A 56,216-nucleotide genomic window follows, 5' to 3' on the forward strand; every position below is an offset into this window, starting at 1 on the left:
ATACTTTGTTCAGTTTTCAAAGGCCTACTGTTTCTCACAGCTATATTAGTATAGCATGTTAATTTAGAAATTGTCAACCACCAATTTAAATGAATAAATATTCATTGGCTGGCAGTTCGTTATCTTAACGACAACTTTATTAGTTTACCTTATCAGCGTTCAACTTTCAAATGCTTTTTTCAAAAAGTTGATGGCTAAACGCTGATACGGTGTTGCTCGTTGACAACAAAAAATAGTTTACCAAGATTTCAGACGGCCGTCAACCCTTTTTTCAAAATCAACGTATATTTATCCATTTTCAAATGCATAAATCGCTCATTTTCCATTCTAAGCAGACATAAAAAGGACTCGCAACGTCACAAACGTCGCAAGTCCTTCCGTTAAAAATTACTTTTTCAGTTCCGGTGCATCCGTTACATAGAGATCTGTATCGGATTTACCGTCATTTTTGGCAAGCACACTCGTCGGCTCTTTCTTTTGCGCCTTCTTCAGGAGTTTCTTCCCATAACTGACTTTATAGTTGTAATCAGCCTTATTGACTTTCTTAAATCCAGCTGGTGTGTAGAAACGCAGCAGGTCTTCGTTGATCACTTTATCTGACAACGATAATTCGGTTGCAACATGGTTGGTCATCTTTTCGACCTTCGTCTTCTCGGCACCGGTTGGGTGGACGACTTTGCCCGTCGAAGTATCATAGTAGGTCGACCCGACCTTCGTATACGTCGGCGAAACAAAGTCCCCATTTCGGAAGGCCACAGTCTGATTGCGATCCGGATTCAGCAAATCTTGTCCGAACTGGATCGTATCATCATCCTTAACCCCTAAGAGATCCATGATTGTTGGCAAGGCATCGATTTCACCACCGTAAGTATGGTTGATACCGCCCTTTAAACCTTCCATATGGATCATGAATGGGACCCGCTGGAACTGGGCATCGTCAAAGTTATTAAAGGACTTCTTGCCTAACAGTTTGGCAACGGCCTTCTTGTGGTTGCCGGAGATTCCGTAATGGTCCCCATAGAAGACGACCATGGTTGATTTATCTAACCCGGTCTTCTTGAGCCAAGTCATGAATTCACCAATCGCCTGATCCAAATAACGAGCCGTCACAACGTAACCATCTACGGTATCATCGCCGGTATTGGTCCGGGCAATCGACGCATTCTTTTTATCCAGCAGATACGGATAATGGTTTGTCAGCGTGATCAGCTTGGCATAGAACGGCTGAGGGAGCTGTTCGAGGTACTTGGACGATTGATCTAAGAAGATCTTATCCTTCATCCCATAGCCGACATTATAGCTCGCCTTGTTCTTGTAATATTCATTGCTGAAGAAATACTGGTAGCCCCATGACTTATACGCATTATCACGGTTCCAGAAACTCGGCACATCCCCATGGAATGCCGCCGTTGTATACCCCATTTGACTCAGCTTAGCTGGTGCCGCCTGGAACGTGTTCGTTGTCCCATCCGTAACCATTGCTGCTCCTTCTGGGAGCCCGAACAAGCTGTTTTCCATCATCATTTCAGCATCGGCCGTTTTACCTTGGCCGACCTGATTAAAGAAATTATCGAAACTGAGGGTATCGCTTTCATGGTAGATCTTATTCAAGTTCGGCGTGACTTCTTTGCCCTTCCACTTGAAGTCAATCAGGAACTGCTGGAAACTTTCCAGATGAATGATAATGACGTTCTTGCCTTTGGCTTTGCCATAATAAGACGCATTATCCCCGACGCGATTATTCTTCAAATAACTCTGGACACTCTTCAAATCGCTCGCATTCGCCTTTTTCTTAATGGCTTCATTCTGCTGCGTCTTAACCCCATCGTAGACAGTGTAGGCATTCAAGCCCAAATATTTGACGATGTAGTTATTATCGAAGGTCCGAGTCAGCAAACCAGAACGGTCTGAATTGGCCATTCCTAAGTTCACCGCAAATAAAAAGACGCCTAATAATTCAATTGCAGTTGCATAGCGCCGTTTGAACGGCCGCATATCCATTTTGATGACATGAAAGGCCAGCAACAAGACCAGCAGAAGGACATCGGCATACACCAGAAAGTCGCTGCCACGTACAATGTTGGCAATACTCTTATCCAAATTGGTCGACGCCGCACCGGACCCCTTGATCAATGTAAAGGTCAGGAAATCGGAAAACTCACGGTAGTACAAAATATTCGCAAACAGCCACGTGGTGTCCAAAAAGTCGATCACTAGCATCACGACATATGACTTGCGACCCCGCAAGAATAAGGCGACCCCGAGCAGAATCAGAATTGTCGGAATCGGGTTGATGGCCAAAATGAGATTCTGCATCCCGCCCTTAACACCTAAATTGAACTTCGTCTTATAGGCATAATAGGTCTTCAGCCAAAACAGAAAAACGGTCAGCAGGAAGAAGCCCATTTTGGTGTTCAGGCCCTGCCGGATCGAATTGCCTATCTTTTTCATGAAAAAATTGCCTCCACATCAATATATAAATTTCTCTAAAGAAAGTTTACCTGCTTCGCAATTAAAAAACAATTGCGCAGCAAATGATTATTAAAAACTTAACCAATCTTTCTCTGTAAAAAAACAACCTATGCGAAAAGAACCACTAAGCTTCCACTTAATGGTTCTCTGGCTAGTCGTCCAATAAATCATAAATTTCCATGGCGATCAGATCGACATCGTCAAATTGAAATTTTTGATGGTTCTCGACTTCTTCTAGTTCGTACGTTTGTGTCTTGCTATCATACGTGACGAGGCCTTTTTCGACGCCGTCCTTTTCAAAACGACGGCTGGACATCTCGCCATCAGCACCATTCTGCATGGCTTCTAATCGTTGAATAATAGCAACTAACTGCGAATTCTTCATGACTAAGCCCCTTTCACACTTCATCTAACAGTTTACCAAAAAACACAGGTGTCTGCATGACAATTCAGAAATAATTTAGGAGTGGTCTGTTTGCGGTGCCTTCCATGGTTTGACCGCCAGTGCCCAGATTCCCATGAACATGCCCAAATAGTAAGTAAAAACACGCCATAAAAGCATCCCTAGGACTAGTTTACTAGCTGACGGGATAAACGTTGCAAATAACGTTTTAAAACTATACTCAGCACCCCCAGAACCGCCTGGAATCGGAAACAGTGAAATAATCATGACAATCATGACATGCATGACTAGGACTCGCACAAAATCAACATTGGTGTACCCTAACGCCAAAATCACAAAATACGGCACACTGTAATAGAAAAGAAGCTGAATCAAAGTCAGCACAGAGGCATAAAACACTTTTTTCTTTTCCCGTTTTAAGTACAGACTTTCTTGGTAAAAACTATCGATCTTGTCATCGAGATTATGCTTGATTTGTTTGGCCCGTTTGTCATTGACGAACCAGCGGACGGGAATAATCAGCCAGCCGACCACTTTTTTGGTGAACTTATAATCGTACATCACTAATAATAACATGGCGATGACTGAAACATGCAGCACAAACCCGAGTGCGATAAATAAGGCCAAGGCGGAGAATTTGGCAGCCACCTGGTCAAAGCCGACAACCATCGTAAAAATAAAGTTGATTAGCACCATACCCTGATAGACGACAAATTTCATCAGGAGCACCGAACTGGCCCGCCCGGCTTCGACGCCGGAGCGCATCAATGCTACCAGCTGCGCCGGCTGACCGCCAGAAGCAAACGGCGTAATGTTATTGAATAGCTGCTCGACTAATGGGACTCGAATTGCATTATGAAAGGGGAAATATTTGGTGCGGCCCTTCAAAAAAATCTGGACGACAAAAGCTTCGAACATCCACGACAGGAGCATGCAAACGAGGGCAATCAGCAACCAGCCGAAATGAAGGTGCACGACATTCTGCCACAACTGCTGCAGATTTAATTTACGGACCTCGAACCAAAAAATGCCGACTCCGAAGAGCAGCATTATGATGAGGGCAATCTTATTCTTGCGTGTCATGAGGCGTTCCCTTCGCCAGCGCCGCCTGCTGGGCATAGAATTGCTGCCAGATTTTGGCTAAACGTGGTTCGGAATAATGAGCGGCGCCGGCCAGCGCCCGCTGCCGCAAATTCGCCAAAGCGGCCGGATTACGGCGGAAACGCCGGATTTGATCGTTCATCGCCGCTTCATCGGCAGCCGGTTGATAATAGCCGGTAATGATGGCCCGGTACAAATCGAGATCTCGCAGCAGAACCGGTGTCCCGCAGCTGAAGGCTTCGAGTACCGACATTGGGAATAATTCATCATAAGATGGCAGCAAAAACAAGTCCGCCATATTGTAATAGTGGATTAAATCTTTACGAGGCACAATATTGGTGAATTTCAAATTCGCTGGTGGATTGGCAATGACTCGTTTAAAGTCGCTGTACCCATCCGTCATCCGGCCAAACGAAAAACCGCCAGCCCAGACGAACTGGATATCGGGATTTTCGACAGCCAGTTTGATGAAATCGGCGACCCCTTTACGTTCCTGAACCTGACCATTGCCAAACACGACAAAATCGCTGGCGCCCAAGCCGAGCTTTTTGCGCATCTGCTGCCGAACCGCTTTTCCTTCAGGATGAAATTCTTTTTTGGCGACAAAATTCGGAATGTAGGTCACTTTTTCACGAGGAATCCCATCAGCCACGAGTTTATCGATGAAACTGGGATTGACAACAACCAGTTCATCCATCCGTTTATAAAACTGGATCACATATTGATAGAACCAGCCCCGAAACGGCTGCGGAATTTTCAGACTGCCTTCCAAGGTTTCCGGCAGGAAATGAACATAGCCGATTTTTCGGCCCCGCCGGTCGGAAAAAGTCGATAAGTAAAACTGCGGATCGATCGTATGGTAATGGCTGACGTCGCTCCGTTCGCCGAAACGATTGACTGTTACTTTGAACTGATCGGGAAAATACTTCTTTAGCAATCCCATCAATTCAACATATGCACTGCCGACGCCTTGACCGGCAACCTTATCGGCGGATGAGAACATATTGATTTTTAACATCTGCGACTCCTTATTCACTAACATTGACAGTATCAAATTTGAGCACATCGTATAAAACCTGTGCATCTTGATAAAATTTGACGATGCGATCACCGAAACAGTCAGCCGAAATTTCATACAGCTTCTGTTTACGGGGCGCCGGATCGTCATAAGCATGCGGATGGTCGAGGTAACGATAAATCTGTCCGATCATCTCATCCTCAGAATCGAACGTCGTGCCCAGCGTCGGATCGGTCAAAAGATCATTCGTATAATCACTCGAATGAACGACAATCTTGATACCGGCGGCGAGCGCTTCGATATAGGTCAGCCCCTGTGATTCAGTATCGCTGGCAGAAACAAATAGATTGGCTGCCTGATAGTAATTGGCCACATCGTCATGATTGACCTCGCCGGTGAAGATGACATGGTCACCTAGTTTCAAATCCTGCGCCTGTTGTTTCAGGTCGTCAATTGCCGGGCCATTGCCGACCACGATCAAAACAAGATCCGGTCGTTTGGCCAATAACTTCGGCATGCTGTCGATTAAAACATTGATCTTTTTTTCATAAGCGACCCGGCTCAGCGATAACAGCACTGGCTGGTCTGGTTTAATATTTAATTCCTTGCGGATATTCCGAGTTGTCGGCTGCGAGAACTTGGTTAAATCGACCCCAGTCGGAATAATCCGAATCGGCGATTTGACACCATACCCGTTTAAAGTGTCGATGACCCGATCGCTCGGTGCCACGACTGCCGTCATGTGGTACAAAAAGGCTCTGCTCATCTGCTTCACATGGTATGGCCGCAGCAAGTGGCCATTCATCACATAATGCAAATAATCCTCATACATCGTATGGTACGTATGCACACAAGGAATCTTGAGATTACGAGCGACAAACTTGCCGATGTAGCCCATCGAAAACTCAGTTTGGGTGTGGACGATATCCAGTTGTAATTCTTTGGCAACCTGGAGTGCATGAAAGAGCCCCCGAACTGCGATGCGCCGATCCGTAAACGAAACGAAGGGCACACTGGCAAACCGGAAGACGTTCGGCTCGACCGTATCCTTGTCTACATGAGGGTCAGTGGTCGTAAAAATATAAACCGCATGCCCCTTTTTTTCTAGATTTTCTTTCAGGGTTTTGATCGAAGTTGCGACCCCACTTACCTGCGGAAAATAAGTGTCTGTGAATATCCCGACATTCACGATATCTCCTCCTTAGCTGCAGATAGCTCACTATGGGTCATTATACGAATAAATAACCTGTTATGCAATTGATAGAACTCCTGCTTTCATAACCATTGTAAGCAAGATTTTTTTGTGAAAACACCGCCTTCCGACCGATTCTTTTCTCAATCGACCGGTCGAAATTGATTGTAACCGCTTTATTTTTATGCTAAGGTGCACTTGACAGATGTAATTATGCAAGGAGGCTCTCGTCATGAACAACAATCAACTCATTTTCCCCAACACTTGGAATTTTCAGCATGGCATTCATGTCTTAGGCAAACAGACTAAATATGCAGCTGACCAGAACGATGTCATGTGCCTAACCAAAACCGTGCCCGGTTTGGAAAAAGGCGAACCAGCGCCGATGCTTGCCCAAATGAAGCAGAATTACCGGATGCCGACTAATTATCATGCGCCTAAATCCGAAGTGATGTCGGACGTTCCGGCACTTCCAGACACTGAGGAAAATAATTATATTATGAAATGGCGTGATCGGATGGGCGTTTTGAGTGCCAATCAGACAATCGGCATCACCGAACAAAAGGTAATCACCGATCAAGGATTGCCAATCACGATTTACACGCCCCCGTTTGCCGATGAAGAATCATTGCCGGCAGTAGTCTATTACCATGGCGGTGCTTTCATCGGCGGTTCAATCTATATTACCGAAGATTTTGTCCGGCTGCTGGCCCAAGTGGCCCATGTCCGGGTCCTGAGCCTCGATTTCCATTATGCGCCCGAATTCAAAGCCCCGACCGTGCTCGACGAAACCTACCACAGCCTGACTTGGATTGCTGCTAATGCGGAACGGCTCAATATCATTCCGGAACAGATTTTTGTTTTCGGAGAGAGCTCCGGCGGCAATATTGCCGCTTCCGTTTCTTATCTGGATCGGCTTAAGAAAACTAATATTGTTCGCGGCCAGGTCATCGCTTATCCAATTGCCACGTTGAATAAGGAACAAACCGATCATTACGACGTGCCGCATCAAACCGGCGCCGGCGTCGGCCCGAACGGTTTGCCAACTTTCGATGACGTTCTGAAATTGATTCAGGATTCCTATCTGGGCAACACGCTTTCAGACAATGACCCCCGTGTTTCGCCGTTAGCGGTGCCGGATGAAATTGCCGCCCAGATGCCTGCTTCATTAGTGATTGCCGATGAATTCGACCCGCTGCGCAAACAAGATTATGCCTATGCTAAGAAATTATCTCAGGCCGGCGTGAACACGCATTACATTTACTATGAAGGCATGGCACATGCCTTTCTCAATTCAGTTGGGATTGTTCCACAGGCAAGTGATTTTGCGATGCAGGCGGCCCGCTGGCTCCATGCTAATCTATAAAACTAATAAAAGACCATGGCATCCGTCATGGTCTTTTATTTGCACCGCTACATGGCAATTTGTTACGGTGAACTTACGAAGTCAAATCAAAGGAGGTCCTGCTATGTCTCTTTTTGCGAACGACCCCATCTTTGGTCTGTTATTGTCACTCTGTGTTTATGCTTGCAGCGAGTGGCTCTATCGCAAATCAAACCGGTTCTTTTTATTTCAGCCGTTATTTTTCGGGATGCTGCTTGGAATCGCCCTGCTCTATCTGATTGCGATCCTCCGTTCTCAGCCTGTTCTCACGCTTTACGAAGCCTTTCGACCTGGGGGCAATTGGCTGTTTTGGCTGGCAACTCCAGCGACAATGGCCTTTGCAATCCCCCTCTACCAACGGAATGATGTCCTCCGCAAGCATTGGCGGACGATTTTAAGCGCTCTGGTGGTTAGTTTATTGATCTCGCTAATCGTTATCTATACGATTTGCCTGGCATTCGGCTTTTCCAAACCGATCACAGGCGCCCTGCTGGTTCAAGCGGCGACAACGGCGATTGCATTGCCAGTAGCGGGTGCAATCGGCGGTTCAGAAGCAATTGCGGCTTTTGCCGTCATTCTTAATTCTGTCATTATTTACGCACTGGGTCACGAACTAATCGAATGGTTCCGGCTCGAGGAAAATCCCTTAGGCGCCGGCCTTGGTTTCGGCCTAGCTGGCAATGCCGTTGGGGCCACCAAAGCCCTCGAAGTCGGTGAAGTCGCCGGAGCTGCCGGCGTCATTTCATTCGTCTTTGGCGGCGTGCTCGTTAACTTATTCGTGCCGCTCTTTGCTCAGCTCGTCAGTCTGTAAGAAAGGAGTTCCCATGCAAAAAGACGCCCCTCTATGGCACCAACTTTTCATCTATACTGTTCTGATTGGAATCAGTGACCTTATCAGCCGCTTGCTCGAACGGCTGATTCCCAGTTTCCCGTTTCCAACGGCGCTGGTCGGACTGATTCTGATGTACGTGCTGCTCGAAATGCAAGTCCTCAAATTACCGCAGGTTGAACGGCTTGGCAATTTTCTGCTGAAATACATCAGCCTCTTTTTCATTCCGTCGGGCATCTCACTCGTCACGGCCCTGCCGGAAATGAAATCAAATGGGCTCGCAATCGTCTTCGTCGTCATTTTCTCAACGGTCTTCATGCTAGTTCTGACGGCAGCCATCACCTGGGGACTGCTCAAATTCAAGGCGTGGCGAAACAATTCCGAAGCCGAAGAAGAAACCGATTAACGCCACAAAAAAAAGACTGATCAGGATGATCAGTCTTTTTAATTATGGAGATGAGGGGGGTTGACGTTATACCCTCTCAGTCGCTATATAATAGGAAATAACATAAAAATGGTACACAAAAACGGTACACACACCAGATTTACATGTGAAAAGGCGGCCTCATCGGTCGCCTTTATTTTTATAGATCATTGATTTCATTTTGAAACGTATTTTTTTGTCGTGTAGTCTTTGACGATTCCTTTTTCTTCTAATCGTAAATTATTCTTGCAGCGTGCATCTTTGATCGCGTCACGCATTTCTTTGTCCACTGACGCTTTCTTTTGTTCACGTAACTTTTTGTAGTATTTTTGAAAATTTCGTTCTTTTTGGTTCTTCTGTTCTTCGAGGGCTTTTAAGCTGTCAGTCATTTCATGATACGCATCACGACGGACGGATTTATCAATTTTGCGATAACTAGCGGCATTATATTTTTGTCAACCACCACTGACTAAAGTCAGTGGCTTGTGAGCCGAAAATCCTTACAGATTTCGAACCACAATTTGCGTAGATAGGGACAACTTATTTGACCAACCAAAATTGTAATCAAACAGCGGCCATTTATACTCGTCGTTATATCTATAATTTCCATTACCATTTGATCTGGGTAACTAAATATCGCAATCAGACTTTTACAACCGAGGCCTTATCTAACGAAATGAAAGCCATCTTGCAGCAAGTTGCAGATAACAATGACATCGTAATCGAAAAGATGGAAGTCATGCCGGATCACATTCATATGCTGATCAGTTTTCCGCCAAGCAAAGCGCCGGCTAGTGCCATTAAGGCGCTCAAAGGACGTAGTGCCTATATTTTTTTACAAAATCATCCAGAAATACGACGTAGCCAATATTGGGGCGGTTATCTTTGGTCGCCAAGTTACTATATGAGTACATTGGGCAATATGAGCAAAGAAGTTGTAGAGAAATATATCAATGACCAAAAATATACAGAAACAAACAAAAAGCCCCATAAAGGGGCTCAATAGTGGCCTATCCATCCCATGACTAAAGTCACAGGATTTCCGGCTAGGCGTCATTAAAAGTTTCAAAACACAATATATAGTGTTTTTTTAAAAAATTACGGCCGAATAACACGTTTGAGAGCGATGCAGACCACAACATGTTGATTATTTGACCTTCTATCTAAATTATGCAATAATTTACTTAATCAAATGAATGGCTGCTTGCAGCCCACTGGGTGAGTACATTATTGTACTTGCCCTTTTATTTATTGAATATCATTTAGTACGGTCGCTTTCCAATTCAATCATCTCATTCAATACTTCACCCGGCGTTAATCCAACCGCCTCGGCCAGCACCATCAGTGTTTTGACTTGAAGTTTGCTAACATCATCGAGCCCATTCGTATACTGCAGCGTGCTAGCGGTAACGCCAGTAAGCTTCGTAACTTTGTACCGTGTCAAGTCATATTTTTTCAAAAATTCGTCTATCAATTTTATCACCTTGTTAGTCTGCGATATATTTAATTTCGACTGGAAGATAGCCTAATTCTTCAAGATCTAAATCAATACCGATATCCATGATCTCAAATTTGGTTCCGGCAGGTACAAGCACTTCACGTTCAGCTTCAACGGCGTCTAATTCTTCAACTTCTTCTTCATTGTTGTAGTCAACTTCATGAACTGGAACTTCGTTAATAACTGTAAATACATAATCAATATTGCGTTTTGTTTCAATAGCAAACTCGCCTTCATTTGACCAAGATTCTGCTTTTTTAGTAGAAATAATTTGCCCTTCTTCTAAATTGAGCTCACTATTAACTGAAATTTGCCGGAAGATTCCTGCAATGTGATTTGTAATTTGTTTAGCAACTTCGTTCTTGTAGTTCATGATTGAATACCCGCTTTCTTTTTGCTTATCTACACTTATTATAATAGTACGGTTTACCGTATTAGTCAAGTAGTCTACTTAACTTTTTTAAATTATTTTTTTGCACACAAAAAAGGCCCACCCTCATAAGAGAGTGAGCCATATTTTCAAAAGAAAATTTAAATAGGCAATCCCGTCACACCGGCGTTTACGCCGTTTTCGTGAGCAAATCAAAAGAAAGCTTCCTGGACGCAATCCGAACGATTTTCTATGCCATGAAGGTATTTTGTTCGGTTTTACAAAATCACGTTGAAATCGCTGATTGGTGCCCAACCGCCGACGTTGACCCACAGGCCGTCAGACTGCTTGCTCTGGCCGACCACCGCAAACACACCGTCCTTGGCCGTGATATCCTTGTCATCGTGGGCAGACTGTGAAGGCGTGTTGCGCAAGCCGATGAGCTGCTTCGCCTGTACATATGTTCCTACGTAGTCGCCGTCGATCGCGCCGTTGTTGAGCTTGACTACTGCGTCAGCGCTGGCGATCCATTGATTGCCACCTAAGCACAAGAAGTTACCCTTGACGGCCGTGATCGCCCATGCCGTGCCCTTTGCGAGGTTCTTGATAACCTTTCCACCGACTGCCGGCTTATCGTAAAGCCGCGCTGCTCGTGTGGTATACGCGATACCGACGCGATTGTACGGTACGACCTGATTCATACTGTCCCACTTCACTTCATCTTCATCTTCCTTCTTCTGTGTCGACCCACCGAGCAAGCGCCCGGTCAGGTCGTAGTTTAAGTCAGTCTGCTGTCCGGCGTAGTAGCCCTTATCGCTGTACTGCCAGACGTCCACACCGTCCATGCCGATATAATTGCCGTAGTTTGCGAGCCAAAAGATCAGGTCTGGGAAAGCCGCACGAATCGCGTTGATGTCCCATAGGCCCCTCATGCCGTAGTAGCTGTAGAAGCCCACACGTGGGAAACCGTTCGCGACGACAGTCTTCAAGAAGGCGATGATAGCGGCTGTGTTGCTGGCCGAATTGCCGGCCTGCTCCTCATAGTCGAGAAAGAGTACGGAACTCGGCCCGAGCCCGTCCGCCTTGGCGTGGGCAGTGAACCAACTTGCTTCACGGACAGCCGTCACGGAGTCGCCGACAAAACGGCTGAAGTGATAGGCGTGGGCTTGCATGTCGTTACGCCACGTCCCTTGTAACTGCGCGGGGGCACTGGGGTTGTGATACGTCGTGCTTTCCGAGATCTTCACGATCACGGCCTTATTGCCGGAACTCGCCACATTTGCGAAGTAAGCGTTGCTTGTCGGCTGAAAGCTGGAAACGTCGATGAGTGGTGTTTTAGCCATTCTGCACCGCCTCCCCTTGCGTTTGCTGGGGAAGAATTGCCCCGTCATCGGCTTGCTGTGAGGCGGGTCCTGGGGCCGCGTTCACTTCTTCGGGTGTGGAATTATCCGAGTAGACCGCGTCCAGTACAGGCGCATTTTGGGCATAAGCCTTCTCGACCACGGCCGATACGTGCTGGGCGTCGACCGTGATTTTATGATCGTCAGCTTGCTGTCGAACTGCTTGCACAGCAATGGTCTTCTTTTCCAAGCCCGTCCCACCTTGGCGCTGTGCGGCGTAGACTGCGGTGTCGGCCCACTGCTCGATGAGCTTGTAGCTCGCCACCGTTTTCGCGTCCTTTTCAGTTTTGATACGCGCCTCAAGCCACGGTCGGATGCCCGTGGTATAGATATAGACAAGCAAGCCCAGCGTGAAGACTAGGCCGCCGCCGCTGATAAAGTCACTGATCCATTTTTGCATTTTTTAACTCCTCGATTCTTTTTCTCAAATCGTCATTTTCCTTGCGAAGCCGGTCATTATCGGCCGACACTTTGTCGTACAAGTCCATCGCCTCGTCGTGCTTTGTCTTCTGTTTGCTAAGTCGATAGCTCAAGAAAGACACGACTGCGGCGATGATTGCGGCCAAGTATGGTACGTATGCAACTACGATCTTAGTCGTCATGTCGTGTATCACTCCTCTGTGCCATGATCAGCACGAAGGCTGTGATAATCGCGTTTGAGATCCAGCTATGATACATGCCCGTCACAGCCCAGATCATGAATTGGTATACCGTCAGAAACGCCATGATACCGGCACTTGCGATGAGTAGGTACCGATTCCAGCGGATCGACCGGCCGTCGTCAAGCACCCACACAAGCAGTGCCGCACCGACTGTCATGACAAGTGCTCCCCAAACGTCATCATTAGCGAGGTCGACTGCATAAGGCGGCCAAATAAAAAAGCGATCGTTAGCTACAAGCCATAGTCCGATCGCGATCAAACCCACGCCCAGCGCCGTGTGGTTCGGATGCAATTTAATTTTCGAAATCATGTCTTCACTTCCTTTTTCGTCTCATTTCGCTCGTCTCTGTCTATCTAGCTAACCCAACGCCGCTACGCGCTTATCCAAGTTGTCCATACGCTCCTTGATGTTTCGCATGGTTTGTTGGTATGAAATCGTGTCATACGAGGTCTTATCAGGCCAACGCGCATGGTCTGCTTCGTAATTCTCCTCACCAACCGAGTTCACGAAGTCGCGGAACTTTCCTTGAATATTTTTTGTGGTCAGGATCCCATCGGTCTTGAGCTCGGAATATCTAGCTTTAACGCGTTCCGGAAAGAGCTTCACAATGCGGTTCAGAAGGTTACTCTGCGACTTACCAAGGTAATCGGCAGCGTTGTCCGTCGGATTATTCCCCAGCCAGCCGCTTCCCCACGAGATGTCAAGATCGTAATTTAATGCGTGGAACTTTTTCCCGTCGTAAGTGACATGGATAATATTTTTTGCTTGCTCATCGGCTAACCCGGCAGCTTCCATGATGAGCTGCCAGTCGATCGCAGAATCCACATCGTAGTAATCTTCGATACCGGCTTTGAAATCGGAATCATTCGACTCGTGCACAAACTTCAACATCGCATTGACGCTTGTAGTCATCTCATCAGTCACATCCCCGTCAGACTCAAGTGAGAAATCAGCCGTAGAGTCGTCAGAATCGATGCGTGCACTGCTTGAGTTAAAGCAGTTAGCGGCTGTCGTATTCCAGCCTTCAATCGCGAATTGTTTGGGGTCATCCTCATCGATCCCAAAAAGTACATCACTCTTAGACGTGTTGAAGGTGCCTAGACCGTAGAAGAGCCCGTTAAGCATGATGATGACCGGGAAGCCTTGCACTTGACCGTAGTTCGGTGCGGCGGCAAGATGACTATCGAGGCTCTTCCGAGCTGCTGTCATCTCACGTACAAGGTCAGCGACAATCAGATTCCGCGCCGCCTGCGGCTGGATCCAGTTGACCTTCAGATTAAACTCATTTTCGGGTACATAAGTCGGCGATGGCACGATCTTCATCTTGCTATCACCATCAGAGTCGGAGTAAAGCTTGAGCTTGAAGTTTTTTTCCGGAAAGCGCGTTGAGCTGTCGCCCTGCCAATTGGTTTTGGAGTACCCTGCGATTGTCCGCGTGTGATCCTGATACTTGAAACCCATCATGACCTTGTTATCAGCCGTCATGCTGTCGAAGTCTCCTTGCAGGCTCACGACCGGAAGCCGCTGCTTATCAAGTGAAGCATCTACGGCCGAGTCGTCGTAAAGAGTTCCACGGATCTCCTGAATCCAGAAGTGGACCCCAGCAGTCGCATGGTTATCAGGATTAATGATAAGTGTCACATGATCAACCGCACCGCTAGCGAAGCCTTGCGACCGTGGGCTTGGAATTTTAATGCCTTTGATAAGCGTCTGGCCACCCGTAACCGGGACGCTCCCAAGATAAATCGTCTTGAGCGATTCTTGTGTCCCACTAGCGTCATAGCTGTCGTAGCGTGCAGATAGAAGAAGCCGAGTTGCCAGCGGTGCGGAATTGATAAATTTAAAATCCACCGTAGCGTCATGGGTATACGCGACCAGATCAGACTGATAGCCATACCATGCCCCACGCCATGAAGCATGCGTGACATCATCGGTAAACTCATCCGCAGCCGTGCCATTGAAGGATGACTTACCGTAGCGAAGTCCAAAGCTACTTGGGATAAGATGAAGATCGGTGGTGGCAAGCGTCTGTGGGCTCATCTGCTCAAATGATCCGTGGACGTTCGAGATCAAGAAGTCGAGGTCCTTATCGGAGCGATTGCTTGGATTTAGAATGATTGTCACTGTCGATACACCAGTCAGGCCTTGCGAATCGGGGCTCGGCACCGTCAGACCGCGGACCCCATTTCTCAACATCAAGTCAGTCTTGACGGTCGCAAGCGAGATTGACATCGTCTGCTTCTGGCCAGAGGTGTCGAGCCACTCATACCGGGCAGTCACCAAGAAGGACTTTGTCTTTAAGTTCTTTGGTACGACATCGAATCCGATCTTAGCACTCATACTGCTATCCTTGATACGATAATGGTACCATGCACCTTGCCAATCCTGGGAGTTCATCGGATCGGATTTAAACTCTACCCAAGGGTCGCCGCCCCAGCTTGCTACCGAGCGTGTCATACCTAGTGAGCCCACCATGTCAAGATTGTAATTGCCTGAAAGGTCACTGAGTGCAAAGATGTTGTCCGAGTGTCTGGCATCTATCTCACTGAGATTTGAGATCTTCCACTCGGTCACTTGCATGTAGAAGTGGTCCGCCTTGGAAGTCACTAGCTCGATGTGTGCGCTTGTCACGGGAGCAGTAATCCCGACGCTTTTAGCAGACGGGATCACATAGTCTAGTCGCGTGGTATAAGCACCTAGGTGTACCTTATCAATCACTAAGCTTTGTGATCCAGCCGCTGTAGTGTAAACAACGACAAGACTATAGTCGGACTCACCGGCTACACTAGACCGTACAAGCCCCGTAAGATGCTTGTTAAGATACTGGTTGCCATCCTTTTCAGAATCGAAGTATGTCCGTGATCCCTTCCAAGGCGTGGTTTCATCGCCTGTAAAACTGACCCAATTCTTGCCCCAGCTGTTGGGGAGAAGCGCTGCTGTTTCTACGCTCGATAAATTCGCTGCATATGGTCCAAAGCTATATCCACGCTTGAGATCTGCGTTTTTAATCAAGCTGTTGTTGGACAGCTCACTATCTGGGCTTTGATCAACGTCATTTTCTGGAATGACTTTGGCACGGGCTCCAGTCACCTTGAAATCCACACCGTCATTGCGATCACTCCAAATATTATAGTGCGCAGAAGCAATCATGCTCTGATCCGCACCAAGCTGTGACGCGCTTGGTGCCACTAAGCTGATGTTGGTATTCAAATTGTATGATGCCGTGAAAGCACTGACATTCTTTGCAATTTTGGTTCCGTCAGTCAAATCGAAAACGACATCGACTCGGTACTGATTTTCCCCAGGTTCATAGCTGCGCAAGATAAAGTCAAGAGAGGCCGGGATCCAGTAGCGCTCCGAGTGGTTTCCGGACAAATCATAATCGAGCCGAACGCCTTTGTAGTCGCTTGTGTTGTCTGTACCTCGTACGCGGACCCAGTTGTATCCGTCCTGCTCCTTGACATAGCTAAGAGCGACGTTAGAGCTTATGATCGGCTTGTAGGGATCAGTCTGTCCGGCGATGCGAAGGCCCGAATTGTTGAAGAAATTTTCCTGATCAAGTCCGTACTCGTAGGCATCTTCCTTCTGCTGTTCTCCAAATCCCAGGCCACCAAGATCACTCCAAGTCTTGTCTTTCGTGTTCCAGGCATATAGGTGATTTGTGTCAGTTGTGGTATACAGTCCATTTCCACCGTTCGGAAGTGCAGCCTGTAATGCAGCGGCAGAATCATATGAGCCATTGAGCTGCAACGTGCCTGCTGCTTCTAAACCGGATTTAAGTTGGTCTTGAACTTCTTGTGATAATTTATCAAAGTCGCCATGACCGACAAAATCAATTGCGTTCAATTGGCCTTGAATCTTTCCGGCTTGATCAGTCAAAGAAACCATTTGATTTTTTAGTGGACCAATTTCATTGCTGTAGTCATCTTTGATTTCCTGAATCGTAGCCGCTTTATCTTGCTTGGCTTGATCTATGAACGCCTGCCAATCGGACCGATACGGTGCCGTGTCGATATACATATTCGCCCCATCGCCTTCGACTTTGAAAGTCACATCGGCGGTAGTATAACGCCGTCCGGTTTGATCATTCATGAGACCAAAGTGGCCCACGAAAACGCCAGTGGTTGGAAAGAAAGCTGCGGGAAGGCGCAGACATGCAAGGCCGCCTTCTTGAATGTCGCTGGTCTTTCCATACCAAGTCGTTTTATATGAGTTACCGTTGTTAAGATTATTAACTTCATCAGGAGTACCAGTATTTCCTTCTACGAATGGATAGAAGCCATTCACATTGCTGACTGGGACGTAATTCTTGTAATAGCGAATCATGAGCGGCGTTTCGTTGTCACCCTGACGTGCATTATAGTAATCGCTGATGTCGTGTATTGTTGCACCATCCGTGAGTTGTTTATAAATATCAACCGGAATGATGTGATTGTTATAGTCGGCTCGATAGGCCGGATTAACTACTGCCATTTTCGTTCTCCTTCCATTAAAAAAGCTCTCCATTATAGAGAGCCGTCGTCATCGTAATCGTCTTGTGATGTATCCACGATATTCCCGTCGGCATCGTAGCCGAGGGGGATTCCGTAGGTGCCTAAGATGTCCACAAGCGCCGCAAGATTATCTTGAAGTTGCTTGATAGCCTTTTGATTATCCGTGATAAAACCGTATTGATAGTGATTATCAGCCACGATATTGTTTAAAGCAGTCAACCAGTACAGATTTAAGTTTGTGAAGTTATCCACTAGCTTTTGGCGATATTCGTCATCGTATCCGTTCGGAAAGTCGGTTTCGAGTGTTTTCAAGTCATATGCCATTTTCTACACCTCCTCCGTTGTGAGATTTCCTTCTTCGTCTACGATAAGCTTGTGCAAACCACCGGATTTATCGGGCAAAATAATGCCGCTGCTCGCCATTTCTGCTTTGTCTTCTGTTGAGAAAGCGAAGCCGTTTGGCAAGATAGCGTCCTTTGTGGATGACTTAGAGCCGTCCGGGGAGTAGCTGATACGCTCGACATTTAAGTCGCGTACGATACCAGCTTTGTCCCGCGTGCGTAGAATTACCTTCCCACCGGCGGATATTTTAGTTCTCATAGTACGCATCGACCTCCTTTTGTGACCATGACGAATTAAATTGATTTGATAGCGCTGTGAAGCTGTTTGTAGTCTGTCCCACGCCGTTTTCAACGCCTATCAGAGCGTTAAGCGTCTGCTTGCGTTCTGCTACGTCGAGATCAAGAATATCTTGTTTCTCGCTGTTTAGCGTCACTTGTGTTGGCTGTGAGGCGTCAAATGGATACCACGTAATCGACGTGGTTTCTACCCACTGGCTGTAGCCCGCGACGTAATTTTGCAGATAGCGTTCATCGCCGGGTCTGATCTTATCAGTACCGCGATAGTTGATCGTGATCGTTGTCATGGGGTTAGATTGCATTGTCGATAGTACGTACTGCCTCATCGTATCGGCAGTAGTCATCTGCGCGTTTGATACGTCAGCCCCGTCATGGATACCCCATTGAGCGATAGACTTTGTATCTTCTACTATGAAAGAGTCGAAGTAGGTGTTCTGCCCGTCCTCCAGTCCCGCCGGTTCTACGTCGGTAGGACTTGAGAAGTCAAAACTTGACCCGTCGACCCATTGACCGCCGCCGACTTGATACCACGTCTTGCCTTGATACGTGACTTGTGCCGATATCTTCCACGAAGTGGCATTTGCCAGCGTTTGCCCCGTGGCTTGATTATTCGGCGGATAGGTGTTGTAGACCGGTATCGGCTTTGCACCGTCATCAAGCTTGACAGTGCCGATTCCGTTGACTTTCTCAACCGTTTCGGCTGACGGTTCAGCGTCGCCGTCCTTGTCGAAAGCAATAAATTGCCCGTCCACCCAGTCATTCGCGCCTAAGTCGTACCAAGTATTCGAGCCTACGCCCGTGGCTTGGCGGGAGATTTTCCAATTCGTACCGTTTTTCAGAGTCTTACCGGTCTTAGCCTGATCGCTATACGGCGAGTTCCAAGTCGGCACGGTATCATTTGTGGTGCTGATCGTACCGATACCGCCATAGACCGACTGGATACCGACTATATCTGTGCTGACAGGCGTCCCCACGGCACGTACTCGATTGACAAGCGATGAGAGGTCCCAATCGACTGTCATCTCGTCCGTGTTATTCATGTAGCGCAAGGCTTCGTCCTTCTTTACGACCCACTTATCGTGAGAGTAAAAGTCGATACGGTGCGCGACTGGATAGACCACGACATTATCGAAAGTTGCTACGATCGTAGCGATACCGTCCTGTATCGAGCAGTTTCCGAAGTCGGTCAATTCTTTTTCCTCAAAGTCGCCTACGATTCGATATGAAAAGTCCCCTTCGTTTTTGTCGAAGAGGAATTTCAAAGCGTCATCAAGCGAGTAAGACTGCGTACCTGACTTGATATCACGCTGATAGTAGTGTGATGACTCATACATATACTGTGTAGCTGTCACGGTCAGCATACGCACCGAACCGTTATCGTCGTAAGACGTTTGGCCCATCACGTACTCTTCATCTTGACACCAGATGTAGCACCCCGGTACAAGTAAGCCGAAGGCCATCGACCCGTCATCATAAGCGTTGAAGCTTAGTGTGTAGCTAGCGTTCTTTTCCCACGACACCGTGACCGATGACCAGTCCACACCTGTCAGGACCTCCGTATACTGGCCTTTGCGGTCCTGAACCAAAATTTTATCGCGCGTGTACATTAGAAGTACACGAAGGGGAAACTGAAAGTGATGCCCGTCATCGTGCCAGTTACGATGATGTGATTGCTTCCCTTTTCCAGCTCTATGTGGCCAAAGTCCGTGTCTTGCGAGTCCGGAACGCCATTGAGCATAGCATGCACCCCGTCCATTTCAAAGCGATCAGACGGCTGTAGTTCTTTTGTGATTGAAAAAGTCGTGCCGTTCGTTTGATTTTCGACTGTCAGCTTCCCACTTACACCTTGGATAATGATTTTTAGATCATGGCGCGACTTGTACGGGTCGACCCGGAAGTCACTTGCGTTAAATACGTCAAATTCATTTTCCGTAAAGGTGTACTGCGGGATGTAGTCGGACGGAAGGTTCATACCGTGCTGCCAGTGTGTGAGCTGGTCCGAGCGGTCATATGACTGTCGATACCCCGCGGGATTGTCAAACTGCACTGTCACATCTCCGTCCGTGAAGTTGAGTGGCGTGAGTGTAATCGGCTTAGCAATCAGATAGGCTACTTTGTACTCATCCACCCCATCGCGTACCCTGACAGGATTGCGTGAGGTCAGCAAGCTGTAAAGCTTTGCGGCTTGCAGTTTGTAGTCATAGATATCTCTTCCACGCAGAAAGAAAGTAGCCGTAGCAGTAGTCGGCCCGTAAGTCGTGCTGTTTAGCATTTCTCCGTCCGCTCCGGCAATTGCTGTATAGATCGTGGTGGGCTGTGGTGCACCGGCGTCAAAAGAAAGCGGCTGGATTTGTCCGCCTGTCACGTCCCCGATCTCAAATTCGGGCTCGCCGTCCCGTAAAATAAAAAGTTTATCAATCAATTTTCATCACCTCACAAAGCTTGATTCATTTTAAGCTTTTTGGATTTGCCCATCTGCGTCAGTAAGGCGTCGTAGCCATTACCAGAAGGCGTGGATTTCATCGCGTCTAGCTGGCTATCATTGACGTTGACAAGCATTTCCATCAGTTTATTGTTTCTATCCAGAAGCTGTTCCATCTTGCTTGTAGAAGCCGCTGGGGCCGTCTGCTGGGTCTGTACGCCGTCACGGGTGGCAAACATCGCGGCAACCTTGCCCAGTAGCTCATACCCACGCGAAGCTTTCATCTGCGACAGCGGGATGACCGCTTCAGGCTGGTTATTTTCAGCGACATGAATCAGTTGTTCTTTGTCGATCAGGCCGCCGTTTTCATACGGCAAGTAAGGCCCACCGTTTGCAATCGACTTAACGCCGGGAACATTCCCAATACCGCCGTATCGCGTTTTGACATATCTGATCACGGCAATAGCTTGGTCAAGTGGTGTCCGCCACGATGTGTAGCCGGGCATAGCATTTGAATCAAAGGTCGTCTTAATCATCTGGAACCACCCAGCTGAAGGATTTCCGGCCTTGGCGTTACTATCCCAGTTATTGACGGTGTTCTGCCAATTTGATTCATGTTGACCGATGATTTCCATACCATTAAGCCAATCGTTGCCAGATACACCGGCAATTTTCATGGCCTTTTTGATGACATCTTTGGCTTCGCTAGGCGTTGCCGCACCACCAAAACCGCTGATACCGGCACCCTCATCGGATTCCATCAATGGGGCAAGGTTCTTAGCGATCCAATCGAAAACACCGGGGCCCAATTCCTTGTGTACCAAAGCAGATAGGCCAGTGCTCTTAGTCGTATCTTTATCCTTGCTCTTATCCTCATCGGCGTCGGGGATACCTTGGACACGTCCATACTTAGGCGTTCCGGGAAAAGTCGATATCGGACTCATACCGATATTGGGTTTTGAACTTGGCGACATAGCGGAGTAGTACTTATCGCCCCCAGCGTAGACACCGATATGCTCATCGTTTCCAATCAAATCGCCTTTTTTCAGGTCGCCCTTTGAAATGCTTGTTGCTTTCGCGATTTGTGATCCAGAGAAGTGTGGGTAAAGGATGTTGAAAGCCTTCTTGAGTGAGTACATGACCAGCCCAGAACAATCGAAGCTGTCCGGCCCGACCGCGCCCCATACATAAGGTTTTCCGTTCCCATACTTTTCTACTGCGGCCAGTAAGCCGCTTGCGGCGCCACCGTCTGTACCATCGATAGCGCCGTTGATTTGATTCCATGCTTCTTTCCACCACGACGAGCCGGCCTTGTTGAAGTTCTTTTGCGTTGCTCCAGCGAGGTTTTGAGCCACCGCACCGGGGAGCTTGGTATCTACGCTAAAGACTGACCCCCAACTCTTATCGCTATTTTTTAAGATGTTGGAAGCAGCCGAAATCTTGTCCTTCATGGAACCCCAAATGCCTTTGAACCAGCTCCCAGCCCCGCCAAAGAAGTTCTTGACGGACTGTAAGATACCTGTACCAGTGTCGAAGTGTTCTAAGCCAAGTAACGGTGCTAGAAACTTCGATTCGGTCGCATTTGCGACTTCTGTTCCGGCCGGTAGCATGCCTTTCCACCTTGGAACATTTGGCGTAAAGATACCGCCGTCTGGCATGAAGGCGATCTCACGGTTGCCCGTTTCAGGGGAGTCATTGCCATCGTTGAGCATGGCGAAGGTCGGCTTAGTGATCGCCTTGCGGATGTCGCTAAAGATACCTGTACCAGTTGCATACTGCTTAGCTGGATATTTTTCAGGGATATTAGTCGCTAAGGTCGACCCAGAGCCGCCATACGCCTTAAAGCTATCGTTTTGGTGTTTTGCCGAAGTGTTAAGCGAGTGAGCGATACCACCCAGCCAACCTCCGACGGTTTTTGTGATGCCCTCCCACACTGAATTCATGTGGCTCTTGGTTTTATCGGCGTTGTCGTTGACAGCATTTTTTTGGTCGTTAGATTCGGAAGTGACTTCGTCTTTTTGATCTTTAGCACTTTGTGAAGTCTCTTTGCGCTGGACTTCAGCGTCAGCCGTAACTTGTTTCTTTTGGTCATCGGCCTTGTCGATAGTCTTCTTGCGCTGGTCTTCAGCATAGCTTGTGATATCGTCACGCTGACTCTTGGCACTCTTGGTGGTCTTCTTGTACTTGTCTTTTGCCGCTTCAACGGCCTTGTCATGCTCACGACCGGCTTCGATCGTCACTTCATTGCGCTGTCGCTTAGCGTAGTCGCTGTTGCCGGTGTACTTCTTCTTAGCGGCGGCGATGGTCTTATTCATTTCATCTTTTGCGGCTTGCTCGGCTTGGTCTCTTTGCTTCTTGGCAGCGTTGACGATATCGGTTTCCTTTTTAGTCGCCAACTTGACCGTTTTGCTGTACTCTTTACGAGCCGCGGACACGGCGTCTGTGTACTTGTCGTTTGCTGACTTCTTAGAAGCGTTGCGAGTGTCCTGCGCCTTTTTTACGATATCCTTGTACTGCTTGTACGAGATCGTGCCGTTTTCTTGATACTCTTTCTTAGCGGCATTGACTGTCTCGCGGTACTTGCTATTCGCTTCGGCCACGGTTGACTTACGGAGCTTCTTCGCGTTACTGATCACGCTAGAAGCTTCTGACGCGGCGTCTTTTACCGTGGCTTCACGTTTAGCTTTAGAAAGCTTTGTCGCATTATCCTTCAAATATTTCAGGATTTCGACTTGATTATTTGACGAAGTCTTGAGTGACTTGGTCATCTTATCGTTTGAATTTTTTTCAAGGTCGTTCATCTTATCGGTGTAAGTGGATTCGTCCGTTTGAAGAGCTTTCTTCTTAGCGGCCTTGTCCTTCTGCACTTGTGTGGACTTCTTGCCGTAAAGCTGTTCGTCCTGAAGAATTTTGCTGTCCCACGTTTCCGTTGTCTTGCTAGTCTGCTTATAATACTCGGTGAGTAGCTTACTCATATTAGTGTCATTATCTTTTGCAGATTGAGCTTTCTTGTTGTTGGAGTCGGTCAGCTTCTTGACATCTTTGTCGTACTGCTTTTGGGTGATATCGCCATTTTTCAGTAAGACCTTGAGGTGCTCTGTACCGGCCTTGGTTTGGCTCTTGTAGTACTTATCCACGGCTTTGCCAGCTTTGCTAAGCTTAGCCATATCCGCGTTATACGTAGTCGTATTAAGCGGGCGAAGCTTGCCATTGGCCTTTTTCACACTGCTGTTTAAGTCAGCGATCATCTTGTTGTAGCTTGCGGCTATCTTAGTAGTAGCCTTGCTGATTCGACCAGGGTTGGTCAAGTCATCTTGGTCTTTCTCATACTGCTTTTTGGCAAGTTTCGACATTTCAGGCTTGACGGCCACTTTTTTAGCGGTCGGCTTAAAGCTGCCATCAAATGCTTTTTGAACCTGTTTTCCAAGCTCGCCGCCGAGTTTAGAACCGCCCATCGAGCCAAGCGCACCGCCAGCAGCACCTAAGGCACCACCGACCAAAGTACCAGCACCGGGAATTACTGACCCGATAGCGGCACCGCCAGCAGCACCGCCTAGCCCACCGGCTAAATTACCGGACGCAGTCCCGATTTTTTCGCCTTTATTTTTGTTGTTGATGCCGATCAGATCGACAAGCGACCCGAGTGCGGCGACTGGTGCAAAGCCTTTGGCACCGCTTAAGGCACCTTTTCCGAGTGTAGCCAGTTTGCTGACTGACCCAGTGGCTTCTGCAGCCCCGGCGGCCGCTTCCCCAGCTGTTCCAGCTGTTTCAGCTGTTCCAGCTGTTTCTGCAGTCTTAGCTGTCGTTTCTGCCGCCTTAGTCGCATTACCGACGCCAGTGCTCATATCGCCACCAGTGGCTTTTGATACGATACCAAGCTCGACCATTGCACGCTTAGCTTCGCCAAGCGCAGTAATAAACTTCGTCACTTTGCCCACGGCCCAGATAGCACCAACTGCTGCGCCGACAGCTTCAACACCCTTTTTGTGAGAAGCAATCGCCTTCAAAGTTTCATTAACCGTGTGAAGCGGGTCTTTTGCGTCTTTGGCGTTTGATGAAGTCAAGCCCATTGCGGTGCCAATGATCTTCATCGTCGTAGCGAAGTCATCCCACACACCTTTTGCGAGCTCGCCAGCGATCGTAAAGATACTCGATGTGATACCGCCGAGGTCATCGGCGTGCTTGATCAGATATCCGAAGAAGTCTGCGGCATGCTTAGCAGCGTTTGCCAGCCCGTCGGACAGGTCGTGGACGCCGTCGCTAAATTCTTTGGTGTTCATCTCTGTTGCAAGCTTTTCGGCGGTCTGTGATACATACGGTAAGACAGACTTCGCAAAAGTCATGCCGAGATCTGTGGCAGTCATCTTCAATTTGCCAAGCTCGTTTTGAGCTGACTTCATATTTTGTGAAGCAAGCTTGCCGACGTAATTATTTTTAGTCGAATCTGCGACCTTGTTGTTTAATTCGCCAAGTTGTTTGGCGTTTTCTTGTAAGATAAGCCCGGCTTGTTGCCCGGTCGTCCCAAAGAGCGCATGGAAAATATCCGTACGCTGTGTCTTGGTCATATCGGCCATCTTGCCATTTAAAGTCCCGAAAATATCAGTCATGGACTTCATATTTCCATTTTGATCCGTGAAGTCTTTGGTCGTCAATCCTAAGGATTGAAGCGCTTCAGTACCACTCTTTGTTGGGGAAATCAGGCTGTTAATTGCTTTTCGAAGTCCAGTCCCGGCCTTGTCCGCCTCCAAACCGTTGTTGGATAAGATACCCATAGCGGACGCGGTTTCAGAAAGACTGAAACCGGCTTGGTGGGCTGTGGAACCGACATAAGACATGCCGACACCTAAGTCGCTGAACCCGGTCGAGGTCGCGTCAGCCGCATAGGCAAGCTCATTGACGACCTTCTTCGTGTTCTTAGTCATACCAGTGACAGAGTCAGTCTTGAGCCCAAAAGCTTCAAGGGACTGACTAGCCACGCTGACCACATCACTAAAGCCATCGCCGGAAGCCTTGGCGGCTTGCAGTTCTGACTTCATCGCGCCAAGGGCTTGTTGTGACGTATAGCCACGCTTGACTAAGTCTTCATACCCAGCCGCGATGTTTTTCTGTGATTCGTTGTATTCCTTGGAATACTTAGAAGTATCCTGTTCCATCAAGGCGACATTTTTCAGCGCTTCAGACTGCTTTTCGCCACCCGTAACGGCTAAGTTAGTAACTTCGCGGAAAGTGTTATCAAGCGTTTTGGCCGCTTCGGTGGACTTCATGAAAGCCGCACCGACACCAGCCGCCGCTACACCAGCGCCTAAGGCTAAGCCCTTAAACTTCGATATAGTGCTTGAAATGCTGTTTTTTACATCGGACAAGCCGCCTTTGACGTGCGACATGCTGTCCTTCATCTTAGCGAGGGCGAGTGGTGTGCCACCAGCTGCAAGATCTAAGTCCTTGATTTTGCCCGTAGTTTCGGCCATCTTAGTACCAAGTTCGTTGACTTTAGTCGCTTGCTTTGCGTAAGCATCGGACGTTTCGCCAGATTTGGACTTGATTTTGCCAAGCTCTTCCACTTCGCCAGAGTAGACGCTCTTCATCTGTCCGTACTGCGAATGCAAATTCTTCAGCTCGACCACATCGGCTTCATGTGCCTTTTTTTGGGCGCGAAGCATATTGACATAGCTGTCTGATACAGACGTCATATTTTCGAGCGTTGAGCGATTTTTGGAAAGTGAGGACGTGAGTTCGTCGAGTTTTGTGTTCGACTTGGCGATATCAGCGCCAAGTTCATTGACCTTAGACCGCTGATCGGCATAGGCCCGTGAGTCTTTGCCTGATTCGACTGCGACCCGCGTGAGCTTAGATACTTCTACATTTCGAATGTCATTTAAAGACTTGATTTTGTCTTCGAGATTTTTCGTTTCTTCGGCGTTCGCGCGGTCTTCTTGACCAGTTGCACGCAAGTATTTGATGTGCGTTTCAGCGATTTGATTGCTGTTACGCATGGTGTTTTGGAGCTCTGCCAAGCCACTCTTATAGTACTCGAGCGACTCTTTAGCACGATCTGACTGCCCACGCATGGACTCCAAGCGTTTTGAAGCCGACGCGATATCCTTGCCATACTTGGCAAATTTATCAGCACCGTCAGCCGTAGAAGCGTCGAGCTGGCTTTGTTCAGACCGCAAGCGCTGGATATACTGTTCTTGCGCTTGCATAGCCCGGCCTAAGCCGTCTACCTTAGCAGTTGCGGCGGCGGTAGCATCACCAGCAGACCGAAGTTCGGCTTGCTGTGCCTTCCATGAATTCGTGAGGGCAGATACAGAGTCGCGGAGTTGTCGCAAGCTGGTCGTGGATTCGACCGTGCCGTTTAAGGACACATGTGCCGCGATCTCACGTCCCGGAATATTTCCTGCCATTTACTTTACCTCCTTCCTTGCTTAGTTTCGCCGTTACCTAAACCAAGCGACCGTACAAGCGACATCGGATCGACAGGCCGTTCTTCAGGCGACTTAGCGGCTAAAACGCGGTTCATGTTGAAGTAGTCTTCCTTCTCATACTCGCTAGGTGAGATGTGGAGATAGATCAGTGCTTCTTTTTCGTTGAAATCAAGATCGGCGAGCATGCCGTCCAGCTCGAATAGTCTTCTTCGCGGGCTGACTTTTTTCAGGCTTGACTTCTTCGTCGCGCCCCTTTCCATTCGTCCAAATCATCGTTGTGACATAGGACACGAATTGGGTGAATTTTTCGGCCGGCAAGCTATCAAGTGTGTCGCGTTCTTTTTCACTTAAGCCGAGGATATCAGTCAAAGCGTCAAGCGGCTTTTGCATTGCTTCATACATGATCTCGATGACTTCATCGTCAGACATACCTTCACTGATAGTGTCATAGCGCGCCATAGCGCGGTTGGCGCTCACGATAAGACGTACAATCTTGTGAGTAGGCGTAATAAAAATGGGCCGTTTCAGGCCCACGTCACGCGTATCAATACGAATTTTCATAAATTAAACCTCCATTTAAATTAGGCTGTTTGCCCGTCTGTAGGATCATTACCGGAGATCATACCAAAGCCTGGGATTTCTTTTTCGGTTGCACCGGGGAACACTTCGTTCATCATCGCAGCACTATCGAAGCCGGTATCTGCACCATAGAACACGCCATAAGCGGCACCATCGGAAGCACGAGCGATTGAAGTATAAGTCATCGAATCGTTCGTTTCTTGGGCACTTTGGTTGTTTGTTTGTACGTTATAGCTTGGAAGTGACACGTTACCGTTGAAGAAGCTGAAGAACACACCGAAATCATCGTCAAGTGAATCTGTAGCGATGAGCAAAGCCAAGTCAGGTAAGTTTGTTTTGTTATACTGCAAGGCCATGCCTTTACCATTGGCAACACGGCCTAAGCACTTGTCTAAGATATCGTGTGGCAAGTCATTAGCACCGAGTGTTACGGTCGGTTCTGCGGCGCCTGTGGACGTATAAGCCACACCGTTAGAACCGTATTTCTTAGTGACGGTACCTGTAAGGTTCGCCATGTTGGCGGTCGTAGCACCTTTTGATGTTCTTAAATCAGCGATAAATACGCCGGATTCTGTCAATCCAGCGTCTTTACCGGAGATGACTTGATGTGTTTTGGGATCAAGTAAAGCGAGTGCAAATGCACGTAAACCTACTGTTGCCATAGTTTTTTCCTCCTATATAAAAAAGGACTAAAGCTTCCGCTTAGTCCTCTGAAATTGAAATATTTTCGTCAATTGATTTGTGTCGGGGTCAAGCGTTGACCCCGGCGAGTATATGCAGTACCACTTATGAGCTTCGAAAAGTCCGGTAAGCTGGTCTTCTAAGTCCTCCGTGTTCACAGTGTTGCCCGAACCGTAGTAGACATTGACGCCCACGGCCTGAAGCTTCTTCGTAGACCGATCACTACCATAGCTGACCGGCAAGTCACGGATTTCAGTGATACAAACGATGTTCGATTCTAAGTCGTCCTGATACTTGGACGGTATCGCTCGTGGGAAAACAAAGTCGATACCGTCAAGCTTCGCGGTCTGCACCATACGGACGCAATCCATTACATAGCTAATCGAGACCACCTCCCACGATCGTGTAGTAAGCGGCGGCCTCGGCTTCTTGAGCGGCGACAAGGGCTTCATCGACAGTCTTATCAAAGAAGTGCGTAGCACTCATCTTCTTAGTCCCATCGTTCAAAAATCGTGCGATATACGCCTTGCTTTTTTTGAAGCCCACATCGGTGTTACCCGTGAAGTTTCCTTCAATGTCGAAGCCCGGTTTATAAGTGATCATATCGGCTAAATGCTCCGTTTTGTTGCGCTTACTCCGTGGAGTATTGCGTTTCAAAACCTCTGCAAAGGCAGCCGCACCGGCCGATGTGATAACCGCTTTTTGTGCGGTCGTCAAAGTGACGGCCTTCTTGATATCGTCAAGCCAAGCGTTGAGCCCGTCAAAGTCTTCAGCCACGCTTCTTCACCGCCTTCAGTGTCACAACGTCAAAAGAGTTGTGAGCGTTGTCCGAGTCGGGCGCGTAGTCGATGACCTGATAGACTGTCTTATCCACACGGACGTGGCTGTAATTCATAAGCCCCATGTCGTGACGAACGAAGTAGGCAATTGACTGGCTGACGTCCTGACCGGCTAAGGTGTAGCGCTGATTCTGCGTCAGATGATATAGTCCCGCCCACACTTCGCGGCCAGTTACGAATTCTTCATGATAGATACCATTATCGTCCGGCACATTGGGCTCGATCGAACCGAATTGGATACGGTAGATCAAGCGCGAAGGATTGATATTTTTAGCCATCTTGCTCACTCTTTTCACGTTGGACGCGGCTATACTCGCCACGAAGCTGACCGATAATGCTATTAGATACGAGGTTGACCTGATTTGACACGCTAGGTGTCGCAGCAGACCGACGCTCATAGTAAGCACTAGCAATCGCAAGGGTCGCAGTGTCGTATAAGTCGGACACGTTCGGACGGGCGTAGAATTCCACGTCATCGGTGCCAACGGCATTTTTTATCCAACTTTGCGCGGCTGATAGAAAGCCAGTCAGCAGTTTGTCGTCGGCTTCACTATCCAAGCGGAGCGAGTTCTTCAGATCGTCAAGCGTTGCCGTCATCAGACCTCACCTCGCTTACTTAGTTGACGCAGATGTAGTCGCTGTACCGGCTGACGGTGTCATATCCGCGATCTTTGAGAAAGTAGCATATACGACAGCTTCTTGGTCCCAAAGAGTGACGTCAAAACGGTCGATAAAGCGAATCTTTGTTTGATCGTGTTCGAAGGCACCCGCACCGATATTTGTTGAAAGTAAGCTCATTTGTTCGCGGTCCCAAAGCTTTACGGCTTGTTTTAAGTCCCCGATATAGAGCGGGAAGTTAGCCCCATCTTTTGGCAACCATTTGTCAGAAATAACTACGACAGGCTTTCCACCGAGCGTTTTTTGAGTTGGTTGTTTTGGATCTGGTTGTAAAGCGTAGCGGCCTTCGGCGTCCTTGACGTGATCTAAAATATCGAAACCACTTTGGTTTGTGATGTAGATAGAAGTTGCCGCGATCATTGGATCGAGATTGACATTTGCAATCGTCTTAATGTCGTCAATTGTCGTAACAGCTTTTTTCTGTGCGGCTGGCAAGGTACCTAAAACGGACAAAATCTTTGTGTTACGTGTGATCGTAGACTTCTTAGCGATCCACTGATTAAGGTATGCAAGGATATCTTCGGCGGTGTCCTTGAGCAAAGTATTTGTAAGCGTCAAGATGTCACTATAGCGTGCGATCAAGTACTTGACCAAGTGGAAGCTTGGTTCATCAGAGTCAGGAATCAAAGCGTCTTCGGCGTCTAAGTTATCCATTGGCTTGATGTCGCTTAAGGATTCCATGACGCGTGAGCCGGACTTAGTACCGACCTTTTGGACGTCAACGTACTGTTCCAAAGAGTTGAATTGGCGCTTCAGCAAGTTGATAGTCGTTTGCACATCTTGAGGGATCGTTAAGCCGATACCGTTGCCGTTTTCATCCAAGTCAGACTTCAATTCGTTGACGATCTTTGGGTCGCCTTGAACCATATCGACGAAATCACGAACGAATTTTTGTTTCAAATTCTTTTCTTCGTGATTTAAAGGTTCTTTGTTTTTTTTGTCGCTTACCGCTTCGGCAGCGCGTGCGGCGTCGAGTTGGTTCTTAGCCAAGTCCCGCTTGCTTTCTGCAGTGGCGATTTCTTTTTGAACGTTTTTGACATCGTCTTCCGTGGCGTTGTCATCCACGAGCATGCGATTTGCCTTGGCGTTTAAGTCAGAGACCTTTTGCCCGGCAGTGATCCATGTGTTATTTAATTCATCAATGGTCATGTGTGACCCTCCTTATTTTTTGTGCATTAAAATAGCCAGTTTCTTCTGTAAGTTAGAAGAAGCTGGCTGTTCAGTGTTTTGCGGTTCTGGCTCGTCGGTTTGCAATTCTGGATTGTTGGCTTGCGGTACGGCGCTATTTTTCAGCAAGGATTTAAATTTATCCAAGCCATCGCGACTCAAAATTGGCGCGGCAGAGTTGATAAACTGCGGTGCTTTGCTGTTTTCAAACATGATTGCGTCGGCAAAGTGGTTATCGACTGCTTCTTGAGCGGTCATCCAAGTTTCCCTATTCATCATATTGAGTAAGTCCGTATCACTCATGCCGGTCTTTGCGACATAGGCATTTACAATCGAGCCATTGACTTTCTTGATCATATCCGAAGTCTTATCAAACGCGTTGTAATCGCCTTGCGCGATCGTTTGCGCGTTGTGGATCATGATCATCGCTGTCGGTGCAATATTGACTGTATCTCCTGCCATCGCGATAACGCTAGCGGCACTAGCGGCCATTCCTTGAATGTTGACCGTTACGTGGCCTTGATACCCACGAATTGCGGAGTAAATCTCGCTTGCAGCAAACACATCACCGCCTGGACTAGCGACATTTACCGTCACATCTTGTCCGTTAGCGTTTTGAAGTTGCTGCTTGATTTTGCTCGGATATACAGCACCAATGCCGAAGTAGTCATAGAAAAAGCCGGTGTCGTTATCCACGATCTCGGCAGTTACATCAATAACTTCCTGTTCCCCCATCTGGTTCACCTCCTTTCGATGTTTTTTCTGTTGCTGGCGGAATGATAGGTTTCCCGGCACTAAGTGCGGCGTCGATATCTTGCTGGGTCAGCACATCGGAGTTAGACCGTAGAAGGATCTCTTGAGCTAACTCACTTGAGATAATACCGTCCAGCCGTAGTCCACGTACGCGTTTCTCAAGCCGCGAGCCGTCTATGTCGATGATCTGCTTCACATCAACACTCACATCAGAGTGCAGCTTGTTTTCCAGCTCACTTACGACCGGCTCACTGTAGCGCCCGATCGTGGTGTTATACTGCTGAATTACTTGTTCGATGTTTGAATGCTCGGACTCGGTCCCAGTCATATCCTTCGGAACGTGGTAGACCTTTGAGATCTGATCGCCAGTCCAGTCCGTGGAGTCGAGAAGCTTCGATACGTCCGTTTTGATTTCAAGCGGCACATAGTCTTCGAGATCATCGAGGACAAGTGGCCCTGAAGCGCCCTTGTTGGCGTCCACAAAAGACTGACGTGTGGCCGCTTTCTGGCCGGCGTTCAAAAGTGAACCCTTATTGAGTTTCAAGATACCGGTCGGATTGATCGCACTAGATAGCGCGTCACGGGCCAGCGAGTTAGATGAGTCCTGCAAGCTCAATTCCACAGTGAGGGAATAGAGTGGACTCACACCCGTCTTTCCGCCGTTCTTAGACATCAAACGAAAGTGAATCATATCACTTGCCGGAACGTTGGTTTTCATCGCAACGCTAGGTTCGTCAAAAGTGAGGTCATAAACCAGCCCTGACCCATCATCGAGTAATTTCACTTGCACTTGCGACGGCCGCAGATACTCGAGATAGAGCGGTGTGCCGTTGATGTTGCGCCAGATATACGCGTACGAATTTCCGTCTAGCAGTAATTGGGCATACATTGCTTGCCAGAAGGCCGCGCGGTTCGTCAGTGGACTTGGATTATTGATGAGTCCTTGCACTGATTTTTTCGCGCTGTTGAAGTCGGCCCGTGCTAAGTCAGAGCTGATCAGAGAGATGACCGCGTACAAGTCAGAGTGTTCGAGGGCCTTGTCAGCCGACACGTAACTCCACGTTTTGCCCGGATTAAAGAAGTTGATCAAAGCCGGGTCGGAGAGTGACACGGTCTGACTAGCGTCGACCAAATTTTTCATTTTCCTAAAAAACACTATTTATCACCTCCTTTCCCGCTATTCGCGCGGTCAAGGATAAAGGCGACAAGGATCAGACTTGCGGCGATCGTAAGACTTCCAAAAAAGCTATCATGACGGAAAATTGCGGTGTTCCCGATGATCAGACCGGATAAAAAAAGGATCGTCGACAGATAGTCGATGACCCAGATCACTCCTCTTAAGAGCATTTTCTTCAGTTGTTTGACCACTTTCTCACCACCTTTTTTAAAATTCAATGCCGTTTTCTTCGATCCATTTTTGTACGTCGGTTTCAGACATGCGTTCAAACTCTTTCGATTTGTCGTTTACATCGGCAAAATCTTCAAAGTGGTACATACCTTGATAAAAGCCGTCTATAAGCGCGTCGACCACATCAATTTTTAACGTGGCACGTTTCTTGTCGACCTGAATTCCAATCGTATCAGATACTAGTACGGCGTTTTGCAGTGCCTTTGCCATGATAGGGTCATCAAGGCGTGTGATATTGCCTTCGATAAAGAGTTTCTGCATAAATTTTGTCGGGTCGTTCAGCTCGCTTGTGCGTTGGCGAACTGGTACAATTTGCCAATTCGTGTTCATATCGAGTGACTGGACCATTGAGTCCATATGCCACGCATCGTAGAAGAAGCCAACCGGGTGCAGATTATTTTCATGCACGAAATCCAAAAGCCACGCGTAGACTTCATCAAGCGAGATAAGGCCCTGTTCGTGACTAGTGATTTTGCAAAAGTCTGGCAAGTCCCGATAGGCGATGCCGTCTTGCTTTTCTTTTGCTTCCAATGACCCCGCGGCATGCCATGGAATGAAGCTGAATTGACGGACGTGAAACTTTTTTTCGTTGCCTTCGAAGTACGGGAAAACGAAGCCCAAAGCCGTGTTATCACTCGACATTGAGAGATCGTAGCCGATATACACGTCCCGTCCACGGATATCAAAGTGCGAAATGGTGGCCTTTTCGATTTCATCGAGTTTCAAGTAACTGTCGACGTCCTCTTGAAGCCAAACATTCATATTTTTGTTTTGAAAATCCGCGATTTTTCCTTGTAGAAGCTTCGTATCACGCTCGTCCATCAAGCCTTTAAAAAGCTTGTCGTGCATGCTAGGAAGTCCTAAAAGCGGGTTAGACTTTATCCAAGTGTCTGGTTTAAAGGTCTCATCAAGGCTATCCTGTGCCCACACAAGGCAGAGATAGGTATCAGCTTCACGCTTATAGTCCTGTTCCATGGCTTCTTGAAGCATATCTTCATCGGAATGAAATGTGACGCTAGGGTCAGGGTATGCCGTCGAGATTTGAATGAATTGTTTATCGTCAACGTGAACTTGCCCGGACGTGATCTTAGAGATGTTTTTGTCGTCCTTCAGCTCCCCGATTTCATCATATACGGCGGTTAGAAAATGGTAGCTATCAAACTTACCGGATTCGTTAGAGAGCCGTACAAGGCGATTATAGGGCTTCTTAGCGATGATTTGATCATGCTGTGGCTGTAAGTCCCACTGCTTCGCAAGCTGACCGAAAGCCGGTACGGTGTCGATGAGCTTATTGACCATTGTCGTAACGTAGCCAAACAGCTTCTGCGATTGCGAAGTGACGTTACTAGCGACAAGCAAGTCCTGATTTTCCTTGCCAATCGTTTCTAAAAGCAAAGAGTAGCAAGCGATGATCGAAGCGAAGTACGTCTTGCCTTGCGCACGGGCGACGCTCACGATAGCCTGTGCAAAACGTTTGTTCCCGTTGACGTCACGCCAGCCGATGAGCTCACACAAGATGAGCTTTTGCCACGGCATGAGCTCACTCGGCTTGCCCGTTTCCACATCAGGGCAAAGCTTAGCGAAGTTTAAGATAGCCCTGACTTTCTTAAGATCATAGTGATAAGGAAAGTCGGGGCTGTCTGTTTCGGCGCGCTTAAGGTCTTGGAGGTGGCGGAAGCAAGCTAGCTTCATCATGTAGCCAGACAGTTGCTTCCCGTCAAGGACTGAAAAAGCATACTGCGTACCAGGGTCGGTATACTTAGCCTTTATTTTCGTATAGTCCTGTGAGCGATAAGCGCCGAGGACATCTTTAGTTTTCAGTAAGTCGATTTTATCCATGTTTTTTGCCTTTAAATAAGCATGTTTTGCAATAAGTACTTTTTCATCGAACAATTAAAGCGTTCATCAAGGCGGTCGGAACCTCATACGATTCGCGAACACCTAAAATCTCATTCAAATTCATCCTTAGAATCCTCCTACCCCAGTAAGTCCTGCAACTGCTTGCCCACATCGACCTCATCGTCGTCAGGCTTGCGATTACTAAGCATTTCAGCACGCGAATTGAAGTTTAGGCCAAGGTCACTAGCAAGCGACTTCATCGACTTCGTAGTCGTATCTAAAACGTTCATCGCGGGGTTTTTCTGTAAGTTTCCTTTATCGTTTTCATAGACGGCGCCAAACTTTTGCAGAGCTTTCTCGGCACTACGATAGGCCGAATAATTCTTCACGAAGAGCTCCAGCTCATAGCGGTCGATATTTCTGAGCAAACCGTTCCCTTTCAATTCGGGAACGATCGTTCGCCATGCCGCTTTAGCTACGCCGTCCAAATAAGTAGGCGGAGTTTCAGAGATTTCAGAAAAGTTTTCATTTTGTTTCTTGAATTCCTTAGACTGCTCGCGTTGGTACTTGCGGTCATCGTCTGTGGCATTTAACTTCTTCTTACGTCCAGCATTTCTTGGATTCATCCACTCTCACCTCACTTTTTATCGAAAACTTTTAATTTTTGGCATTTTTTTACGAGCGGACTTCACTGTGTGCGCTTCTCCTACTCACAGTAGGGGCGGGGGCCTTTTTTATTTTCGCAGGAAAGGTAAGTCATACACATTTCTTATAGGTGACACACACTTTAACTTATTGTTCGCACCCGTTCCGTAGTAATCCTGCTCCCACTTTGTTTTCTTGTAATGAAATTGATAAGAAGTCGTTATCAAATTATCAGGGTCATCGCGAAGGCTAGAATCGAATTCAATCGGCACGATATGGTCGACCAACTTCCCCGGCTGGATAATGCCGACCAGCTTGGCGTACTGGTCGATGTAGCTATCACGCTGAAGAACAAACTCACGCAGTTGCTTCCACTCTCGGCTGTGATAGTAGGCGTTCTGTTCGGCCTTTTGCTCGGTCGCTTGCCGTGCCGTGTCGTTGTAGTGTTTGGTCTTAATAGCACTGCGTCGTGCGTGCCACTGCTCACGCTTGGCTAGGTACTCTGCTTCATGCTCTATGTGTCGTGCACAATAGTGATCAGGAAGCATGGCAATGCCATGACAGTTCGGATAACGACAACGTCTAGCACGTGGCATCTATGGTTGCCTCTCCAGTATTATTATTGAAGCTGATCATATATCGTTTGTCATGATAAAAAGCAATAGCTTTGAAATGGGAGAATCCGCTGAGTGGAGTATCTTTCAACGTTTCATAGTCATAATAACAACGCTCGATCATGACTCTATCACCATCAATGTAGACTTCTGGAACCTTATAATCATTTCTGATTCTATATGCTACCTTCACTTTGATAGTCCTCCTTTGCTGCTGAGTAAATCATCGAGATATAGATCTGAATGGCAGTCTCAATAACTTCATCGTTCTTTAATTCTGGTTTATCTTGACGAACTAACGGAATGATACCTGAGATTGCATAAGTAGCAATCTGTTTAGCAACCGCCGAGAGTTCATCAAAGGTGGCGTTCTTGTCGATATTAACTGTGAGTGCATCTTGAACGTCTGGGATCCGTGTTGCTTTAACGATTGGCTTTGTCATATGTTTACCTCCAAATAAAAAACACCCGCATAAGCGGATGCCGATTGGTATCAATGATTGCCCTACTGCCAGTTCGGGTAGCGTGCGCAATCCCTTTAATGGGTTTAGAACAGACCCGCATGTTCTCTCGCCTGTATGCTAGCGTGTGCTTTAATTTATTTGCTTGCGTTCTTTAACAAAGCAAAAAGGTGGGAATAATCACGGCAAGGATTTGCACCCTGTATGACTGGTCTAGCTCCGTTGTTGGACGCTCTAGCTTGTCAACTCGTCAGTCCACAATCTCGATTTACCGTTTAACGTTCTAGTGTCTGCCTATTCCGCCACGCGATTACAGATAACCTCTGGGTTCGATCCGTGTAAGCTAGGATACTGCCCATCAGCCGTCTATATAGTTAAGTCTCACTGTCTTTTCCACGGACAGAGAGAGTTTTAAAGCTGGCCTTCTACATTGGCTTCCTCATTTACTGTTCCGCCAGCTTTAACAGAAGCAGTAGGATTTGATCCTACACCATCGCGATCTATGCTTCTGCCGATTTGTATAAATCAGATATAGATGACGAGGTGCCGAGGCGGATACTCGATCGCTCAATCATCTACGATACTACTTTAGCATGTATACAAGTGCTGTCAGTCTCAATTTAATCTACCGCTCGGCCACATACATACCAAGGTTTTTAGATAGCTCTTCAACAAATGCATCGCGCTTTCTAAACCCTGACGCACGGCTGCAGTAGATAAGGTGCTGTTGTGCTAGTCCACCCATGGTGTACTGCGGATACCTCTTGAAGTATAACTCCTTGAGTATCACACGAGTGTCGTGGTCGGTGTGCTCCAGCATTGCCGCGATCGTATTCTGCTGGCGTTCTAGTGCGTGCAGCTGCCGGTCATCATCAAGTGTGATAATCATCTGCTCTTGCGGTTTATTAATTTTATTTCCGCGGCTACCACCTACATTTTCATCAACGTCTTCTATAGGGTGTAACAGCTCCTCTCGGCGGTTTTTGATGTATGTGGGTAAATACGGGTAGTCGCGTAGTATGTCCTCGACAGCGTGTTTTATCGACGTTCTGATGTGTGTCTGCCTCCTTATAGATATGGATAAACTAGGTTCATACCTTTGACAGTTAAGCGTATTGGGTCAAAGAGAATATAACCACGATCGGATAAATCATTTAGCAGCTCTTTACCTAATTTTTCGCCATTACCGTCCAAAATAGCTATCAAATAATAAATCATTTAGTCGCCTTCTCTTTAATACGTCCATTTGAAATCAGCTTTGCAATCTCCTTCTTGATTGCTCCTGCACCATGATGAATATTTCTCGTCATTTCGTAAATACTCATTTGTCCATAATTTGCAACGATAAAATTATCTTCAAATTGTTTGAAATGAGCTCTGCTGTTTTTAACCCGTAGCTTGTGTTTATAATCCTTAATGCCCAGCAGCGCGTAATGCTTATAAACATCGGCAACACCAATGCCTAATTTCTTAGCAAGTGTCGGCGGCGTGAATGTGTTGCGGTTCTTCAGCAAAAAACTATCAATCATAGTAAGTGTTTCGTTTTTATTCGAATAAGAAATCTTTTTCTCATCTGAGAGACCCCTGAAATATTTCTCAACAACTTGCATATCTTCATTAGAATCAGAAATATCCGACCAAGTAAACTTGTATTGATAGATTTTACCTTCTGGAAAATAATCTAAATGCTTATTTAAATCGTCAACCATTGAATCGAGCTTCTTCATCGAATGGATCACGTTAGCGGGGATTGTTGTCATCGACCAGCACCTCCATATTTAATTTCCAGTCCAACCAAATCAATGCCACACAATACCATTGCAATCGCCTTAAAAGTTATGCATAGGCCAAGAATGATAAACAAATTGAATACGTAGAAAGCCGTATCACGTTTGGAATATCCAACACCATATTTAATCATTCCTGCTTCAATCAGTGCTGCCTTGCGATATTTAGTCATCTTTGCCCTCCTCGGCCGGCTTCGCCACCCAGCCGAATAGCCAAGCCTGCATGAGAAGCCGTTCGCTGCTTTTATCAGTAAGTTCAAGCTCCCGCATCGCATAAATATACTCTGCAAAAGAAAGCCCATTATGCTGCAATCTATCCATTTCTTTTCCGATTTCTTGCGGCAGTTCGACAGGCTCTGGCTGGACGTCAACATCTTTAAAACTTGCAGCAACGTTCAACTCCGTTTCCATTGAATCGTGGTTATAACGTGAGCGAACAAGGCCATTTTGAGCTGCACTATTTATAAACCCTTTTACTTTTACTTTCATTTTTATCCCTCCAATTTATCTAAGCAGTCATGCTGTTTTCCGTTGACGTAATGCCACGCGCGAAATTTAATATCCATATCCAACTAACTCCTCATCAATGATTTTTAAGGCATCTTCTGACGATCGTGCAATTCCATGAATTACTCCCACGCGAGTTAAAAAATCATGGAACTTAATTTGATCTGGACGCGGTCGTCCGTTTTCGTTTTTTACTTCGATGAAAAATATCTTTCCGTCCGAATGCTTGAACCCGAATAAATCGGGGAAACCACGCGGTAGTCCAGTGTCAAACCACCTGTTGTTTTGCATTTTGACTTTGCCCACATTGGTGCGGAAAATTGTACAGCCATGAGCTGATACAGCCACGCGAATATCGTTTTGTATTTTGTGTTCTTCAGTCATAATTATTTACACTTGTTTACACTAAGGTTTACACTAGATTTTCTTACTCTCCCAAGGGATTTAATCGGTTTTCGACTAAAATTACACTTCCAAACTTTTCTATACCCTTATACCCCCCTATATATATATATATTTATTATTTATATATATAAATAGTGTAATAGTGTAAACACAATAGCTGTACCCGTTGGGGCGCATAAGATTGAGCTGGTTTACACTTCGACGAAATTAGTGTAAATTAGTGTAAACTTTTAGCGTCTATATCCTCTTTTCACACTTTTTCCTACTTTTTGATGATCAGCGGTCCAACCATAATGGTTGTCCATCACGTACTTAATTTTTTTAGCCAGTTGACGATTCTTAACTAAATTATCTTCGCCTAATTGTAAAGCAATATCGGCGCTTGTGATAAAATCACCGTTCCATTTTTGAAGTACATCATCAATTGCTTCTTCTTCAGCATCGATGTACATGAAATCTTTGCGATGTTCTTCAAGCATTGATTCTTCATCATCTGAAAGCAAGAAACTAAATCCATCACGATAAATTGCTGTAAATTCGCCCCAAAGTTGCGCAACTAATTCAGGTGTTAAATCAGTAAGCGGTGATTTTTTCTGTCTTTCCTTGCTGACAAGGTTCGGCATGAAACGCCGATCGCCTGTTTTATCTTTCAAATATGTTAATTCGTTAGTGGTACGAGCCATAACGAATGATTTATAGCGTCTTACAGCCATGTGGCCGTATGGTTTACGATATTCAAGCTGTTCAGAACTGATAAATTTCTTTAATACTTCAAAACTTGAATGGTTGGTAGCAGTCATTTCATCATCATTAACGATTAAGGCGCGCAGCATATTGGAATAGTTATCCTTATTTTCAAAATCAGTGAATTGATCAGTGTACCAACCATTTGCCATTTTCTTTAAGAATGTTGTTTTGCCGGCCCCTTGTCCTCCGACTAAGTCGAGAACATAATCGAATTTCATTTCAGGATGATAGGCCTTTGCTACAGCACCAACAAAGAATATTTGTGTTTGAAGAGTGGTGACTGGTGAAGCTTCAACTCCAAGAAAATCTGGTAATAATGAAGCGCTGCGAATGGTTTCATCCCAATTCTTTTCGCATTCTTCAAAATAGTCTAGAACTGGATTGAATACGTTCCGCCGTGCCACATTGGTCAATGCCCCTCGAAGTAAATTGTCTTTGAAAAGTACATGATATTTCTTTTCGATGTAGCCAAGTATTGCAGGTGGATAATCATCATCGATCGTCCCTTTTTCAAGCATCAGTTCTGGAATATCTTCTAATAATTCAATCTCGTATGTGAATTCATTAAAAGCAATCTTGTGTGCCAGCAAAGGATCATGTTCTAAAATCAATTCAATGTTTTGAATGCTGTTTGCAATAATTTTACCTTTATCATTTTTTCGAAAGCCCTGAATCGGCATTGGCTCAACGTTGTTTTTCATTTCATCGTATTTTTTAATTGTTTCTTCTACACTCAATTTTCAGCCTCCCTTCTACGCATTTCTTTCTTAAGCATTGATTCAAACGTCCGATTGACCTCGTTTTCTGGAAGTGGACTTTCCGTGTTATTATTTGCAATTAGTGCAAGCCGATAGACTTCTTCAGCTCCTACATCTCTGAAAAGGAGGCCGCCGACAAATGAAGCAAGAGCATTATTACGTCCACCTGTTGCCCCCAGACCGTTAACAATCTTTTCAAATAGTTCTGCGGTTGCTGAATGCCCCTCTGAGTGTGAGTAAGCCGTCGGCGTGTAATCAGACTCAGAGCGTTTGTTAATCGCTGTAATGAGCTCAGAAGAAGGCTTGACGATAGGCTCATGATTCAACCATTTATATTGCTTGCCATGGTTTTCGCTTGGAGCAACGACCACATAATTATTGATGTGAGCTTTAATATCGACTCCAGGAAGCCAGCCAATATTTTGTTGAACGATATCGCCGTCCTTCATGTAAAAAAGCTGCTTGCCCCCGCCAGCCGTTTTTTGGGCTAACGTTTTTTTAAATTGTTCGGGGTGGTTGTACTCTTTTAGTGATTTGAAGCCGTCTGCGCCGTCTTCGTGCCGGTCAATATCAACTACGAAGAAGTTTGTTGTTCGAAGCGCGATGCTGGCGTAAGGTTTTTTCTTCCATAAATTTTCGATCTCATCGACTGTTAAAGGAGGCTGATCCGCAAATTTGATCAGCGGCTTTTTGCCAATCATGGGCAAAACACTGAATCCATGCTGGGCATAGCTAACCGCGTAATTAACTAGGTTTTTCATCATTGCCTCGTTTCTAATGGGCTTCTCACCCCATTCGACGTATACGACGTGTGCGTTTTATCTAATTAATATGGAAGGTCATCATCTTTGACATCAATTGTTTCTGGTTGTTCAGCTTCTTTTAAATCATAGTTACGATAGGGATGTGAAGGGTCTTTCTTATTAGGTGATTCAATGATTTCCAACTTCACAAGTTTGCCTTCTTGGCCGTGCATCTTTTGAGCCAGATGTTCATGAATATCCGTTTCACTGTCAAAAGCAAAATCATCGCTGGTAATATCCACGCCCAGCAGTGCACCCAGTTTGCTGGCAAACTTAATATTTCGATCAAGTACAAAATCTGGGATCGGTTTGCCTGATTTGGATGTTTCAGCAAATGAAATATTTACATTTTCATGCCGCCCAGTTTCATCGCCTTCTACGACTTCGAAAGTGATTCCAAAGGCATCCCAGCCGGAGTCAAATACACGGTGGTCAATTTTAGTGACGATCATTGTATATTCTCCAGCTGGTAGTCCTTGTGGTGCTGAAACTGAATCTTTCTTTGCATCGAAACCTGCTAAACTCTTTTGTGCAATATCACGTAAACTCATAGTTATTTACCTACCTTTTCTGTTTTTTGTTCTTTTGTAATTGCTCCAGGAATGGCTTTTAGAAGCCTTAAAATATTTGAATCATCGATTTTGCTTTCGTAGTAATTTTTTCGTTTCTTGTCGATCGTACGAAGATAACGTGATCCGATTTGTTGAGTGTGAATGACTAAATCGCAATTGCCATTCACAATGTTATAATACTTAGTTTTCAACGATGGAATTTCTTTTGTACTGCCATCGTCTTCAATTTTCTCAGCAACTCGACTGATATAAATCACATTGACTGGCATAGCTTTCAAGCTCATCACAAGTCCCTGTAATACCGAATTGAATGTGGCGTAGCCCTTGCCGTATGGAATATCTGAAAGAGCTTTGACATTAGCTTTTTGGCAAATTGCTTGTTCAATCAATGTAGCAACATCATCAATAACATCGATTACGATAGTTTCATATCCATAATCATCTTGACTGTTCATCGTTTCGATTTCTTTTGTAAACTCGTCAAGTTGTTCAATAACTGATTGACCAGTTTTTAAATCGTTTTTGAGCTGAATCGAGGGTGCTTCATTTGCCAGTGAATTCCCATCAGTATTGAGAAAAATTGGGTTTGGAAAATGTCCAGCTAAATAGCTCTTGCCGCTCATCGTCGCACCGTATATGAAGAAATTGTGCGGTGTGTCAATAGTTTGATGTGGCCGATTTTTTGGTAAAATCATTGTTTTATCAGTCCTTTCGCTTTTGCTTGGAAGTAAATCCAGCCTTTTTTATAGTTGTGTAATTCTGCATAAGCTTTTAGCTCAGCCATCGAGTGTAAATCGCCTGGTTTCTTATCAGCAACTGCTCGTATGGCATTGTTTTCAATAATTTTTTTTACACGGTCCTTACGTTTAGCAATGACTTTTTTTAATTCGGCGTCTTCTACTACTTCAATCTTTTTTTCTTCACCAAGATTTGCCCCGCAAAATGGACATGTATCGCCTTTTCGATAAAACGTTGCAAAACATTCTGGACAAACAGAAACTGATTTTACGGGAACAGCAGAGCTTGATTGTTCGGTTTTAGCAGTTCCAGTAAGTGACCACTCGCGGTCATCCGTTGGAAGTCCAAACCGTTCCACATTGCCCACATGGTCAATAATGATCGCTGTTTTACCTTCTCGCGGATTCATCGAGCGCATTGAAAACTGCAGGAATAGTGACAGTGATTGAGTTGGTCGAAGCATGATCACGCAATCCACATTGGGCAAATCAATGCCCTCAGTAAACAATTCAGCGTTAGTCACGATCCGAATCTTGCCGTCTTTATAGTCGGAAACGATTTTATTCCGTTCATCCTTATTTGTTTTCCCGGAAACTGCTCTGGCACTGATACCGGCCGCATTGAAGGCATTCGCTAATCGTTCGGCACTTGCAACGTTGTAGGTGTATGCAATAGCTTGCTTCCCGGCCGCTAACTTCTGATAGTTTTTAACGGCGTTACCATAAATTTTTGGTTTCAGCGCCTTTTCAATGCTATCTTCAGTAAACTCGCCAGTTCGTTTCGTCTTAAGCGCCGTATTATCAATCGCAATCGGTGCATAGTAGTCAACCGGTGCTAGTCGATCATGATCGATTAACCATTTAACCGATTTTCCTGTAATCAGCACATCCGCTACACTCTCGAACCCCTCACCGTTCAATCGGATCGGAGTAGCTGTGAAAAGTAGCTTGTAAGCATCCGGAAAAGCATCAAGTATTCGTAAATATGATTTCGCTAGAACGTGGTGAGCCTCGTCAACAAACAAAAAAGCCGGTTTAGGCAGCTTATCTACATGTCTGGTTAATGTTTGAACCATACCAACGGTAGCCAGATCCATGTCGACGCCCTGCTTTTGAAACGTCTCTTTGACTTGATCGACGATTTCTTTGCGGTGAACGATAAAGAGTACACGTCCACCGGTTAAAGTAGTTCGTCTAGCGATTTCAGCCATAATTACCGTTTTACCAGTCCGAGGTGGTTGCTGAACCATGATGGAGTGATGTCCTTTTTTCATTTCTTTTACGATTTTTTGAATCGTTTCTAGCTGATAATCACGAAGCTTATACATTAACGAATTCGCACGCTTTCTGTTTGTTGAAGTTCCGCTCCGTCTACCTGTTTACCGGCTTTTAAATCATCTTTTAAAGCCGAACTATCAAGCACTTCTTCATTGTGGAAATAGTTTTTATCGATTTTATCCCGATCTGAAATAACCATTTTCACCGGATTTTTTTGGATATAGATAGAGAAAAGTGGTGTTTTAAACTTGCGCTGATCAGTTTCAATCATGGCTTGTGAGAGTGCTTCTTTAAGCAGCTTCTGTTTGTTTTCGATTGCTACACGCCGATCGTGCAAGCGCGTTTCTTCTTCTTTTAAAGAAGCAGCATCCGCTTTTAACTGCGCATTTACTTTTGCATATCCGATTGCTTTATCTTCAAGAGAATCTGTGATACTGTCCATCGTGTCGTGAAAGACTGATGGATCGGTGTCTTCTTCCAGTTCAAGAAGTTGCTTATAAAATCCTGTGAGTTCATATAAAGTCGCCATTATTTGTCATCCTCCGTTAATCCAAGCTTTTTAAGAATCTTTTTATATTGGCTTTTTACTTTTTTGCGCTGAGAAAATGCTTCTTCAACATTTTCGCCTACCGCAACAGCGGTTAGATAATACATATCAGCTCGTCCGTGTTGATATGCCGCGTTCGCTAGTTCTCTGACTTCATCGCGACTGAATTCCATGTTATAATCCTCCTGTGAGTATTTTTGTTGAGTCCGTATGCCAGTACGGGCTATTTTTGTGCCTCTAAAACGGCGTGATAGCTTTTCAACATTTTTAGAATCTCATCGTATTTGCTGTATTTATTAGCTTTTTCATATTTGTCAAATTCATTGTCGATGAAGCCTCCAATACGATCATTGCCATGGCTATATGCAAAATCTAAACATTTAGTCAGTGTGAGGACCTCTTCAGGAATATTGCTTGTTGGTGCACCGGCGAATTTTAATTCACCGATTAAATATCCTAGATCCATCGCAATCGTTGTTTTTAATCCGTCCATCTATGCCACCTCCTTTCGCTGTTTATCCGCTATTTCCTTGATATGCCGGTTTGTAATGGCAATCAAGTCATCGAAACGGTGTGGGAATTCAATGTTTCCTTTTGCAAAACAGTTTCGTGCGTCAAATAAGTTCTTTAGCGTTTCTTGTGTTTTCATAATTTTTTCCTCCCTAAAAATCCGGTGTGTAGCGTTTTAGATTTTGAATTTTAGCAATATTTTGTCGATATCACGTCGGTCGTATCTGACCCACTGTGGCCCGACTTGAACGCGTTTCAACCCTGCTACTTCAAGCTCATGAAGTTTCTTGGATGAGCCGTTGATATACGTCTCGGCCTGCTTCGGAGTAAGTAGCGGTTGCTGAAATGACTCAAGCCATTGCAATACAGCCTTGCGGTTCGTCTCGATAATCCGATCGGTAATCTGTTGCTGCATCGCGTCACTTAAAATTGATAAGTTTGCATCCAACTCAAGCACTTCCTTTAGTTCATTTGTTATTTTCATGATGCTGACGCAATCAGAATAAATACGAACAGTGCCACCATGAATAGACACATAAAATCATTTAGGCTTTGTGGCATTAGGCAACTCCATCCTTTTCGATGAGTGGGAGTAGATCGTGTTCTTTCAGCAGTTGATACAAGAACAAACGACCCGCTTGTGTCCATTTGGTCAATACACGTGAATATGAATCGTCAATCGCGTAAGATGAGGTTTGTGTGTAACCCTTGTCCTGATATTTTGCATACAGTAACCAAATGTCACCTTGTCTGAATTGGACGCCGAATTCGTGTAACAACGAATTAAATTTGCGGGCACTCATGCCATAATCTTTGCTGATTTTACTGACCGATAACAGTGATTTACTCTGTAAGATCAGGTCATAATACGTGGCCTTTGGTTGTAGTTCGTTTACTTGTTGTTCGGCAAGCATCCGCCCTTCACGTTCTCGCTTTAGTTGTGTAGCAAGCTGGATGATTGTGTCCGGATCAGTTAATGCCTTCTCAATCGTGTCTGGCGTCATATAAGCACCATGCTTTCGAATTGTGGGCAAGACTTCCGATGTAACCCAATGTTTGAATTCCTTGGCGGATGGCAACTTGCTGGAAAGAATCAAACTGTATAGACCTGACTCGTTGATGATCGTTTGCTTTCTCATTTGACCTGAGGTACTGATTTGGTACTGCAGCCTATCTTCATCATCGACATGTGTGTTCAAATCTCGACTTCCATTTTGGTATCCCAAAATATCTGTCACATCTTTTCCAACAAAATATGGTTCATCATCAATCAAAACTGTTCGCACTTGATTGCCTTTGAAATCGAAGTTTTGCAATTCGTTCATTTTGATTCCTCCTTTGATTTATTCAAGATAAAAGTAGTTGTGACCCCAAGATAATCAGCAACTTCCTGAAGCCGATCCGCACGAGGCACACTTTTATCCCATTTAGAAATTGATCCATTGGCAAATTTCAGTTCGCGTTCGATATGTGCTACGCTGACTGACTTTTTTTGAGCCAATCCTTTGACCACGGTATAAACTGACATTGTTTCACCTCCATAAAATATTTTCTAAGAAAATACGCTCCATTTATTGACTTTTCTCCGAATATATTCTATTATCAGAGTGTAGTAAATAAGCCGATCGAGACGTGACTCGGCACGTAACCATAAGCGTTTTACCCACTACCGTTCAATTATTTGGTGGTTGTATTTTTTGTACTCCCTCAAGCACAAATACATGATACCATCGAATATATTCTGAAGTCAAGCCAAAGCGCAAAATATTTTCGGAGGATAAATCATGGAGAGTGTTTTATATAGGAGAATAAAAGAACTTACCCAAGAAAAGCACGAAAGTCTGGCTCAAGTTGAGCGTACACTGGGACTTTCTAACGGAATAATTTCTACATGGAAAACTGGGAAAGCTAGTGCAGACAAGGTCAAGTTGATCGCAAACTATTTTGGAGTAACGACTGATTATCTGCTTGGAAATTCAGATGAAACACATGGTGATAATCGTCCCAAACTCCAAAAAATCGCAAGAAACGCAAGTAAACTTGATGATTCTGATCTTTCTATGCTTGACGGGATTATGGAACAAATTTTTAAAGAAAAGTTCGATGACAATGATAAATAAAGTTCGATGGAGCTTCGTTCGCAATACTGCAATGAAAACTTTATCAAAATACAATTTGAACGTGGCCCCTCTTCCGATTCTGACACTAGCTGACAAGATTGGGGTGGCTATTATGACATATACTGAAATGTCAAAAATGCTCATTGACCACGGTTTTTCTGCGGACGAGAACTGGGTACAAGAACATTTGGCTGACGGTTCTATTGATGCCGCTCTGCTTGGAATGAGGGATAGATTGAATCAATATATCATTCTTTATAACGATGACACTACTACCCTTTCGATACAACGAATTCGCTTCACAATTGCGCATGAACTTGGGCATTTAATTCTGAAGCATCCCTTCATCAATGGAATTTCACGTGGAAAAATTAGAAAAGGCATGAGCAAATCGGAATATAGTGTTTTAGAAAAAGAAGCTAATTTATTTGCACAAAACATTCTCATTCCATACCCCGTTTTAAAGTCGGTCGATGTTTTATTGCCAAAAGAATATTTGCAATGTATTTTTGATGTAAGCTCTTCGGCATTAAATACAGCCTTAGACGAGTTCGAAAGCAAGCCATGGGCTCATCCAACTGTGTTTTCGAATAATTTTAGAATAGGTGGTCAGCGACTTTTAAACGAGCCACACCCTGCTCACGGTAGGGCCATTGTTTTTAACAGAGCATTTTGCGAAAATTGTCATTATTATTTTGCTTTTTTAAATTCGGAAAGTATAGGATGCTGTCCAATCTGCGGAAAAATATTGGATTTAGCAATTTCTTCAAGCAAAGAAACGTTTAATTTTCACGAAAAAAAGGAGTCAGAGACTATGATTTATAGCAAATTTATTTTAGACGAAAATAGTCGCGCCAAAATTTGTCCAGTCTGTCAAAATGAAGAAATAGAAAATGATATTTGCCAGATTTGTGGAACTTATTTGGTAAATCGATGTTCTGGTGTAAATCCTGATGAGACCTACTATCGGTACAATTCTACAGATTTTGCTAACGGAGACAACGAGGGATGCCAGCATTTACTAAGTGGAAATGCTCGTTACTGTCCTTATTGCGGTTCAAGATCAACCTTCTTTGAGCTTGGAATTCTCCAAAATTATCAAGATGAAATGGAGCAAAAGGTACAAAATCAACACAACAGAAACGTTACACCAATGATTGCCGAAGATTCAGACGATAATCTTGATTTTCTGGATGATATCGCTAACGATACTTTTTGAAATAAAAAAAATCCCCTACCCGTTCCAGCGAGTAAGGGATCACTTCTTTGATATATGTAGACAACGATATTATATCATTGGAGGAAATTATGAAAAAGGGAATAATTTTGGGTATTGTGAGCTTGCTGCTACTTTCCGGATGCGGAAAAGTGAATACTTCGGCAAGCAAGGAAGCTGCAAAGCATAGTCATGATTTAGAGCCGACTTCAGTTAGTAAGAAAAAAGACATTACGGTGTACCCGATCGACATCACAAGTATTTCTACAGACAAAAATATGAGCGACGATTGGAATGTCAAAGGCACCACAAAAGCACCAGACGGCTCTAAAATTATTGTCATGACAGACGGATTTAACAGCTCCGAGGCTAAAAACAGCGTTAAATGGCCGTCCGTAAAAAATGGAAAAGTTGACTTTGACATCTCTCTCGGCCTTGTAACGGGCTTTAACGATGATGGCGAAAATTCTGCAAAGATATTTGCCGTTCAAAATTACAATCACAAATATAGTGACGGTAACGTGTCCGGTTTAAAGAACAAAACAAAATCAATTAAATCCACGAAGCTCGCTTTAGATCAAACGCAAAAAGACTCTATGTCAAGCGCAAATAGCGTGGCTTCATCGTCTTCGTCTTCCACCGATCAAGGGCAAGCATACGCAGACAAATTAGCCTCTGTGGATAAAGGCACGGCGACAGATGTCACTTATGACGCTTCGACTAACACAGTAACTTGGACCGGCTATGATGACTGGGCCAACTGGAGTGATGGCGAACTTCAAAAATCGATGAATATTTTGCAAACTCGCTCGCTGAAATACGAAGCAAAATACGGCATTCAAAATGTAAAAATTGTCGTTCAATTGCCTGACGGAACAGTGATTGCGAAGAATTCAGATAGTGACTCTGAACTGCACTTTGTAAATTAAAAAAAAGACGTCTCCCCACCTTGGACAGTCCGGGAAACGTCAGCTAAAATCAATCGCTTCAAAAGCGGTCTCTTTTCTATACATAATTTTACCCCAATAAAGGAGGTGATGCCAGTTCCCATTTTAAAAAATCCGGTGTGTGGCGCATGAAAGGATGATAAAAAATGGCGACTTATGAAAAATATACAAAAGGTAAAAATAAAGCAACAGCATGGAAATGGCACGCATATCTGGGAACAAATCCCAAGACTGGCAAGAAAGTTCAAGGCCATCATCGTGGATTTGCTACCAAAGCGGCCGCTAAACTCGATTATGAGCGCTCACAGAGCAATTTCGACCGTTATGGGACAATGACACCAGTTCGGTTAGAAACATTCACAGACGTTTATAATGTGTGGTCTAAGGCGTATGAACAAACCGTTCGCTCTCCAACGTTTTACAAGGCAACTGCAATGTTTAAAAACCACATTCTGCCGTTTTTCGGGGATTTACGAATCGACCAAATCACGATGCAAGACTGTCAGGACTTTGTCAATCAAGTTCACAGAGAGCTTGTCAACTTCAAACAGTTCATTGGCCTTGCCGATCGTATTTTTCACTATGCACTTCATCTTCAGTTGATTGAAGTCAATCCGATGTCCGCAACGATCATCCCACATCGAAGAAAGAAAAACGATAAGAAAATCAAAAAGAATTTCTATGAGAAAGATGAACTCAAAGCATTCATCGATGCGCTCGATGACGCTGTAGAAAAACAGCCATCTGTGGATTGGGACAAAGCCCGCATTTTCTTACGTTTGCTGGCATTTACTGGCATCCGTAAAGGTGAAGCTATGGGACTACAGTGGCAGGATGTAAGCTTCGACGATCGTACGATCACGATCAATCATGCTGTTAAACGTGACGAAAATGGTCTCTACCTTGGTGAACCAAAGTCAGAAAACTCGTACCGTACAATTCGTATCGATTCAATCACTATGCAAGAGTTGCATGATTGGCGCAAAGAACAGCTCTCACGGTTCGCTGGCATCGGTGTAACAACACTTAAGCCTGATCAGCTAGTATTTACCGCGCAGGGCAAGAACTCGTTTCTAACGCCCTCTCGTCCACGCAAATGGATGAAAGATATTTCTGATCAGTATAGCATTCGGTTTATCACGGTTCACGGTCTGCGTCATACTCACGCTACCCTGCTCGCAGAATCAGGAGCAAATGCCGAACAAATCGCGGCTGAACTTGGTCACTATGACGGTTCTTTTTCACAAAAGCATTATATCCACACGACCGATCGTGAAAAAGATGCGACCGAAGACTTGTGGGAAAAACACATTAATTTCTAGACAATAAAAAAGAGCACCGGTCTCCCGATGCTCAAAAAACTGGTACACAAAATGGTACACATTTTGGTAAATAATGGTACTCAGTGGTATACCACTTGGTTTTGAAGATTGCTGTTATACCGGCTTTAGGTTGCCGGTAGTTCACAGTGGTATACCTAAAGTGGAGATGAGGGGGGTTGAACCCCTGTCCACACGTATTGCCACATCAGCTTCTACACTCATAGTTTCACTATTTGAAGTTCATAAAATCGCAGCGCCGTGAAGCCAGGCTAACGCAACTTTACTATCCTGCAAATCTCTTGTACATTCCTCAGGTGTCAGTCTGTACCGTAACCCAATTCATTTGAGACCCGGCTCCGAACCTTGGGTGAATCCGGACGGATCACGTTAAGCTGCTATTAGGCAGCTAAAGCGTAAGAATTTTCTTTGTTTGCAGTTATAATTAACTGTAACGTTGATGACGCAGCCGTAACCTGCGAAGTGCGGTCAATGCGCAACCTACGCGTGTCGAATCCGTAACATCCCCAAATCGTGTTACACATTTATTATAACAAATTATCAATTTTACGCAACTCATTCAGATCGCTGCTGCCGTTTTTGTTCGCCATAACGCCGCAATGCGTACACGCCCACGAGCCAGACGATGACCACAATCAATCCAATCAACGTTTCACGGCTCAATGCCAGCACTCCGAAGACAAAAAGCAGAAAAGCGAGCACTAAGTAGTCACTCCAAGGAGCAAACGGCAGTTTAAAGGTACTCTGCCGGCCTGCCGGCGTTTTCCGGAATTTCAGGTGCACGATAATGATCAGCCCCCAGATAAACAAAAACGAAATCGTTGATACCGTTGATACCAGCGTAAAGACGCCGCCTGGAAACCACATGTTCAGCATCACTGCCGCTGCAACAATAATCGTCGAAAAAGTCAGTGCATTCGCCGGAATGTGACGCCGTGATAATTTTCCCAATTTAGCCACCTGCCGGTTTTTACTGCCGTAAGTCAGTGACAGCAGCAGCCGTCCCGTCGTAAACAGTGCGCTGTTGCAAGCCGAAGCCGCCGCTGTAATAACAACCAAATTGATAATGTCAGCAGCACTGCGGATTCCCAGCACTGAAAAAACCTGCACAAATGGGCTTTGACTAGCTGTCGCATTTGTCCATGGATAAATGCACATGATTACAAACAACGAACCGAGATAAAAAAGAATGATCCGCAGCGGAATTTGATTGATTGCCTCCGGAATGACTTTGGTCGGATTCTGAGCTTCGGATGCCGTCATCCCGACCATTTCAATTCCGATAAAACTAAATGCAACCATCTGAAACGACATCACAAAACCCTTGCCGCCACGTGGAAAAATACCGCCGTACTGCCATAGATTCTGCAAGCTAGCATGCCCGACCGGTGTCTTAAAATGAATCAGAATCATCCAAGCCCCAATGACAATCAATCCGACGATTGCAACTACTTTGATCAATGCAAACCAGAATTCGGTTTCGCCGAATAATCCGACCGTAATCAGATTCAGCCCTAACAAAATGACCAAAATAACCAGTCCCGGAATCCACTGCGGTAAAGCGGGAAACCAGAATTTCATATATAGTCCGATTGCTGTGACCTCGGACATTGCTAATGCAATCCAGGAAAACCAATACGTCCAACCAGCGACAAACCCAATATCTTTGCCCAAATATTGATTGACAAAATCAATAATTGAGGGGTAGTCGAGGTTTGATAACAACAGGTCGCCTAGTGCCCGCATTAGAAAGAAACAAATGATCCCTGTGATCAAGTAAGCCAGCAAAATTGAAGGGCCAGCAAGATGAATTGCCTTGCCGGAACCGAGAAACAAGCCGGTCCCGATTGTGCCGCCGATCGCAATTAGCTGAACGTGCCGGCCTTTCAGATTACGTTCCAAGTGGGGTTCATTATTACTCATGGTTCAATTTCCTCCTCAAGTATTCTTGAAGCCTCTATTTTACCACTTTTGAAACAACGACCTTACGTCCAGCAGCTTGTTTCTGTAAAAATTGTGTTAATTGGTCCTGTGATGTCCGGAAATAGAACCGATTGGTAATAAAATCGCCTGCTTTGACTTCGACATATTGCACAGCCGAATCTTTGGTGGGATAAATAACAAATTCACTGACGCCAGTAAAGGCCCGTGTGCTGGTGGCACCGCCGATGATCCACGTTTTAGTGAATCCCTGCTGCCGCAGCCCAAATAAAACCAGTACGATCACAATAAAAATCCCGCTGATATAGTCGCTCGGCGTACGGCTCAGCCAAATCGTGCCGATCAGGATCAAAACGGCCCAGCCAAGTAAAAAGCCACGCCAAAAACGATTCGGCAGTGCTCGAAACACGAGCCGCAGCTGTACCGCCACAAAAATCGCTAATAATGCCAAGGCCACAATAATATAAAGCCAATCCAGCATTCGATCGTCCTCCTTATGAAAAGAGGATGCAACCTAAGTCACGTCCTCTTTTTAAAACCCAATTTACTTGTCGCCCCATTTTGAAAGCAATTACTTCTTAATCAATTTAACGACATCTTCGGCGATGACAATTTCTTCATTCGTCGGAATGACCATGACAGTCACCTTTGAATCAGGGGTACTGATAATCCGTTCGATTCCCTCTTCATCGTTCTGTTTGGCATCGATTTTGACCCCAAAATAATCCAATTGATCGCAGATCCGTTTGCGCATGACTGGATCGCCTTCACCAATTCCGCCGGCAAAGACCAAAGTGGTAACCCCATGCATAATCGCCGCATATGAACCAAAGTATTTGACGATTCGATTGGTAAAGATATCGATCGCAAGCTGTGAACGATCACGTGTAAAGCGTGTCTTTTCGAGGTCACGCATATCTGGCGACAGCCCAGAGATTCCTAAGATTCCTGACTTATGGTTGAGCATATCAACAATCTCATCGGTGCTGACATTCAGCTTTTTCTTCAGAAAGGCCACCAGCGAAGCGTCAATGTCGCCGGAACGAGTCGCCATCGTGATGCCGGCTAATGGCGTAAAGCCCATCGAAGTATCCAAAGATTTGCCGTCTTCAATGGCACACATTGAGGCGCCGCTGCCCAAATGCATCGCAATAATCTTGAGGTCCTTGAGCGGCTTGTTCAAAATCTCGCCGGCACGCTTGGATAAGTAACGATAGCTCGTCCCATGCGCCCCATATTTGCGGACGCCATATTTTTCATAATATTCATACGGAATGCTGTATAAGTAATTGACTGGCGGCATCGTCCGATGGAAGGTCGTATCAAAGACGGCCACTTCCGGCACACCAGGCAGGAGTTTCATAAAGGCAGCAATCCCGTCTGCTTCAGCTGGATTATGCAAGGGCGCATAGTCGCCCAGACTCCGGATTTGATCCAGCACATGCTGATCCACTAAAGTCGAATCCGTAAAAATATTGCCGCCGGAAACGACTCGATGCCCGATTCCTTTAATCTCATCGTCGGCACCGATCACCTTAAATTCCTTCAGTTTGTCCAAAATAAATTTGGCCGCTGCATCATGGGATTCAATCTTGATGTCCTGTTTATATTTCGGCTGATCGCCATAAGTCATCGAGAACGTCGAACCTGGCATGCCCATCCGATCAACCATCCCCTTGGCAAGCTTGGTCTTGGTATCCATGTCGATCAATTTAAACTTCAGTGTAGAGCTTCCAGCGTTGATTGCGAGTATCTTTAACATTATTTTCCCCTCTTTAGTTCAAGTTTTGCGCTTTCCATTGTCGAATCTCAGCAGTGTACCGTGCGAAGGCCTTCTGATCCGTGAAATCTGGGAATTCACCCAGCAAGACTTCCTTGACCTGTTTGGCCTGCGGACCCTTTTTTTGCAGGATCAGAATGGCCTTTTGCGTTTCTTCAGAATGGAACAAGGACTTCGGCAGGTTTAAGAAGCCCTGCAGATAGACATTGTCCTTCATCCACTGCATAAAAATCTGGGCCTGCTCCGAATCGAACAGTTTGCTTGGCACTAAGAAAAAGCCGAAGCCGTCTTCCGTCAGATACCGCATGCTCTGTTCAATCAGCAGATGATGGGCGAACGAATGACCCTTATCGGCCTTCGTCTGGTATTTCTGCACCCGCTTGTCGAGCGGATAATACCCCACCGGCAAATCTGAAATGGCGACGGCGGCTTTTGAAACGACTAACGGATCGATCGCATCTTGATGAAAGAGTTCGACCGGCAAATGCTGCAGCGCACTGCTGATACTTGCCAATTCCAACAGGTCTTCATCATTATCGATGCCATACCCTTTAATGTCCAACTTTAAGTTCTGACGCAGCTGATTTTCAACGGTCGTTAGTAAATTGCCTGTCCCCACAGCCACATCCAATAAGGCATCGCCATTATGGAGTGTGGTCAGTGTTTCTACCAAAAATGCCATCAGATAGCCCAGTGTATCTGGCGTCATCTGTTTATTGGCCTCGACCTTCAGATCACGCATGCCTTTTAAAACAGACAGCTGAAAGGCCTGGCGAATTTGATCGTTGCTTAATCCGGCCAGGTCCATCTGTGCATAAATCGTTTGTAATTTAGCCTGATCGGCGGCGTCGGGAAGGCCGTCTTCAACCTGCACCCGGTGCTGAACTAAGTTGTTGCCGTTTTCGATCAGCGCATCCAAATAAGAACTGCGTAAACTCCGTTGCAGAAGTTCTGTTGATTCATCCATTTGTTTAAAAAAGGTTTCAACTTTATCTTCCGCCATTTCTTCACTCCTCACGCAATGATTTTGTTTATATTCTAACGATTTTTACGTCGTTAGGCAAGAAGCATCACTCCGCAGAAGTGTTTGGAAGCGTTATTTGATACCCATTTTTTAAAGTAATTTCATACTGATCAGCCGGTGCAGCGACCACCGTCCCCAATGACGTTGTTAAGCGTGTTTTCTTTTCAGTCCGTCCGATGTGATACAGCACTTCGGCTTGATAATGGTCCTTCAATAATTGATACGTATGCAGCCGCTGCTGATAAATGATTTGAATCGCACCGATTAGCAGCAGCGACGTGCTTAATAATAAAACGCTCGTCAGCAGCACACTAGCTTTATTTTGTTTCAACATACCACACCTCGTGATAAGTTTGATGATGCGAAGAACGAATTTTCAGGTCCAGCCAAGGTTCTTGATACGTGGCCTTAAAACTGCTGACTGAATCCAGCAATGGCATGTGCCCGCCCTGATGACTGGTCAGGCGTAAAAGGTCTTCGTACGGCTCCAAACGATACGTGGCTTGCTGCACTTTGCCCTTCTTATCTTTAACGGGGACCAGAAAGCTGACCACGGACTGGTCATGATCATTTGCCTTGATTTCTTTGAAACGGACGTTCTCCGTTTCCAGCCATTCATCAAGCTGCAGCACAGCAACTTCCCAATTGGCTGTTTCCTGAGCCGCTGTTTTCTGCTGAAACCGCTGGAATAAATCGACCTCCCAAGCAATCGTCCGGACCGATAACAGCAGCACGAATAAAGCACATACAACTTCCAGCATTGTAAACGCTGGCCGTCTACCAAACCACTTTGAATTGGAT

General features: G+C 45.7%; 66 protein-coding genes and 1 other RNA gene (2 of these 67 only partly in view). 8 read left to right on the plus strand and 59 right to left on the minus strand.

Going from position 1 to position 56,216, the window contains the following annotated elements:
• Positions 1 to 387: 387 nt before the first annotated feature.
• From IV40_RS08695 to IV40_RS08715, 5 genes are all read right to left on the minus strand, one after another.
• A complete protein-coding gene (locus tag IV40_RS08695) occupies positions 388 to 2,451 on the minus strand; it encodes an LTA synthase family protein (protein WP_057770685.1) in 2,064 nt (687 codons plus the stop codon).
• A 172-nt stretch (positions 2,452 to 2,623) separates the two neighbouring features.
• Positions 2,624 to 2,857 (minus strand): YkuJ family protein, encoded by a 234-nt coding sequence (locus IV40_RS08700; RefSeq protein WP_057770687.1) that lies wholly within the window; start codon positions 2,855 to 2,857, stop codon positions 2,624 to 2,626.
• A 75-nt stretch (positions 2,858 to 2,932) separates the two neighbouring features.
• Complete coding sequence (locus IV40_RS08705; RefSeq protein ID WP_057770689.1) at positions 2,933 to 3,958, minus strand: lysylphosphatidylglycerol synthase transmembrane domain-containing protein; 1,026 nt, start codon at positions 3,956 to 3,958, stop codon at positions 2,933 to 2,935.
• Complete coding sequence (locus IV40_RS08710; RefSeq protein ID WP_057770690.1) at positions 3,942 to 4,994, minus strand: glycosyltransferase family 4 protein; 1,053 nt, start codon at positions 4,992 to 4,994, stop codon at positions 3,942 to 3,944. Before IV40_RS08710 ends, IV40_RS08705 begins: the two co-directional genes overlap by 17 nt.
• 10 nt (positions 4,995 to 5,004) lie before the next feature.
• Positions 5,005 to 6,183 (minus strand): glycosyltransferase family 4 protein, encoded by a 1,179-nt coding sequence (locus tag IV40_RS08715; RefSeq protein ID WP_057770691.1) that lies wholly within the window; start codon positions 6,181 to 6,183, stop codon positions 5,005 to 5,007.
• Positions 6,184 to 6,418: 235 nt separating this feature from the next.
• Here IV40_RS08715 and IV40_RS08720 point away from each other — a divergent pair, with 235 nt between their 5' ends.
• The 4 genes from IV40_RS08720 to tnpA all read left to right on the plus strand — a co-directional run bounded on the left by IV40_RS08720 (position 6,419) and on the right by tnpA (position 9,829).
• Positions 6,419 to 7,552 carry an alpha/beta hydrolase gene (locus tag IV40_RS08720; protein WP_057770692.1) on the plus strand — a complete coding sequence of 378 codons (1,134 nt, stop codon included), beginning with the start codon at positions 6,419 to 6,421 and terminating at the stop codon, positions 7,550 to 7,552.
• A 103-nt stretch (positions 7,553 to 7,655) separates the two neighbouring features.
• A complete protein-coding gene (locus tag IV40_RS08725; protein ID WP_057770693.1) occupies positions 7,656 to 8,381 on the plus strand; it encodes an LrgB family protein in 726 nt (241 codons plus the stop codon).
• 13 nt (positions 8,382 to 8,394) lie between these two features.
• Positions 8,395 to 8,805, plus strand: a complete 411-nt coding sequence (locus tag IV40_RS08730) for a CidA/LrgA family protein (RefSeq protein WP_057770694.1) — start codon at positions 8,395 to 8,397, stop codon at positions 8,803 to 8,805.
• A 562-nt stretch (positions 8,806 to 9,367) separates the two neighbouring features.
• On the plus strand, positions 9,368 to 9,829 hold the full coding sequence (gene tnpA, locus IV40_RS08740) for an IS200/IS605 family transposase (protein WP_057770696.1): 462 nt from the start codon (positions 9,368 to 9,370) through the stop codon (positions 9,827 to 9,829).
• Between the two features lie 252 nt (positions 9,830 to 10,081).
• Here tnpA and IV40_RS08745 read toward each other — a convergent pair whose 3' ends face one another.
• The 46 genes from IV40_RS08745 to IV40_RS08960 all read right to left on the minus strand — a co-directional run bounded on the left by IV40_RS08745 (position 10,082) and on the right by IV40_RS08960 (position 46,575).
• Complete coding sequence (locus tag IV40_RS08745) at positions 10,082 to 10,297, minus strand: helix-turn-helix domain-containing protein (RefSeq protein ID WP_057770698.1); 216 nt, start codon at positions 10,295 to 10,297, stop codon at positions 10,082 to 10,084.
• A 13-nt stretch (positions 10,298 to 10,310) separates the two neighbouring features.
• Positions 10,311 to 10,694, minus strand: coding sequence for a hypothetical protein (locus tag IV40_RS08750; RefSeq protein WP_057770700.1), 384 nt, complete (start codon positions 10,692 to 10,694; stop codon positions 10,311 to 10,313).
• 275 nt (positions 10,695 to 10,969) lie between these two features.
• Entirely contained in the window at positions 10,970 to 12,034 is a 1,065-nt protein-coding gene (locus tag IV40_RS08755) for a GH25 family lysozyme (protein ID WP_057770701.1), read from the minus strand.
• Positions 12,027 to 12,491, minus strand: a complete 465-nt coding sequence (locus IV40_RS08760) for a phage holin (RefSeq protein ID WP_057770703.1) — start codon at positions 12,489 to 12,491, stop codon at positions 12,027 to 12,029. The genes IV40_RS08755 and IV40_RS08760 overlap by 8 nt, the downstream gene beginning before the upstream one ends.
• Complete coding sequence (locus tag IV40_RS08765; protein WP_057770705.1) at positions 12,472 to 12,693, minus strand: hypothetical protein; 222 nt, start codon at positions 12,691 to 12,693, stop codon at positions 12,472 to 12,474. Before IV40_RS08765 ends, IV40_RS08760 begins: the two co-directional genes overlap by 20 nt.
• On the minus strand, positions 12,683 to 13,063 hold the full coding sequence (locus IV40_RS08770) for a hypothetical protein (RefSeq protein ID WP_057770707.1): 381 nt from the start codon (positions 13,061 to 13,063) through the stop codon (positions 12,683 to 12,685). Before IV40_RS08770 ends, IV40_RS08765 begins: the two co-directional genes overlap by 11 nt.
• Before the next feature lie 48 nt (positions 13,064 to 13,111).
• On the minus strand, positions 13,112 to 17,227 hold the full coding sequence (locus IV40_RS08775; RefSeq protein ID WP_057770709.1) for a CotH kinase family protein: 4,116 nt from the start codon (positions 17,225 to 17,227) through the stop codon (positions 13,112 to 13,114).
• A 32-nt stretch (positions 17,228 to 17,259) separates the two neighbouring features.
• Positions 17,260 to 17,571: a hypothetical protein gene (locus IV40_RS08780; protein ID WP_057770711.1), complete on the minus strand. Its 312-nt coding sequence runs from the start codon at positions 17,569 to 17,571 to the stop codon at positions 17,260 to 17,262.
• 3 nt (positions 17,572 to 17,574) lie between these two features.
• Complete coding sequence (locus IV40_RS08785; protein WP_057770713.1) at positions 17,575 to 17,847, minus strand: hypothetical protein; 273 nt, start codon at positions 17,845 to 17,847, stop codon at positions 17,575 to 17,577.
• A complete protein-coding gene (locus IV40_RS08790) occupies positions 17,837 to 19,492 on the minus strand; it encodes a prophage endopeptidase tail family protein (RefSeq protein ID WP_057776417.1) in 1,656 nt (551 codons plus the stop codon). Before IV40_RS08790 ends, IV40_RS08785 begins: the two co-directional genes overlap by 11 nt.
• Positions 19,492 to 20,307: a phage tail domain-containing protein gene (locus IV40_RS08795; protein WP_057770718.1), complete on the minus strand. Its 816-nt coding sequence runs from the start codon at positions 20,305 to 20,307 to the stop codon at positions 19,492 to 19,494. The genes IV40_RS08790 and IV40_RS08795 overlap by 1 nt, the downstream gene beginning before the upstream one ends.
• A gap of 11 nt (positions 20,308 to 20,318) precedes the next feature.
• Positions 20,319 to 26,711, minus strand: a complete 6,393-nt coding sequence (locus tag IV40_RS08800) for a phage tail tape measure protein (protein WP_057770720.1) — start codon at positions 26,709 to 26,711, stop codon at positions 20,319 to 20,321.
• Between the two features lie 5 nt (positions 26,712 to 26,716).
• Complete coding sequence (locus tag IV40_RS08805; RefSeq protein ID WP_057770723.1) at positions 26,717 to 26,917, minus strand: hypothetical protein; 201 nt, start codon at positions 26,915 to 26,917, stop codon at positions 26,717 to 26,719.
• Positions 26,901 to 27,293 carry a phage tail tube assembly chaperone gene (locus tag IV40_RS08810; RefSeq protein WP_057770725.1) on the minus strand — a complete coding sequence of 131 codons (393 nt, stop codon included), beginning with the start codon at positions 27,291 to 27,293 and terminating at the stop codon, positions 26,901 to 26,903. Before IV40_RS08810 ends, IV40_RS08805 begins: the two co-directional genes overlap by 17 nt.
• 20 nt (positions 27,294 to 27,313) lie before the next feature.
• Positions 27,314 to 27,973 carry a major tail protein gene (locus IV40_RS08815; protein WP_057770727.1) on the minus strand — a complete coding sequence of 220 codons (660 nt, stop codon included), beginning with the start codon at positions 27,971 to 27,973 and terminating at the stop codon, positions 27,314 to 27,316.
• Positions 27,974 to 28,000: 27 nt separating this feature from the next.
• Positions 28,001 to 28,444 (minus strand): DUF806 family protein, encoded by a 444-nt coding sequence (locus IV40_RS11040; RefSeq protein WP_082617976.1) that lies wholly within the window; start codon positions 28,442 to 28,444, stop codon positions 28,001 to 28,003.
• A complete protein-coding gene (locus tag IV40_RS08825; protein ID WP_057770731.1) occupies positions 28,371 to 28,769 on the minus strand; it encodes an HK97-gp10 family putative phage morphogenesis protein in 399 nt (132 codons plus the stop codon). The genes IV40_RS11040 and IV40_RS08825 overlap by 74 nt, the downstream gene beginning before the upstream one ends.
• Positions 28,762 to 29,109, minus strand: coding sequence for a phage head closure protein (locus IV40_RS08830; RefSeq protein WP_057770733.1), 348 nt, complete (start codon positions 29,107 to 29,109; stop codon positions 28,762 to 28,764). Before IV40_RS08830 ends, IV40_RS08825 begins: the two co-directional genes overlap by 8 nt.
• On the minus strand, positions 29,102 to 29,428 hold the full coding sequence (locus IV40_RS08835; protein ID WP_057770735.1) for a head-tail connector protein: 327 nt from the start codon (positions 29,426 to 29,428) through the stop codon (positions 29,102 to 29,104). Before IV40_RS08835 ends, IV40_RS08830 begins: the two co-directional genes overlap by 8 nt.
• 15 nt (positions 29,429 to 29,443) lie before the next feature.
• On the minus strand, positions 29,444 to 30,658 hold the full coding sequence (locus IV40_RS08840) for a phage major capsid protein (protein WP_057770737.1): 1,215 nt from the start codon (positions 30,656 to 30,658) through the stop codon (positions 29,444 to 29,446).
• A 12-nt stretch (positions 30,659 to 30,670) separates the two neighbouring features.
• Positions 30,671 to 31,411 carry a head maturation protease, ClpP-related gene (locus IV40_RS08845; RefSeq protein WP_057770738.1) on the minus strand — a complete coding sequence of 247 codons (741 nt, stop codon included), beginning with the start codon at positions 31,409 to 31,411 and terminating at the stop codon, positions 30,671 to 30,673.
• Positions 31,389 to 32,585: a phage portal protein gene (locus IV40_RS08850; RefSeq protein WP_057770740.1), complete on the minus strand. Its 1,197-nt coding sequence runs from the start codon at positions 32,583 to 32,585 to the stop codon at positions 31,389 to 31,391. The genes IV40_RS08845 and IV40_RS08850 overlap by 23 nt, the downstream gene beginning before the upstream one ends.
• Complete coding sequence (locus tag IV40_RS08855; protein WP_156404266.1) at positions 32,585 to 32,797, minus strand: DUF1056 family protein; 213 nt, start codon at positions 32,795 to 32,797, stop codon at positions 32,585 to 32,587. Before IV40_RS08855 ends, IV40_RS08850 begins: the two co-directional genes overlap by 1 nt.
• A 16-nt stretch (positions 32,798 to 32,813) precedes the next feature.
• The gene (locus IV40_RS08860; protein WP_057770928.1) at positions 32,814 to 34,676 is read right to left on the minus strand and encodes a terminase large subunit; all 1,863 of its coding nucleotides are present in this window, start codon (positions 34,674 to 34,676) and stop codon (positions 32,814 to 32,816) included.
• Positions 34,677 to 34,813: 137 nt separating this feature from the next.
• Complete coding sequence (locus IV40_RS08865; protein ID WP_057770744.1) at positions 34,814 to 35,302, minus strand: phage terminase small subunit P27 family; 489 nt, start codon at positions 35,300 to 35,302, stop codon at positions 34,814 to 34,816.
• Between the two features lie 108 nt (positions 35,303 to 35,410).
• Positions 35,411 to 35,917, minus strand: coding sequence for a hypothetical protein (locus tag IV40_RS08870; protein ID WP_057770746.1), 507 nt, complete (start codon positions 35,915 to 35,917; stop codon positions 35,411 to 35,413).
• The gene (locus IV40_RS08875) at positions 35,904 to 36,128 is read right to left on the minus strand and encodes a hypothetical protein (RefSeq protein ID WP_057770748.1); all 225 of its coding nucleotides are present in this window, start codon (positions 36,126 to 36,128) and stop codon (positions 35,904 to 35,906) included. The genes IV40_RS08870 and IV40_RS08875 overlap by 14 nt, the downstream gene beginning before the upstream one ends.
• Complete coding sequence (locus tag IV40_RS08880) at positions 36,112 to 36,378, minus strand: hypothetical protein (protein ID WP_057770750.1); 267 nt, start codon at positions 36,376 to 36,378, stop codon at positions 36,112 to 36,114. Before IV40_RS08880 ends, IV40_RS08875 begins: the two co-directional genes overlap by 17 nt.
• A gap of 643 nt (positions 36,379 to 37,021) precedes the next feature.
• Positions 37,022 to 37,474 carry a hypothetical protein gene (locus IV40_RS10625; protein WP_082617974.1) on the minus strand — a complete coding sequence of 151 codons (453 nt, stop codon included), beginning with the start codon at positions 37,472 to 37,474 and terminating at the stop codon, positions 37,022 to 37,024.
• Complete coding sequence (locus IV40_RS10785) at positions 37,465 to 37,614, minus strand: hypothetical protein (protein WP_156404267.1); 150 nt, start codon at positions 37,612 to 37,614, stop codon at positions 37,465 to 37,467. The genes IV40_RS10625 and IV40_RS10785 overlap by 10 nt, the downstream gene beginning before the upstream one ends.
• A complete protein-coding gene (locus IV40_RS08890) occupies positions 37,611 to 38,156 on the minus strand; it encodes a hypothetical protein (RefSeq protein ID WP_057770753.1) in 546 nt (181 codons plus the stop codon). Before IV40_RS08890 ends, IV40_RS10785 begins: the two co-directional genes overlap by 4 nt.
• The gene (locus tag IV40_RS08895) at positions 38,153 to 38,356 is read right to left on the minus strand and encodes a hypothetical protein (RefSeq protein WP_057770755.1); all 204 of its coding nucleotides are present in this window, start codon (positions 38,354 to 38,356) and stop codon (positions 38,153 to 38,155) included. Before IV40_RS08895 ends, IV40_RS08890 begins: the two co-directional genes overlap by 4 nt.
• Positions 38,349 to 38,672, minus strand: a complete 324-nt coding sequence (locus IV40_RS08900; protein WP_057770756.1) for a hypothetical protein — start codon at positions 38,670 to 38,672, stop codon at positions 38,349 to 38,351. The genes IV40_RS08895 and IV40_RS08900 overlap by 8 nt, the downstream gene beginning before the upstream one ends.
• A gap of 66 nt (positions 38,673 to 38,738) precedes the next feature.
• Positions 38,739 to 39,074, minus strand: coding sequence for a VRR-NUC domain-containing protein (locus tag IV40_RS08905; protein WP_057770759.1), 336 nt, complete (start codon positions 39,072 to 39,074; stop codon positions 38,739 to 38,741).
• A 251-nt stretch (positions 39,075 to 39,325) separates the two neighbouring features.
• Positions 39,326 to 40,579 (minus strand): virulence-associated E family protein, encoded by a 1,254-nt coding sequence (locus IV40_RS08910; RefSeq protein WP_057770760.1) that lies wholly within the window; start codon positions 40,577 to 40,579, stop codon positions 39,326 to 39,328.
• Positions 40,576 to 41,361: a bifunctional DNA primase/polymerase gene (locus IV40_RS08915; RefSeq protein WP_057770763.1), complete on the minus strand. Its 786-nt coding sequence runs from the start codon at positions 41,359 to 41,361 to the stop codon at positions 40,576 to 40,578. The genes IV40_RS08910 and IV40_RS08915 overlap by 4 nt, the downstream gene beginning before the upstream one ends.
• A 65-nt stretch (positions 41,362 to 41,426) precedes the next feature.
• Entirely contained in the window at positions 41,427 to 41,954 is a 528-nt protein-coding gene (locus tag IV40_RS08920; RefSeq protein WP_057770765.1) for a hypothetical protein, read from the minus strand.
• Between the two features lie 2 nt (positions 41,955 to 41,956).
• Positions 41,957 to 42,670: an AAA family ATPase gene (locus IV40_RS08925; protein ID WP_057770771.1), complete on the minus strand. Its 714-nt coding sequence runs from the start codon at positions 42,668 to 42,670 to the stop codon at positions 41,957 to 41,959.
• Positions 42,667 to 44,040, minus strand: a complete 1,374-nt coding sequence (locus IV40_RS08930; RefSeq protein ID WP_057770773.1) for a DEAD/DEAH box helicase — start codon at positions 44,038 to 44,040, stop codon at positions 42,667 to 42,669. Before IV40_RS08930 ends, IV40_RS08925 begins: the two co-directional genes overlap by 4 nt.
• On the minus strand, positions 44,040 to 44,519 hold the full coding sequence (locus tag IV40_RS08935; protein WP_057770776.1) for a siphovirus Gp157 family protein: 480 nt from the start codon (positions 44,517 to 44,519) through the stop codon (positions 44,040 to 44,042). Before IV40_RS08935 ends, IV40_RS08930 begins: the two co-directional genes overlap by 1 nt.
• Positions 44,519 to 44,710 (minus strand): hypothetical protein, encoded by a 192-nt coding sequence (locus IV40_RS08940; RefSeq protein ID WP_057770778.1) that lies wholly within the window; start codon positions 44,708 to 44,710, stop codon positions 44,519 to 44,521. The genes IV40_RS08935 and IV40_RS08940 overlap by 1 nt, the downstream gene beginning before the upstream one ends.
• A gap of 50 nt (positions 44,711 to 44,760) precedes the next feature.
• A complete protein-coding gene (locus tag IV40_RS08945) occupies positions 44,761 to 45,030 on the minus strand; it encodes a hypothetical protein (protein ID WP_057770780.1) in 270 nt (89 codons plus the stop codon).
• Positions 45,031 to 45,186 (minus strand): hypothetical protein, encoded by a 156-nt coding sequence (locus IV40_RS10790; RefSeq protein WP_156404268.1) that lies wholly within the window; start codon positions 45,184 to 45,186, stop codon positions 45,031 to 45,033. It lies immediately after the preceding gene.
• A gap of 36 nt (positions 45,187 to 45,222) precedes the next feature.
• A complete protein-coding gene (locus IV40_RS08950; RefSeq protein ID WP_057770782.1) occupies positions 45,223 to 45,495 on the minus strand; it encodes a hypothetical protein in 273 nt (90 codons plus the stop codon).
• Between the two features lie 112 nt (positions 45,496 to 45,607).
• Positions 45,608 to 46,372, minus strand: a complete 765-nt coding sequence (locus IV40_RS08955; RefSeq protein ID WP_057770784.1) for a phage antirepressor — start codon at positions 46,370 to 46,372, stop codon at positions 45,608 to 45,610.
• Positions 46,369 to 46,575: a transcriptional regulator gene (locus IV40_RS08960; protein WP_057770786.1), complete on the minus strand. Its 207-nt coding sequence runs from the start codon at positions 46,573 to 46,575 to the stop codon at positions 46,369 to 46,371. The genes IV40_RS08955 and IV40_RS08960 overlap by 4 nt, the downstream gene beginning before the upstream one ends.
• Positions 46,576 to 46,831: 256 nt before the next feature.
• On the opposite strand from IV40_RS08960, the gene IV40_RS08965 reads away from it, so the two are divergent.
• The 4 genes from IV40_RS08965 (at position 46,832) to IV40_RS08980 (ending at position 50,652) form a co-directional block, all read left to right on the plus strand.
• On the plus strand, positions 46,832 to 47,167 hold the full coding sequence (locus IV40_RS08965) for a helix-turn-helix domain-containing protein (protein WP_057770788.1): 336 nt from the start codon (positions 46,832 to 46,834) through the stop codon (positions 47,165 to 47,167).
• Between the two features lie 112 nt (positions 47,168 to 47,279).
• Complete coding sequence (locus IV40_RS08970) at positions 47,280 to 48,386, plus strand: ImmA/IrrE family metallo-endopeptidase (RefSeq protein ID WP_162258854.1); 1,107 nt, start codon at positions 47,280 to 47,282, stop codon at positions 48,384 to 48,386.
• A gap of 89 nt (positions 48,387 to 48,475) precedes the next feature.
• A complete protein-coding gene (locus IV40_RS08975) occupies positions 48,476 to 49,312 on the plus strand; it encodes a hypothetical protein (RefSeq protein ID WP_057770792.1) in 837 nt (278 codons plus the stop codon).
• Positions 49,313 to 49,476: 164 nt separating this feature from the next.
• The gene (locus tag IV40_RS08980; RefSeq protein WP_057770794.1) at positions 49,477 to 50,652 is read left to right on the plus strand and encodes a site-specific integrase; all 1,176 of its coding nucleotides are present in this window, start codon (positions 49,477 to 49,479) and stop codon (positions 50,650 to 50,652) included.
• A 158-nt stretch (positions 50,653 to 50,810) separates the two neighbouring features.
• On the opposite strand, the gene ssrA is transcribed toward IV40_RS08980, so the two are convergent.
• Positions 50,811 to 51,178: a transfer-messenger RNA gene (gene ssrA / locus IV40_RS10630) on the minus strand.
• Positions 51,179 to 51,225: 47 nt separating this feature from the next.
• Positions 51,226 to 52,593, minus strand: a complete 1,368-nt coding sequence (locus IV40_RS08985) for an amino acid permease (protein WP_057770796.1) — start codon at positions 52,591 to 52,593, stop codon at positions 51,226 to 51,228.
• Between the two features lie 34 nt (positions 52,594 to 52,627).
• Complete coding sequence (locus IV40_RS08990) at positions 52,628 to 53,092, minus strand: hypothetical protein (RefSeq protein ID WP_057770798.1); 465 nt, start codon at positions 53,090 to 53,092, stop codon at positions 52,628 to 52,630.
• Between the two features lie 90 nt (positions 53,093 to 53,182).
• The gene (locus tag IV40_RS08995) at positions 53,183 to 54,373 is read right to left on the minus strand and encodes an acetate/propionate family kinase (RefSeq protein WP_057770800.1); all 1,191 of its coding nucleotides are present in this window, start codon (positions 54,371 to 54,373) and stop codon (positions 53,183 to 53,185) included.
• Between the two features lie 13 nt (positions 54,374 to 54,386).
• Positions 54,387 to 55,394, minus strand: coding sequence for a class I SAM-dependent methyltransferase (locus IV40_RS09000; protein WP_057770802.1), 1,008 nt, complete (start codon positions 55,392 to 55,394; stop codon positions 54,387 to 54,389).
• Between the two features lie 67 nt (positions 55,395 to 55,461).
• Positions 55,462 to 55,749 (minus strand): hypothetical protein, encoded by a 288-nt coding sequence (locus IV40_RS09005; protein WP_057770804.1) that lies wholly within the window; start codon positions 55,747 to 55,749, stop codon positions 55,462 to 55,464.
• On the minus strand, positions 55,733 to 56,216 hold the 3' portion of the coding sequence (locus IV40_RS09010) for a ComGF family competence protein (RefSeq protein WP_082617972.1). Its footprint extends 5 nt past the window's final position; only the last 484 of its 489 coding nucleotides appear in the window; the start codon falls outside the window, past its right edge; the stop codon is at positions 55,733 to 55,735. The genes IV40_RS09005 and IV40_RS09010 overlap by 17 nt, the downstream gene beginning before the upstream one ends.
• Positions 56,193 to 56,216: the 3' portion of a hypothetical protein gene (locus IV40_RS09015; protein WP_057770807.1), read on the minus strand. 252 nt of this gene lie beyond the right edge of the window; only the last 24 of its 276 coding nucleotides appear in the window; the start codon falls outside the window, past its right edge; the stop codon is at positions 56,193 to 56,195. The genes IV40_RS09010 and IV40_RS09015 overlap by 29 nt, the downstream gene beginning before the upstream one ends.

Origin of the sequence: Lactobacillus selangorensis (genome assembly GCF_001437205.1) — a bacterium.
Classification (GTDB): domain Bacteria; phylum Bacillota; class Bacilli; order Lactobacillales; family Lactobacillaceae; genus Paralactobacillus; species Paralactobacillus selangorensis.

What these genes read in the sequence shown, in the direction of transcription:
- IV40_RS08800 (WP_057770720.1), bottom strand. Translation starts at nt 26,711, where the DNA reads ATGGCAGGAAATATTCCGGGACGTGAGATCGCGGCACATGTGTCCTTA.
- IV40_RS08895 (WP_057770755.1), bottom strand. Translation starts at nt 38,356, where the DNA reads ATGACTAAATATCGCAAGGCAGCACTGATTGAAGCAGGAATGATTAAA.
- IV40_RS08790 (WP_057776417.1), bottom strand. Translation starts at nt 19,492, where the DNA reads ATGTACACGCGCGATAAAATTTTGGTTCAGGACCGCAAAGGCCAGTAT.
- IV40_RS08845 (WP_057770738.1), bottom strand. Translation starts at nt 31,411, where the DNA reads ATGGGGGAACAGGAAGTTATTGATGTAACTGCCGAGATCGTGGATAAC.
- IV40_RS08830 (WP_057770733.1), bottom strand. Translation starts at nt 29,109, where the DNA reads ATGGCTAAAAATATCAATCCTTCGCGCTTGATCTACCGTATCCAATTC.
- IV40_RS08695 (WP_057770685.1), bottom strand. Translation starts at nt 2,451, where the DNA reads ATGAAAAAGATAGGCAATTCGATCCGGCAGGGCCTGAACACCAAAATG.
- IV40_RS08860 (WP_057770928.1), bottom strand. Translation starts at nt 34,676, where the DNA reads ATGGATAAAATCGACTTACTGAAAACTAAAGATGTCCTCGGCGCTTAT.
- IV40_RS08815 (WP_057770727.1), bottom strand. Translation starts at nt 27,973, where the DNA reads ATGGCAACAGTAGGTTTACGTGCATTTGCACTCGCTTTACTTGATCCC.
- IV40_RS08980 (WP_057770794.1), top strand. Translation starts at nt 49,477, where the DNA reads ATGGCGACTTATGAAAAATATACAAAAGGTAAAAATAAAGCAACAGCA.
- IV40_RS08725 (WP_057770693.1), top strand. Translation starts at nt 7,656, where the DNA reads ATGTCTCTTTTTGCGAACGACCCCATCTTTGGTCTGTTATTGTCACTC.
- IV40_RS08915 (WP_057770763.1), bottom strand. Translation starts at nt 41,361, where the DNA reads ATGAAAAACCTAGTTAATTACGCGGTTAGCTATGCCCAGCATGGATTC.
- IV40_RS08805 (WP_057770723.1), bottom strand. Translation starts at nt 26,917, where the DNA reads ATGCTCGCCGATCTTGATTTCAACGAAAAAGAAGCACTGATCTATCTC.
- IV40_RS08925 (WP_057770771.1), bottom strand. Translation starts at nt 42,670, where the DNA reads ATGATTTTACCAAAAAATCGGCCACATCAAACTATTGACACACCGCAC.
- IV40_RS08935 (WP_057770776.1), bottom strand. Translation starts at nt 44,519, where the DNA reads ATGGCGACTTTATATGAACTCACAGGATTTTATAAGCAACTTCTTGAA.
- IV40_RS08965 (WP_057770788.1), top strand. Translation starts at nt 46,832, where the DNA reads ATGGAGAGTGTTTTATATAGGAGAATAAAAGAACTTACCCAAGAAAAG.
- IV40_RS08750 (WP_057770700.1), bottom strand. Translation starts at nt 10,694, where the DNA reads ATGAACTACAAGAACGAAGTTGCTAAACAAATTACAAATCACATTGCA.
- IV40_RS08920 (WP_057770765.1), bottom strand. Translation starts at nt 41,954, where the DNA reads ATGAGTTTACGTGATATTGCACAAAAGAGTTTAGCAGGTTTCGATGCA.
- IV40_RS08705 (WP_057770689.1), bottom strand. Translation starts at nt 3,958, where the DNA reads ATGACACGCAAGAATAAGATTGCCCTCATCATAATGCTGCTCTTCGGA.
- IV40_RS08835 (WP_057770735.1), bottom strand. Translation starts at nt 29,428, where the DNA reads ATGACGGCAACGCTTGACGATCTGAAGAACTCGCTCCGCTTGGATAGT.
- IV40_RS08810 (WP_057770725.1), bottom strand. Translation starts at nt 27,293, where the DNA reads ATGAAAATTCGTATTGATACGCGTGACGTGGGCCTGAAACGGCCCATT.
- IV40_RS10785 (WP_156404267.1), bottom strand. Translation starts at nt 37,614, where the DNA reads ATGATTTATTATTTGATAGCTATTTTGGACGGTAATGGCGAAAAATTA.
- IV40_RS08970 (WP_162258854.1), top strand. Translation starts at nt 47,280, where the DNA reads ATGACATATACTGAAATGTCAAAAATGCTCATTGACCACGGTTTTTCT.
- IV40_RS08940 (WP_057770778.1), bottom strand. Translation starts at nt 44,710, where the DNA reads ATGGAATTCAGTCGCGATGAAGTCAGAGAACTAGCGAACGCGGCATAT.
- IV40_RS08995 (WP_057770800.1), bottom strand. Translation starts at nt 54,373, where the DNA reads ATGTTAAAGATACTCGCAATCAACGCTGGAAGCTCTACACTGAAGTTT.
- IV40_RS08900 (WP_057770756.1), bottom strand. Translation starts at nt 38,672, where the DNA reads ATGAAAGTAAAAGTAAAAGGGTTTATAAATAGTGCAGCTCAAAATGGC.
- IV40_RS08755 (WP_057770701.1), bottom strand. Translation starts at nt 12,034, where the DNA reads ATGGCTAAAACACCACTCATCGACGTTTCCAGCTTTCAGCCGACAAGC.
- IV40_RS08945 (WP_057770780.1), bottom strand. Translation starts at nt 45,030, where the DNA reads ATGGACGGATTAAAAACAACGATTGCGATGGATCTAGGATATTTAATC.
- IV40_RS08840 (WP_057770737.1), bottom strand. Translation starts at nt 30,658, where the DNA reads ATGACCATTGATGAATTAAATAACACATGGATCACTGCCGGGCAAAAG.
- IV40_RS08780 (WP_057770711.1), bottom strand. Translation starts at nt 17,571, where the DNA reads ATGGCATATGACTTGAAAACACTCGAAACCGACTTTCCGAACGGATAC.
- IV40_RS08985 (WP_057770796.1), bottom strand. Translation starts at nt 52,593, where the DNA reads ATGAGTAATAATGAACCCCACTTGGAACGTAATCTGAAAGGCCGGCAC.
- IV40_RS08775 (WP_057770709.1), bottom strand. Translation starts at nt 17,227, where the DNA reads ATGGCAGTAGTTAATCCGGCCTATCGAGCCGACTATAACAATCACATC.
- IV40_RS08765 (WP_057770705.1), bottom strand. Translation starts at nt 12,693, where the DNA reads ATGACGACTAAGATCGTAGTTGCATACGTACCATACTTGGCCGCAATC.
- IV40_RS08730 (WP_057770694.1), top strand. Translation starts at nt 8,395, where the DNA reads ATGCAAAAAGACGCCCCTCTATGGCACCAACTTTTCATCTATACTGTT.
- IV40_RS08710 (WP_057770690.1), bottom strand. Translation starts at nt 4,994, where the DNA reads ATGTTAAAAATCAATATGTTCTCATCCGCCGATAAGGTTGCCGGTCAA.
- IV40_RS08770 (WP_057770707.1), bottom strand. Translation starts at nt 13,063, where the DNA reads ATGATTTCGAAAATTAAATTGCATCCGAACCACACGGCGCTGGGCGTG.
- IV40_RS08890 (WP_057770753.1), bottom strand. Translation starts at nt 38,156, where the DNA reads ATGACAACAATCCCCGCTAACGTGATCCATTCGATGAAGAAGCTCGAT.
- IV40_RS08865 (WP_057770744.1), bottom strand. Translation starts at nt 35,302, where the DNA reads ATGAATCCAAGAAATGCTGGACGTAAGAAGAAGTTAAATGCCACAGAC.
- IV40_RS08720 (WP_057770692.1), top strand. Translation starts at nt 6,419, where the DNA reads ATGAACAACAATCAACTCATTTTCCCCAACACTTGGAATTTTCAGCAT.
- IV40_RS08760 (WP_057770703.1), bottom strand. Translation starts at nt 12,491, where the DNA reads ATGCAAAAATGGATCAGTGACTTTATCAGCGGCGGCGGCCTAGTCTTC.
- IV40_RS08905 (WP_057770759.1), bottom strand. Translation starts at nt 39,074, where the DNA reads ATGACTGAAGAACACAAAATACAAAACGATATTCGCGTGGCTGTATCA.
- IV40_RS08975 (WP_057770792.1), top strand. Translation starts at nt 48,476, where the DNA reads ATGAAAAAGGGAATAATTTTGGGTATTGTGAGCTTGCTGCTACTTTCC.
- IV40_RS08870 (WP_057770746.1), bottom strand. Translation starts at nt 35,917, where the DNA reads ATGCCACGTGCTAGACGTTGTCGTTATCCGAACTGTCATGGCATTGCC.
- IV40_RS11040 (WP_082617976.1), bottom strand. Translation starts at nt 28,444, where the DNA reads ATGAAGCCCTTGTCGCCGCTCAAGAAGCCGAGGCCGCCGCTTACTACA.
- IV40_RS08990 (WP_057770798.1), bottom strand. Translation starts at nt 53,092, where the DNA reads ATGCTGGATTGGCTTTATATTATTGTGGCCTTGGCATTATTAGCGATT.
- IV40_RS10790 (WP_156404268.1), bottom strand. Translation starts at nt 45,186, where the DNA reads ATGAAAACACAAGAAACGCTAAAGAACTTATTTGACGCACGAAACTGT.
- IV40_RS08955 (WP_057770784.1), bottom strand. Translation starts at nt 46,372, where the DNA reads ATGAACGAATTGCAAAACTTCGATTTCAAAGGCAATCAAGTGCGAACA.
- IV40_RS08930 (WP_057770773.1), bottom strand. Translation starts at nt 44,040, where the DNA reads ATGTATAAGCTTCGTGATTATCAGCTAGAAACGATTCAAAAAATCGTA.
- IV40_RS09005 (WP_057770804.1), bottom strand. Translation starts at nt 55,749, where the DNA reads ATGTTGAAACAAAATAAAGCTAGTGTGCTGCTGACGAGCGTTTTATTA.
- IV40_RS08700 (WP_057770687.1), bottom strand. Translation starts at nt 2,857, where the DNA reads ATGAAGAATTCGCAGTTAGTTGCTATTATTCAACGATTAGAAGCCATG.
- IV40_RS09000 (WP_057770802.1), bottom strand. Translation starts at nt 55,394, where the DNA reads ATGGCGGAAGATAAAGTTGAAACCTTTTTTAAACAAATGGATGAATCA.
- IV40_RS08960 (WP_057770786.1), bottom strand. Translation starts at nt 46,575, where the DNA reads ATGTCAGTTTATACCGTGGTCAAAGGATTGGCTCAAAAAAAGTCAGTC.
- IV40_RS08785 (WP_057770713.1), bottom strand. Translation starts at nt 17,847, where the DNA reads ATGAGAACTAAAATATCCGCCGGTGGGAAGGTAATTCTACGCACGCGG.
- IV40_RS08880 (WP_057770750.1), bottom strand. Translation starts at nt 36,378, where the DNA reads ATGACAAAGCCAATCGTTAAAGCAACACGGATCCCAGACGTTCAAGAT.